Below are 57671 nucleotides of genomic sequence, written 5' to 3' on the forward strand. Positions count from 1 at the left end.
GCTATGGCCGGGGTGTTCTTGTCTTCTGTGGCCGGTGCGGCTGAGGCTCCGCCGGCCGTGGCAACTGCCAGGACGGCGGCGGCTGAAAGGCTCAGGAAGCCCGAAGCGAGAGACCTGGTGCGTGTCATTGGTGTCCTGTCTGAACGGGGTCTCGGCCCCGGGGCGGGCCGGAGAGTGACGTAGCGAATTTACCGTCTCATGACAAGTTTGTAAATAGTAGTGACGTATCATGTAGGGCCTTATGCCCGTTATCGGCGCGGAAAGGCAGGCTTATTTCGACGGCGCGAAGGCACGCGGATGCGTGCCGCCGTCGGCTGTTCTGCATCGCTGTAATCCTGCTCACCGCGGGGTAATCAAGCGGCGCCGGTAAGGTTCAAACCCGCGTCCTCGGGTAAGTTGTAGATGGTGAAATAGACCGACATTTCACAACCAAGCCGACCCACAGGGAGACGCCCGCGCATGTCCAAGATTATCTACACCCACACCGACGAAGCGCCGATGCTGGCTACCTATTCGTTCCTGCCCATCATCGAGGCGTTCGCTTCGACCGCAGGTGTGGAGGTGGAGACCCGCGACATCTCGCTCGCCGGCCGCATCATCGCCGTGTTCGGTGACTACCTCACCCCGGAGCAGCAGATCGGTGACGCCCTTGCTGAACTGGGCGAACTGGCGAAGACGCCGGAAGCCAACATCATCAAGCTGCCGAACATCAGCGCGTCCATCCCGCAGCTGAAGGCCGCCATTGCAGAGCTGCAGGGCCAGGGCTACGCACTGCCGGACTACCCGGACAACCCCTCCTCGGATGAGGAGACGGCCATCCGCTCCCGCTACGACAAGATCAAGGGCTCCGCCGTAAACCCGGTCCTGCGCGAGGGCAACTCGGACCGCCGCGCTCCACTGTCCGTCAAGAACTACGCCCGCCAGAACCCGCACTCCATGGGGGCCTGGACCGCAGACTCCAAGACCAACGTGGCCACCATGGGCAAGGACGACTTCCGCTCCAACGAGAAGTCCGTGGTCATCGAGTCCGAGGGCACCATCGCCATCCAGCTGGTCCGCGAAGACGGCTCCGTGAAGGTCCTGAAGAAGGCCTTCCCGGTCCAGGCCGGCGAGGTTGTGGACGGCACCGTCATGCGCGCCGCCGCACTGGACGAATTCCTCAAGGCCCAGGTTGCCCGCGCCAAGGAAGAGGGCGTGCTGTTCTCCGCACACCTGAAGGCCACCATGATGAAGGTTTCCGACCCCATCATCTTCGGCCACGTGGTCAAGGCCTACTTCTCGGAGCTTTTCGAGACCTACGGCAAGCAGCTCGCCGCCGCCGGCATCAGCCCGAACAACGGCCTGGCCGCCATCCTCAGCAGCCTCGAAGACCTGCCCGAGGACGTGCGCGAAGGCGTCCAGTCGCTCATCAAGAAGGGCCTCGAAGACGGTCCCGCGCTGGCTATGGTGGACTCGGACAAGGGCATCACCACCCTGAACGTCCCGTCCGACGTCATCGTGGACGCGTCTATGCCGGCCATGATCCGCAGCTCCGGCCACATGTGGGGCCCGGACGGCAAGGAAGCGGACACCCTGGCCGTCCTGCCGGACAGCTCCTACGCCGGCATCTACCAGGTTGTCATCGATGACTGCCGCGCCAACGGCGCCTACGACCCCACCACCATGGGGACCGTGCCGAACGTTGGCCTCATGGCGCAGGCCGCAGAGGAATACGGCAGCCACGACAAGACCTTCGAGATCCAGGAGCCGGGCACCGTCCAGATCGTTGACGGCTCCGGCAACGTCCTGATCGAACACCAGGTCTCCGAGGGCGACATCTGGCGCGCCTGCCAGACCAAGGACCTCCCCATCCGCGACTGGGTCAAGCTGGCCGTCACCCGCGCCCGCGCCTCCCAGACCCCCGCCGTGTTCTGGCTGGACGAGGAGCGCGCCCACGACGCCAACCTCATCGCCAAGGTCAACGAGTACCTGAAGGACCACGACACCGAGGGCCTGGACATCCAGATCATGTCCCCGGTCAAGGCCATCGCCTACACCCTGCAGCGGATCCGCAAGGGCGAGGACACCATCTCCGTGTCCGGCAACGTCCTCCGCGACTACCTCACGGACCTGTTCCCCATCCTGGAACTGGGCACCAGCGCCAAGATGCTCTCCGTTGTTCCGCTGATGAACGGTGGCGGCCTCTTCGAAACCGGCGCCGGCGGTTCCGCGCCGAAGCACGTCCAGCAGCTCCTGAAGGAAAACCACCTGCGCTGGGACAGCCTCGGGGAGTTCCTGGCCCTGGCCGTCAGTTTCGAGCACCTGGCCACCACGGCGGGCAACGCCCGCGCACAGGTCCTCGCAGACACCCTGGACCGCGCCACCGGCACCTTCCTGCTGGAGAACAAGTCCCCGAGCCGCCGCGCCGGCGAGCTCGACAACCGCGGCAGCCACTACTTCCTCGCACGCTACTGGGCCGAGGAACTGGCCAAGCAGAGGGACGACGCCGACCTCGCCGCCGCCTTCAGCTCCGTCGCCGACGAGCTGGCCTCGAAGGAGGACACGATCGTTGGCGAGCTGGCCGAGGTCCAGGGTTCGCCCGTGGACATCGGAGGCTACTACCGTCCGGACGACGCCAAGGCTTCGGCAGTGATGCGCCCGTCGGCCACCCTGAACAAGGTCATTGCCACCCTGAACTAGGTGAAGTGCTGCTGCGGCAGCCGTAAAGACAAAGGAGGCGGTGCCCCGGTAAACGGGGCGCCGCCTCCTTCGTCATGACAGGTAAATGGTGGCTGAGCCGAATTTAGGCCAGATCAGAGCCTGCAGCGGCTTAGTCGTTGCCCTTGCCCCTGTCGTCCCTCTTGTCGTCCCTCTTGTCGTCGTCCTTGTCGGCCTCCTGCGGCTGGGGCTCCGGCACCGGAGCGGGTGCCGGCTCCTGGACGGGCGGGGGAGGAGCCTGGGTAGCGGCCTGCTCAGCTGCGGCCTGATCAGCTGCCGCCTGCTCAGCCGTGGCCTTATCCGCTGCAGCCTTTTCCGCCGCGGCTATTGCATCCTCGAGGTCTGCGCGCACAGCAGTGGCGATGGTGGTGATGCTCCGCCGTCGTTCCTCCGAAATATCGCCCTTTGCCTGGGCAGCTTCAAGCTCGACTTCGAGCCCGTCCAGGGCTTTCAGGGCTGCCGCAGGGTCGCTTTGCGACGAAGCCTGCGTCACCTCAAGGACCCGGGCCTGGAGCTGGCGGGCAGCATCACGCTGCAGTCCCGTTTCCGCGGTAGCGCAGCCGGTGAGCAGGCTTGCTGCCACCAGGGTGGCCGACCAGGCAAGGGCCAGCCGGTTGCCCCGGTTAAACCTCACGGTTCCACGCTTTTCTGCAATTCTTCCAAATGCTTACCCAGGACGCCGGTCACCTCGGGGTAGGGCACGACGTCGGCGGGAGACTGGGCGTTGAGGGTCATCAGGACCGCGGCGACAGCCGCGGCAACCACCACCAGCCCCATGACCACGGCCAACCAAAAGCGCCTAGTCCGGGTTTGCGGATGCAAGGAAGGTCCTGCGGCAGGATTGTCGGCCGATGCAGGCTGGGCGTCCTGCGGTTCAGGGCGGGCTGCTGCGGGTTCTTCCTGTGCTGCTGCAGGTGCGGATTTATCGGGGGAAGCAGCCGCCGCGCGGATCTCTTCCACCGATTCCTCGGCAGTGATGGAAGGCGGGTGGAAAGGCATGGCGGGCAGCACCCTGGTTGTTTCCGGCGCCAGCTCCCCGGGGGTCGAGGCCGGTGACACCAAAGCCTGCCGCAGCGCGGTTTCGATGTCCGCGGCGGCTGGCCGCTCCAGCGGCTCGATGGCGGTCATGGAGCGGATGAGGTCTGCCCATTCGGAGGGGACGTCGTCCGGAATCTCGGGTGCCCTGTGCAGGCGGGCAACCGCAGACTCCACCGCGCCGCCCGGGTACTCCACCACGCCCTTGATGCATTCCAAAAGCACGAGGCCCAGCGAATAAATATCGGATGCGGGGGAGAGGGGCTGTCCCATGGCCTGTTCAGGGCTGAGGTACGCGGCCGTTCCCACCATGGTTCCGGTCGCCGTGAGCCTGGTTGAATCGGCGATCCGGGCGATGCCGAAGTCGGTCAGCTTCGGGCGCAGCGGCTCGCCGGGACGGATCTGGACCAACAAGATGTTGGCGGGCTTAATGTCCCGGTGAATAATGCCGAGTCCGTGGACGTAGGCCAGGGCGTCGGCGATGCCCGCGCCGATGACGGCCAACTCCTCCAGCGGGACGGTGCTGTGCCGGATCCGGGTGCGCAGGTCCTGGCCCTCCACCAGTTCCATGGTGAGGAACGGGCGAGGCTCGTCGGGTATGCGGTCATCGATCCCGGCGTCGAAAAGGGTGACCAGGCCCGGATGATTCAGTGTGGCCAGAAGCTGGATTTCCGCTTCCTGGCGCTTTAGTTCATCGGCGTCCGGGGCCTGCGGTGCGAAGAGCTTGAGGGCTACATCGCGGCCCAGGTTTTCGTCCCGGGCACAATACACGGATGACATTCCGCCACGGCCAATAACTTCACCCAACCGATAACGTCCGCCAACCACTTCATTCGTAATGGAGCTAGGCGATTCCGCCACCATGACCGTTCCTCCCGGTGCGCTGCGGCACTGTCGTACTCAAATTATACGGGGGCTACGGCCGAACTAGCGATTGGTCCGGATGTACCGGTGGGGGCATACCGGTGGTCCGGAGGCGAAACAGGTGCTTTCGCCACCGGACCACCAGCCACAAGGACATGTGTGCTGAGGACATGTTTGCGTCTGATTTTGGTGCTTCTAGGCGGCCCTCCTCTCCTTCAGCCTGCTGGTTGCTGCCGCTTCAGGCGCATGGCGCAGGCGTTGTCTGATGCCTTTAGTACGGTTAGGACACCTTGCGCTTGCGAAGCATCAGGAGTCCGGCCACCAGCAGCAGCAGGGCGAGCGGGACCAGGGAGGCGTCCATGCCCGTGTTGGCCAAGGTATTGGCGGCCCGGGGCTGCACGTTCCGCTCCGTGGTGTCCGCCGCAATGGCGCCGCCCACCGCGGTGGAACCTGCCGGTGCTACGGAGAAGCTGCCGGTCCCGGCGGTGGCAGTGCCCCCGCCGTTGGCGCCGTTGTTCGTGCCCGTGGTGCCGTTGTCGGTACCATCTCCGCTGCCGGAGCCGTTATCGGTGCCGGGGTTGTTCGTGCCGGGATCAACGGTGCCAACACCGCCGGTGTTGGCGTCACCCGGAGTGCCGGTGCCGGGGTTGTCCGTGCCGGGATCAACGGTGCCAACACCGCCGGTGTTGCCGTCACCCGGAGTGCCGGTGCCGGGGTTTTCGGTGCCGTTGCCGCCGCCCACGACGCCGATACCTAGGTCAATCCCGAGATCGACACCTGCATCGAGACTGCCGTTGCCGCCGGTGGTTCCGGTGCCGAGGTCGAGGCCGAGGGCGGCGTCTACGACGGTGTCGAGTCCGCCGGTGGTGCCGTCGGTGCCGGTGACGTTTCCGAGGCCCAGGTCGAGGCCAAGGGCTGCGTCAACGGCGGCATCCAGGCCTCCAGTGGTTCCGTCCGTACCCGTCACACCGCCCAACCCCAGGGCTACGTCGGCGGCAACGGCTGCATCTGTTGCTACGCCATCTCCGCTACCGACGCCCAGGGTGATGTCAGCTGCTGCAGCCACATCAGTGGCGCCTGTGTCGGTTCCGGTGGCTGTGCCGAGGGCGAGGGCGGCGTCTGCGGCTACGGCCGCGTCCGTGGCGGTCGTATCGGCAACCGTTCCGGTCCCGAGGCCGACGGCGACATCGGCTGCAGCGGCGACGTCGGTGGTACCCGTGGCGGTGCCGAGGGCGAGGGCGGCGTCTGCGGCTACTGCCACGTCCGTCGCGGTCGTATCGGCAACCGTTCCGGTCCCGAGGCCGACGGCGACATCGGCTGCAGCGGCGACGTCGGTGGTACCCGTGGCGGTGCCGAAGGCGAGGGCGGCGTCTGCGGCTACTGCCACGTCCGTCGCGGTCGTATCGGCTACGGTTCCGGTTCCGAGGCCGACGGCGACATCGGCTGCAGCGGCAACGTCGGTGGTACCCGTGGCCGTGCCGAGGCCCAGATCAACGTCGGCGACAGCGGCCAGGTCAGTAGTGCCTGTGCCGGTTCCCGTGGCGGTGCCCAGGGCGAGGGCGGCGTCTGCGGCTACTGCCACGTCCGTCGCGGTCGTATCGACAATGGTTCCGGTTCCGAGGCCGACGGCGACGTCAGCTACGACGGCGGCATCTGCTACGGCGGCGACGTCCGTTGAGCCGGACGGCGTTGGGTCACCCAGCAGGCCCAACGACGTCGTGTCAGCGGACGCCGCTGCCGAGATGAGGGCGGAGGCGGAAAGATCCGATCCGCTAGTGGTGTCCGCAGCGTTTGCCGCGGTGCAGCCGACGGCTAGGAGCCCGCCGGCAAAGAGGGTGCCAAGCAGCCCCCTGCGAAGGTTGGAACTCATGGTGATGTCTCCTGAAAGAGTTGAGGTTCGGGCGCTGGTCAGCTGCCCGTATGGCCACGTGCTGCCCAGAAGGGCAGGGTGGACTCAACTAGTCAGGAGAAGAACCGGGGTCGAAGGACACCGGTGCGGGAGCGTGCTCGGAAGCATCGTCGCCGAGTACTGCGCCGGCATCAGGAAGGTTGAAGTCGAAGGTGTTCAACCACGCGGTGGAGCCGGAAGAAACGGCGGAGGAACTGCCGCTGCCACTGCCTGAACCGGGTGCAGCCGGGACCTGGGCAGGGTGCGGTGAGGCCTCCGTCGTATCGGACTGGTCGCCAGTCATTGCAGGCACGGTGCGACCGGCCGGGGGAACGGCAGATGTGCCCGCGAGAGCGGTTGCCTCCGTGCCGGCCGTTCCTGCTCCCCGAATGGTTTGATCAGCGTCAATAGCGCCGTCGCCCGCAGGCACCACATCGGTCACTGAAGATGCGCTTCCGGAATCTGCAGGTACGGCCGGAAGGACGTCCAGTGCAGGTTCTTCCCCGGCTGCCACCTCGGGCAGTTCGGGAACCGGAACAGGAAGCGGAGCAGTGCCGGTCACAACATCCGCGACTGGCTGCAGTACGGGCTCAAGTGCAGGAAGAGTCTCAACGACCGGCGGCACTACAGTTTCCACTACGGCTGTGGTCGCGCCGTCGGCGATTTGTGCGACGGGCGCGGAAATTCCAGTAGCGGTGCCGGCCGGAACCACCTGGTTCACCACCGGTACTGAGGCAACGAGGTTATCCGCCACAGTTGAGACCTGCCCCACCACGGGCTGCAGCAGGCCGGCCGCAGGTGGCGGGGCGGGGGCCTGAACAGGTGGTGCGGGCAGTGCCGGGACAAGCTTCTCCGTCACCGACTGCGTTGAGCTGGTGACGCCCCCCAACAGGGATGATGTGTCCGGAAGCAGGTCTGCAGAGGCGGACGTGGCCGAGAATGTCAGCCAGGTGAAGGCAGCGGCGCCGGCCATAAGGACCGGCCGCAGGGCACGCCACGGTGAACGAGATTCACCCACGCGTACCACCCCCAGTACTGCTGCATTCGACGATGCCTATAGCGTAAGACCGGATATTGCGGAAAGTCTAGGGAATCCTAAAACAAATCGACAAAGTCAGAACATTCCCCAGTAAAGATCATGACAGCTCGCAAATGTCCGTCATGCAAATGTTTGCAGGAGAAAAACAGGCGGGCGTTCTAATGCGAATCGGCCTCTCAGTTATGCCCTTCAGTGGCCATCATTCGGGTAGCTGACGCCGAGCTGTGCACGTACCCCGTCAAAGAGGCGCATCGTGTTCAGCGAATCCTCGAGGGGCATCACGGGGCTTTCGGTGAGGCCCTGCTGGATGCAGCGTGTCACCTCGCGCAGCTCGTAGGTGTAGCCCTTGCCCACAACGTCGAAGGTCTCGGTCCTGTGGTCGGTACGGCCTGTGACGACGGTCAATTTGCGGGGGTTGTTGATCGATCCGATGCTTTGCATGAAGCCGAGGTTGCCCGCCACGGTAGCGGTGCGTGGACCGTGGGACAACAGTGATGAGGTGAGTTGGACCTGCGCGCCGTGGCTGTAGCCGAGGGTCATCGCGTTCTGGGCGTCCACGCCGTCGTCGTTGACGAAGCCTGTGGCGCTGACCGTCTGGGGAAAGCCCAGGGTCCCCAGCGCCCACAGCAGGGGGTAGACCGAAATGTCCAGGAGTGCTCCACCGCCGTCCCCGCGTGCCCACAGTCGGGAGGTGGGGGAGTACGGAGCGGGGAAGCCGAGGTCGGCCGACACCCAGTGAAGGTCTCCGAGTTCGCCGGAGGCGGCAATCTCGAACGCCCGCTGCATGCCCGGCAGGAAGCGGCTCCAGACTGCCTCCATCAGGAACAGGTTGCGGCTCCGGGCGACGTCGATGAGCTCCGCGGCTTCGCGGGCATTGACGGTGAATGCCTTTTCGCAGAGGACGTGCTTGCCGGCGTTGAGGGCCGCGATGACAATCTGGTGATGCTGGGCATGCGGGGTGGCGACATAGACGACGTCCACCGCCTCATCGGCGAGCAGCCGCTGGTAGCCGTGCACGCCGTCGTCGTCCCCGTACGCCGTGGAGACGCCGTAAGCCGCGGCGAAGGCGTCTGCCGTCCCCTGGCGCCGGGAACTGACGGCATAAAGTTCCGCGTCCTCCAGCAGGGCAAGGTCCTGGGCCACTGACCGGGCAATGCCGCCAGTGGCGATGATTCCCCAGCGCAGGGAGTCCCCGGTGGCGGATCGGGGGTCCGTGTTGGGCTGGCTGGACAGCCACGGCGTGGCGATGGGCGCGCTCATGGCCCAATCCTGTCATAGCGCCGCGAACGGGTTTGCTCTTTACCCGCCATATGTGCGCCGGCGTTCGGGAGTGGGTCACCGGAAGTGAGAGAGCGTTTGAATGGCGGGCAGTGGCGGTGGATGGCCAGTACTGCGGTGTTCGGCTGCGAAGAACCCTTGACAGTCAGGTCACGGCCCGCGTAAGAATAGACCACCGCTGAGAAACCGATTTCTCGACGGGTGACAACGATCCTTCATCCGCACCCAGCAAGGCATGTGGTCTATTTGGCATGCCGGAAATAAGGCCAATGACGTCCCTGAAACGCGATAGGAAATGCACTTCCACCTCCGGCAAGGTCCGAAGGACTGCAGGAATGGCAGCGGCTGCTTCCGCCCTGGCGCTCGTTGCCGGGTTGTCCGTTGCAGTTCCCGGAACTGCAAGCCCGGCACCTATAGGCGGCGGGGCCGTCCGGCCTGATGATGCGGCACCTACTGGCTGGGCCGCCGTCGGACGCGGAACTAACGGCGGTGCCGGCGCGCCCGCCGAAAGCCGGTATGAGGTGGGTACGTTGGCGGACCTCAAGTCCGCGCTGGCCAACAACGGCCAGCCCACGGCGCCCAAGATCATCTATATCAACGGAACCATTGACGGCAACCAGGCCGCGGACGGCCGGATCCTGGGCGAACAGGACTATGCCGCCGGCTACGACATTAACAAGTACATCTCTTGCTTCGGGCCTGACGGAAAGGTCTGGAGTGACCAGACCTTCGAATATTGCAAGAAGCAGAGGCAGTTGAGGCAAACAGGCAGCAACAACATGAAGCGGCAGATCGAGGTGAGCATCCCCAGCAACACCACTGTGATCGGGCTGGGCGCCGATTCCGGCTTTGTGGGCGCGAACATCGTGATCCTGAGCGCCACGAACATTGTCCTGCGCAACCTGAGCGTGGAAGCTCCGGTGGACTTCTTCAGCACCTGGTCGCCTGATGATGGGGACGGCGCCTGGAACGCCCGGTTCGACGCCGTTTCCTCCGTCACGTCCGACCACCTGTGGATTGACCATGTGCGGCTCACCGATGGCCGGTACCCCGACAGCGAGGCGCCGCTGGGACCGAACGGGAAGCCCGCCAACCGGCACGACGGCCTGCTGGACCTCAAGGACGGCACCGACTACGTCACCATCTCCAACAGCAAACTCGCCAACCACGATAAAACCATGCTGCTGGGCTCCGGTGACGAGCATGTGGGCAAGGACGGCGGCAAGTTGCGGGTCAGCTACATCGGCAACCACTTCGAGAATATCCAGCAGCGCGGGCCGAGGGTGCGCTTCGGCCAGGTTCACGTCCTCAACAACTACTTCGTGGGCAGCACCGACCATCCGCAATACCCCATGGTCAGCGAAGGGCAGGGTGGCAACAGCTACTTCCTGGGCGCCGGCTACGAGTCACGGATCTTCTCCGAGGGCAACGCCTTCGACTACACCGGCCCCGGAGCCGACCCGACCATCATGGTGAGCAGCTACAACGGACACCGTTTTAGCGACACGGGTTCCTGGTTCAACGGGGAGGCCGCGGACCTGAACGCCGTGGCGAAGACCTCCTTCGAACAGAACCGGGCAGAGGCGCTGGCGGACGCGGAACTGTTCGGCACCGCCGCCCCTGACTGGACTGGCTGGGAGTTCACCACCGACGTCGGCTGGGACCCGGCGGATGCCTACAGCTATAAGGCATTCACCACCCCGCAGGCAGTGCGAAACCACGCGCTGCAGTTCACGGGCCCGGGAGTGCTGGCCGTCAAGCGGTAAAGCTCCTGCAACATGAGGAAAGCCCGGGCCTCCGAAGCGGAGGACCGGGCTTTTCCGGAGTGGGACTACTTGGTGATGGGTTCGAGTACGGGATCGCCCTGGTAAGCGGTCTTCACGTTCTCGGCGGTGACGATGACTGGCTCCAGCAGGTAGGCCGGGACAGTCTTGACCCCGTTGTTGTAGGAGTTGGGATCGTTGATCTCCAGTTCCTTGCCGGCCTGGAGGTCCTTCACCATGGTGATGGCGTGCTCCACGAGCTTGCGGGTGTCCTTGTTGATGGTGGAGTACTGCTCGCCGGCCATGATCGACTTGACAGACTCAACCTCGGAGTCCTGGCCGGTGACGACGGGGATCTCCTTGCCGGCGGCCTTGACGGAGGTCAGGACTGCGCGGGCCAAGGTGTCGTTGGGGGAGAGGACGCCGTCGAGCGACTCGCTGGAGTAGCTGCCGGTGAGCAGGGTGTCTGCGCGGCGCTGGGCGTTCTCAGCCTTCCAGCCCTGAGTGACAGCCTGTTCGAAGTCGGTCTGGCCGGAAAGGACCTTCAGGGTGCCGTCGTCGATCTTCGGCTTGAGGACGCTCATGGCGCCGTCGAAGAAGACCTTCGCGTTGGCGTCGTCAGGGGAGCCGGCGAAGAGTTCGATGTTGTAAGGACCGGAACCCTTCTTCTCTTCGAGGCCTTCCAGCAGTGCCTGGCCCTGGAGCTCGCCCACCTTGAAGTTGTCGTAAGCCACGTAGTAGTCCACGTTCTCGGTGTTCAGCAGCAGGCGGTCATAGGCGATGACGATGGCACCGGAATCCTTGGCCTGTTTGAGCTGGGTGCCCAGCTGGGAGCCGTCGATGGCGCCCACGATGATGACCTTGGCACCCTTGGTGACCATGGCGCTGATCTGGTTCTGCTGTTCGGACACGCCGCCGTTGGCGAACTGCACGTCAGGCTTGAAGCCAGCATCGCTGAGGCCCTCATTGAACAGCTTCTCCGCGAGGACCCAGTTTTCACTGGTCTTCTGCGGAAGTGCGACGCCAATGGAGGCGCCCTCTTCGAATCCGCCAGCACCCTCGGTCCCGCCGCCGGTTGTGGTCTCGGAGCGGCCGCAGCCCGTCAGCGCCAGTGCTGCGATGGCAGCTACCGCTGCGGCCTTTCCTGCTTTACCAAACATACGCATTGTTGGTTCTCTTTCTCTGTTGTGGTGAAACGCTATTCAGGCTGTAAGGCTCAGGCTTCCCGGGCGATGGCTTCCTTGGTGGAGGTGGTCTCGTCCGGCTGGAGGGGGTTGCTGGGCCCGCCGCCGGAGGGGCGGTTGAAGTTTTGGGTGAGCAGGCCGATGATCGACTTCTTGCCTTGGCTCTTGTTGTAGACGTCAAAGGCGACGGCGATCAGGAGCACCAGGCCTTTGATGATCTGGGTGAGGTCCGCGCCAATGCCCAGGAGCTGCAGGCCGTTGTTCAGGACTGCCATGACCAGGCCACCGATAATGGATCCGACCACGGTGCCCACACCGCCGGTGACAGCTGCACCGCCGATGAAGACTGCGGCGATGGCGTCAAGTTCCCAGCCGACGCCGTCGAACGGTCCGGACGCGGTGGACCGGCCCACGAAGATCATGCCTGCCAGGCCGGCCAGGATGGACATGTTCATCATGACCAGGAAGTTGACCTTCTTGGACTGGACGCCGGACAGTTCGGCCGCGTGACGGTTGCCACCCACTGCGTATACGTGGCGGCCCAGGACGGTGCGGGAGGAGATGAAGCCGTAGATCAGGACCAGGACTGCCAGGATGAGGCCGGGGATCGGGAACGACGTGCCGGGCCGACCGGTGGCGAAGAGGTATGTGGCGTAGAGGATGGCGGCCGCGATCAGGACCAGTTTCAGTGCGGTGACCCACATTTCCGGGACCTCCGCGCCGAGGGCCTTGGCGCGTGCACGGGACCGGAGTTCGCCCCAGACCACAAATGCAGCGGCGGCGATGCCCAGCAGGAGGGTGAGGTTGTTGAACCCAGTGTTCGGGCCGACTTCGGGAAGGTAGCCTGCCCCGAGGTACTGGAAATCGCTCGGGACCGGGATGGTGTTGGACTTGCCGACGAACTGGTTGAAGCCGCGGAACAGGAGCATGCCGGCGAGCGTGACGATGAATGCGGGTATCCCCACGTAGGCGACCCACCACCCTTGCCAGGCGCCGATCAGCGCCCCGAGCGCCAGGCCCAGGAGCACGCCGGCGTACCAGGGGATGCCCCAGTCCCTGATGGCCAGGGCAACGGTGACCCCTACGAAGGCTGCAATGGAGCCCACGGAGAGGTCGATATGCCCGGCGATGATGACCAGGACCATGCCGATGGCCAGGATCAGTATGTAGGAGTTGCCGTTGAAGAGGTTGATGACGTTGCCGGGGGTGAGGGTCCGGCCGTCGGTGGCGATTTGGAAGAAGACGATCAGTGCCACCAGGGCGAAGATCATGCCGAACTGGCGGGTGTTGCCGCCAAACAGCTTCTTGAGGGCGTTCATGGTGTCAGTCCTTGTGTCCGGAAGGTTCTGGGATGATCCAGAGGGTCAGGCGGCTTCGGCTTTTCGTGCGGAGGTCATTAGTTTCATCAGGCTTTCCTGGCTGGCCTCGTCTTTGTTGAGGACGCCGGTGATGGCGCCTTCGAAGATGGTGTAGATGCGGTCGGACAGGCCCAGGAGTTCGGGGAGCTCCGAAGAGATGACGATGACCCCCTTCCCCTGGTTGGCGAGCTGCTGGATGATGCCGTAGATCTCGTACTTGGCGCCAACGTCGATGCCGCGGGTGGGTTCATCCAGGATCAGCAGGTCCGGATCGGTGAACATCCACTTCGACAGGACCACCTTCTGCTGGTTGCCGCCGGAGAGCTTGGCAACCCCTTCCTCCACGGACGGGGTCTTGGTGCGCAGCGACTTGCGGTACTGCTCAGCCACCGTGAATTCCTGGTTGGGATCCACCACGAAGTTGCGGCTGATCTTCCGCAAGTTGGCAGCCACCGTGGTGGTCTTGATGTCGTCCAGCAGGTTCAGCCCCAGGGACTTGCGGTCCTCCGTGACGTAGCCCAGCCCGGCATCGATGGCCTGGCGGACGGACTTCAGGGTGATTTCCTTGCCGTCCTTGTAGATCTGGCCGCTGATGAACCGGCCGTAGGAGCGGCCGAAGACGGAGCGGGCAAGCTCGGTGCGGCCCGCGCCCATGAGCCCGGCGAACCCGACGATTTCGCCCCGGCGGACGAAGAAGCTGGAGTTCTTGCAGACCAGCCGGTCCTGCACGTTGGGATGCCCCACGGTCCAGTTCTTGACCTCGAAGAACACCTCGCCGATCTTGGGCGTGTGGTCCGGGAACCGGGATTCGAGCGCGCGGCCCACCATGCCCTTGATGATGCGGTCCTCATCCACGCCGTCGGCCTTCACGTTCAGCGTTTCGATGGACTTGCCGTCACGGATGATGGTGATCTCGTCGGCGATCTGCTCAATCTCGTTGAGCTTGTGGGAGATGATGATGCTGGTGATGCCCTTGCCCTTCAGGCCCAGCATCAGGTCCAGCAGGTGCTGGGAGTCAGACTCGTTCAGCGCTGCAGTGGGCTCGTCCAGGATCAGGATCTTCACGGACTTGTTCAGGGCCTTGGCGATTTCCACCAGCTGCTGCTTGCCGACGCCGATTTCCTTGATGGGGGTGTCCGGGTCCTCGCGCAGGCCCACCCGGGCCAGGAGGTCCAGGGACCGGAGCCGTGCTTCCGCCCAGTCAATGACGCCGCGCTTGGTGGGTTCGTTGCCCAGGAAGATGTTCTCCATGATGGACAGTTCCGGGATCAGCGCCAGCTCCTGGTGGATGATCACGATGCCGGCGTGCTCGCTGGCCCGGATGTCCCGGAACTGCTGGACCTGCCCCTGGTAGACGATGTCGCCGTCGTAACTGCCGTAGGGATATACCCCCGAAAGGACCTTCATCAGGGTGGACTTGCCGGCGCCGTTCTCACCGCAGATCGCGTGGATTTCTCCCGCTTTAACCCGCAGGCTTACGTTATCCAACGCCTTCACGCCGGGAAATTCCTTGGTGATGGACCGCATCTCCAGGATGATCGGTTCGTTTTGCGTGGCCTGGGACGTCATAAGCCCTAACCCTCCAATGCAATGACTTCTTTGTCCGGCCGGCAAAGCGCAGGGCCGTCTGATGAAAAAGTAAACTGGATCACAGCTGTTGTCGTCAAGTCTTGAACGCAATTGCCGGATAACGAAACGGTCTAGCTTTTCCTGATTCCGGCATGCTGGAACACCAGCGCGGCCGCCCCAAGCGCTTCGGCACGGTCCCCGAGGGAGGACATGGTCAGGGTGGTGGTTTCGCCGATCACCGGCACCGCGTGCCGCACGAGGCCGCGGCGGATCGGGTCCAGCAGCAGGTCGCCGAGGCCCGCCAGGGGCCCGCCCACTACGATCACTTCCGGGTTGATCAGGTTGGCAACATTGCCCAGGGCGCGGCCCACGGACAGACCTGCGTCGTCCACGACGCGCAGCGTCGCGGGGTCCCGGTTCAAGGCCTTCCGGACGATGTCTGCAGGCGTCAGGGGCCGGTCCTCCCCGCGGCTCAGGAGCTCGATCATGGTGGTGGTGGAGGCGATGGTTTCCAGGCAGCCACGGTTCCCGCAGCGGCAGACGAGGCCCTGCTCGTGAATGGTCGCGTGGCCTATCTCGCCGGTGATCCCAACGTTCCCGTAGTAGGGGGCGCCGTTGAGGATCAACCCTGCGCCAATGCCCGAACCGATTTTCAGGAACATCAGGTTGCTGACCCCTGTGTGCTGCCCCCAGGTCACCTCCGACCACGCGCCCAGATTCGCGTCGTTGTCAACAAGTACGGGGATTCTCAAGGTTTCCTCAAGGTGCTGGAGGATGTTGATACCCACCCATTCGGGAAGGATGGCCCCCTGCGCCACGGTTCCGGTCCGGCGGTCGATGGGTCCAGGAATTCCGACGCCGGCACCCACCACGGCGGACCGTTCAATGCCGCTGTCCTGCAACAGTTTGTCCAGCAGGACGACGGCGGCCTGGATCCCCTCCTCTGCCTGGTGGCCGAGGGGAAGCATCACCGATTCCTCCGCAATGATGTGGTAGCTGAGCGAAGCGAGGACCACCCGCAGATGCCGCCGGCCAAAGTCGATCCCCACCGCCACGGCACCGTTGCTGTTGAGCCTGACGTTCAGCGCCCGGCGGCCGGAACTGGTGATCGGTTCCGTGGATGCGAGGCCCGTGTCCAGCATGATTTTGACGATGTTGGACACCGTTGCGGTGGAGAGGCCCGTCTGCCGGGCAAGCTCTGCCTGGGTGGACGGACCGCCCATCAGGCTCTCGATGATCCGCTGCTGGTTCAACTGCCGCAGGGCAGACTGGGAACCCGGATTTTTTGGCTTGCTCCTCGTTGAGCGCGGGGTTGCGGACATGCTAAGAAGATTGCCCTATCCGCAGTCTTGGCGTCAAGAAGTTAACGCATTACTGCTGCAGCGCCGCATTCGAAGGGCCGGGACGATCCGGCCGCCTAGGTTCGCCCTGCGGTGCAAATGGCCCCGCCCTTCGCCCGACCCCTCTGGCTACGCTGGGAAGAGCGGCCCGTCACGCGGCCGCTCCAACGATGGAAGGTGGTAGCGGTGCTGCTGGCACTCTTGCAGGCAAACTCTGCAGTCCTTGATCCTGAGGCCAACTGTGCCGTCATCGATGCCGCCGCCCGGGAAGCAGCAGCGGCCGGCGCCCGCGTGCTGGTCACCCCGGAGCTTTTCCCGGTGGGGTACGCCCCCCGGAAAGTCCGGTCCGGGCTGGATCCGGCAATCCTCCCCGTGCTTCGCGAAAGGCTCGCCGCCACCGCCCGCCATCACGGCATCGGGCTGGTCTACAGCCTTCCCCGTGTCACGGCCGAGGGGGACTGGCAGATCAGCGCCACCCTGCTGGCTGCGAACGGGGACGTGCTGCTGGAGTACGGGAAAGTCCATTTGTTCGGACCCGACGAGCGTGCCGCCTTCAGCCCGGCAGCAGAGCGTCCCGCCGTCGTGGACTTCCAGGGGATCCCCACGTCCATGGTCATCTGCTACGACGTGGAATTCCCGGAGGCCGTGCGCGCCGCGGCGGCCGGCGGTGCCGAGCTGCTGTTGGTGCCCACGGCACTGGCCCACGGGTTCGACGACGTCCCCCAGGTGCTGCTGCGGGCCCGGGCACTCGAAAGCCAGCTGACCGTCGCGTACGCCAACCATTCGGGAGTGGAGGACGGGTGCAGGTTCCTCGGCGGCAGCGTTGTGGCCGGGCCGGACGGGAAGCTGCTGGCCGCAGCGGGGGAAGGGCCGCAATTGCTCTTCACGGAAGTGGATGCGGAAGCGGCGAAGCGTGAGCGGGCCGCCGTGCCCTATCTGGACGAGCGCCGCCCTGACCTCTACCGCGCCTGGGAAGCCTAAGTACCTGTACCGCCGGCTGCCGCTCCGCTGCCTGGCAACGCCGCGGAGTCGGCAAACTGCAGGGCGATCCAAAGCTCGGCCCGCGTTCCGGCGTGCGCCAGGTCCACATCCAGGATTTCCGCCAGGGCGTTGATCTGCCGGCGAACGCTGTTCCGGTGCAGTCCTGTGTCCTTGGCTGTCGCGTCCCAGTTGCCGTTCGCGCCCAACCATGCGCGGAGGACCTGGAGCTGGGCTTGGCGGCGCTCCGGCTCCTGCCCAAGAACAGGCGCCAGCAGGCGGGAAGCCAGCATCCCGCCTGCCTCACCGCCCAAAAGGCCCGTGACGGACCACGTCAGTTCTTCTTCCCGGACGGTAGTCCCGGTGGCCTGGACCCGGGGACGCAATGCCGAAGCGCTGCGGTAGGCGGCGGCAAGGCCTGGCAGTTCCGTGGCCCGGCCCACCACCAGCCGCCAGCCCAACTGCTCCACCTCGGCCAGCAGCTGGTCGTCCACCTTCAGCCGTGTCACGGCGGCAAAGCCGTAGTCCGTAAGTTCCACCATTTTCGTATCGAACAGCCGCCGCCACTGCAGCAGTTCGCGCACAGGACCGTCGGCGGCAGCCGCTGCCTTGGGCCGGATTCCCTGTACCACCCGGACCAGCCCGCTCCGGGTGCCGCCGACGCTCTGCGCCAGCAGGTCCCTCATGGTGTTCAGCTCCGTGGTGCTGGCCCCTGCGATGCTTTCCGGATGCAGGAGCAACGCCGTGGCCAGCTGGCTGGGAGCCAGGGAACCACTGGTCCGCTGCCGGACCAGGAGTTCCAGCAGGCCCACTACCGAGGAGACCACGTTGTTCTGCGCCGGGGTCAGCGGTTTGTCCGTGCCAAGCAGCAAGCCGCCCAGGGTGGCGTCCCTGGTGCTCCGCAGCGGGTGCCCGAACACCAGCGCTGATCCCGGAACATCAAAGGCTTCGGTCTCCACGCGCGGGCCGCTTCCGGTGAGGAGCCTTTTGACCAGCGGCTGGAGCGTGGAAAGTTCGACGGCGGTGCCTGCCCGGGCGCGTACCCTGCCGTCCGCGCCAACCAGGATGGCCCATGCCGGAACCCGCTCCGCCAGGGCCGCCAGCAACTCGTGCTCCGGCCGTGGCGACAGGACCGCCCGCATGAGATGGCGGTTGGTCTCGGCGAGCTGGCGGAACACCTGGGCGTTTCCTGATTCCAGCAGCTTGGAGAACTCGAGTCCCAGCGCAGCGAACGGGATGCTGGCGGGCACCGCCACCAGCGTCAGGCCGTGTCTCCGGCAGGCCGCCACAACATCACCGGGCACAGCATCGAAGTACGGTTCGAGGCCGAACCCGAGCGCCGCGACTCCCGCCGCGACGAGGCGGCGGACGTAGGCGTCGGCGTCGGCCCCCTCTGCGGCTCCCTCGCCGCCGCGGCCCGTGCCGCCGTCGTCAGCGGGGCCGCTGCCCCCACGCCTGAAAGGAAGCCCGGCGGTCAGCACGAACTCGCCATCAAGCAGGTACGGTGTAGGGTCCTCAAGTTCACTCGGCTCCACCCACCGCAGGGGAGTGTGGCCGTTGCCGGCATCGTGCAGCATCGCCACCCCGGCCGGCAGCCTGGCCAGGAACTGGTTCAGTGTCACCGCGTCCAGCTGGGCAGGCAGCCCGCCGGAAGCGGACTCGCTCTCTGGTGCATTGCGTCTCATGAGTGAAGACTACAGGGCATTTTGCACAGCTTGAGATGCGGCTCACACCCCTACGCTGGGGGAGGGGAAAACCAGTCCAACCATCCACCGACACGAACGGACGTCAACGATGACTGTGCCTACACTTTCGGGCCAGGTACCTGCCCGCGCGGCCGCCCGCCCCACCCTTGGAGCGCAACTGCTGCGCCGTAAGCCCATCGCCCAGATGGTCAACGAGGCCGAGTCCGGACAGGGCGGACCCCGCCTTGTCCGCAGCTTCGGCGTCCTGCAGCTGACCATGATCTCCGTGGGCGCGACGCTGGGCACCGGCATCTTGGTTATCCTCGGTGAATCCGTGCCGCTGGCCGGTCCGGCCATCTGGATATCCTTTGCGATCGCCGGGCTCGCCGCGCTGCTGTCCGCGGTGTCATATGCGGAAATGGCCGGCCTGGTGCCCGTGTCCGGCTCCAGCTATTCCTACACTTACGCCACCATGGGCGAGGGCATGGCATGGATCTGCGGCTGGTGCCTGGTCCTTGAGTATGCGGTGTCCGTGGCCGCCGTGGCTGTTGGCGCCGGGCAATACGTGAACGAAGCCCTGGCCGTGTTTGGTACAGCACTGCCGGACGCCTTCTCCCAGCCCCCGGGCGACGGCGGCATGGTCAACATCCCCGCCATGGTCATCGTGGTGCTGGCCACCGTCCTGCTGGTCCGCGGCGCCAAGGAAAGTGCCTGGATCAACACCGCCATCGTGGTGGTCAAGGTAGGCATCCTGCTCTTCTTCTGCGCCGTCGCCTTCACTGCCTTCAACGCAGGCAACTTCGAACCGTTGCTGCCGATGGGCGCCGCCGGTGTTTCCGCCGCCGCTTCCCGCGTCTTCTTCTCCTACATCGGTTTCGACGCCGCCTCCACCGCCGGAGAGGAAGCACGGAATCCCAAGCGTGACCTGCCGCGTGCCATCATGCTCTCCATGCTGATCGTCACCACCATCTACGTGCTGGTGGCAGTCGCCGCGATCGGTGCCCGTCCCTGGGGCTGGTTCGACGGCACCGAGGCCGCCCTGGTGAAGATCCTGGAAGAGACCACCGGCCAGCCTTGGATTGCCTTGGTCTTCGCCGTGGGCGCCGTCCTGGCAATTGCCAGCATTGTCCTGACCGTTCTCTACGGACAGACCCGCATCCTGCTGTCCATGTCCCGCGACGGACTCATTCCTGCCGTCTTCGGCCGCGTCTCCCGCCGTACCGGCACCCCCGTGGCCGGAACGCTGCTGGTGGGCATCGCCGTCGCGCTGACCGCCGGACTGGTGCCGCTGGGTGCGCTCGCGGACGCCACCAGCATCGGTACCCTGTTCGCTTTCGCCCTGGTGAATGTGGCGGTCATCTACCTCCGCCGCACGCGACCAGAACTGGAACGGACCTTCCGGGTTCCGCTGTTCCCGCTCACTCCCATCCTTGGCGCGCTGATGTGCGGCTACCTGATGGCCAACCTCGGCGCAGACACCTGGGTGACCTTTGCCGTGTGGATGCTGGTGGGCCTGGCCGCCTACCTCGCCTACGGACGGCGCAACTCCAGGGTGGCGGCCCTGGATGAGGGGGAATACCGTGAATTGTCCGCCATGTCCCTTAATAAGTCCTGACCGTCCCCAGCCACTTACCGACGCCCCGAATAACAAAAGGCAGACCTTCCATGACCATCGCCACTGAACTTCCGGCCTCCGACCCCTCCAGCACCTCCACCCTGACGGAGGACGGCGTCAGCCGGCGCCCGGAAGAGCAAACCGCGCCCATCACCATGCTCAATCCGGACTTCCCGTTCAGCTACGACCACTACCTGGCGCACCCGGACGGGCTGGGATCCGTTCCGGAGGACATGCTGGGCACCGAAGTTGCGGTTATTGGTGCGGGGCTGTCCGGCCTGGTGACGGCATATGAGCTGATGAAGCTCGGCCTGCGCCCAGTGGTCTACGAAGCGGACCAGATTGGCGGGCGGCTCCGCACCGCCGCCTTCCCGGCTGCCCCGGGCGTGGTTGCGGACCTGGGCGGCATGCGGTTCCCGGTCTCCGGCAGGGCGTTCTACCACTACATTGACCTGCTGGGACTGGAGACGCAGGATTTCCCCAACCCGCTGGCCGAGGCCACCTCCAGCACGGTGATCGAACTTGCGGGCAAGAAGCACTACGCGGAGAAGCCCACCGACCTACCGCCCTTCTTCCGCGAGGTTGCGGACGCGTGGAAGTCGGCAGTGAACGACGGCGCCAAGTTCGCGCAGATGCAGGACGCCATCCGTGCGCGGGACACGGCCCGTATCAAGGAGCTGTGGAACGAGCTGCTGCCACTGATGGACGAGCAGACGTTCTACGGGTTCATCGCCGCCAGCGAGTCCTTCAAGAAGGCAGGGTTCGCGCACCGCGAGGCATTCGGGCAGGTGGGCTTCGGCACCGGCGGCTGGGATACCGACTTCCCCAACTCCATCCTGGAAATCCTGCGGGTGGTGTACACGGACGCGGACGACCAGCACCGGCTCATCCGCGGGGGAGCCCAACGGCTGCCCGAGGCACTGTGGCAGCACGCGCCGTCGGGCATGAGGCACTGGCCCGAGGGCACCTCGCTGGCGTCACTGCACTCCGGCTCGCCCCGCGGCGCCGTCGGCAAAATCAGCCGCGACCCGGACGGCAACCTGCGGGTCCGCGAACGGTGGGGCCGCGAAGCCAGCTACCCGGCCGTGGTGACAACGTGCCAGTCCTGGCTGCTGTCCACCCGGATCCACACCGAGGAGGCGCTGTTTCCGGCGGAGCTGTGGACCGCCATCGAGCGCTCTCACTACATGCAGTCGTCCAAGACGTTCGTGATGGTGGACCGGCCGTTCTGGAAGGACATCGATCCGGAAACCGGCAACGAGGTCCTGTCCATGACCCTGACCGACCGGCTCAACCGCGCCACCTACCTGCTGGACAACGGCCCGGACCAGCCCGCCGTCATCCTGCTCTCCTACACGTGGAACGACGACGCGCTGAAGTGGCTCGCCCTGGACGCCGACGAGCGGGTGGAACTGATGCTGCACTCGTTGGAGCAGATCTACCCGGGCGTGGACATCGCCAGCCACATCGTGGGCCAACCAATCACCGTGTCCTGGGAGGCGGACCCCAACTTCATGGGTGCCTTCAAGGCCAACCTGCCGGGGCACTACCGCTACCAGCAGCGGCTGTTCACGCACTTCAAGCAGGACCGGCTGCCCGAGTCCCAGCGCGGCATCTTCCTCGCCGGCGACGACGTCTCCTTCACCGCCGGCTGGGCCGAAGGTGCTGTCACCACGGGCCTGAACGCGGTGTGGGGCGTGGTGAACCACCTGGGCGGTTCGTCGGCGCCGGCCAACCCCGGCCCGGGCGAACTGCTGGATGCCATCGGCCCTATCAACCTGGACTGATTCAGGAGTGAAGCTGCCGGTGCTGGGCCGCGAGCTCGACGTACCGGGCAGCGTTGGCCCGCACGCCGTCGTACTCCTCATCAGTGAGTTCACGGCGCACCTTCCCCGGAACGCCCGCCACGAGCGAGCGGGGCGGGACCACGGTTCCTTCCAGGACCACGGCGCCGGCCGCCACGAGCGAGCCGGCGCCGATCACCGCGCCGTTGAGGACCGTGGCGCCCATGCCGATCAGGCAGTCGTCCTCCACCGTGCAGCCGTGCACGACGGCGGCGTGCCCCACACTGACGCGCTCGCCTACCGTGCAGGGGAAACCGGGGTCGGCATGCAGCACCACGTTGTCCTGCAGGTTGCTGCCCGCGCCCACCGAGATGGCAGCGGTGTCGGCCCGCACGGAGACGCCGTAGAAGGCGCTGGCGTCCGGGCCCAGGCTGGCGTTGCCGATGATGGACGCCGTAGGAGCAACGAAAGCTGATTCGTGGACTGCCGGGCTGCTGCCGGCGAAAGGGTACAGGGGAGCCATGGCAACACCCTAGGCCACTCCCGGGCGGGCTGGCTTGTGTGCCCCAAGTATGACTCTGTCGTCCGCGCCTAGTTGGGGGAGCCCGGGGTGCGGAGGACCAGGAACTGGTAGTGCTGGGTCCAGGCGCCCCGTCCCGGCCCTGAGTCGTCCCCGGTTCCCTCCGGCCAGGTACGGAAGTGTTCCACCTCGCCGTGTTCGCCGAAGATCCGACGGACCGAAGCGTCGCTCCGGCGGCTGAAGAACCTGCGCGGCTCCTCGTCGTCTTCCGGGTTCAGGACTTCTTCATCGTCCCCGGACCAGAGTCCGACGGCGATGGGCGAGCCGGGCGCGCAGACTCGCACCAGCTCGCTGGCGACCTCGTGGATAAGGCTGTTGGGCACGTGCAGCAGGGTGCTCATGGTCCAGCCGGCAGCGAAGGAGGCGTCCGGGAACGGCAGGCTTCGTCCGCTGGCCACACTGGCGTTCAAACCTTTGGCGGCTGCAAGGCGGACGCTTTCGCCGGACAGGTCCACGCCGCAGTAGTGCAGGCCGGCACGGACAAACTCAAGGCCCTCGACGCCCGTGCCGCATCCGAGTTCGAAGACGGAGTGCCGGTGTTCGTCCTTCAGCAGCCGGATGAACCACTCCCGGCATTCGACCCGGTTGGGTGTGGCAGCCCGGGTGTTGCGGACCCTGGCCTGCCGGTCATAAAACAGTGCCAGGTCGGCCTCGTGGTCCGCGTGCTTCGGTGCGTCAGCCATGGCTTCAGCCTAGGGCCGGGCGGCTGGTTGCGGAGCTAGTTGAAAACCACCGTCCGGTTGCCGTCCAGAAGCACCCGGTGTTCAGCGTGCCACTGCACCGCCTGGACCAGGGTGCGGCCCTCGACATCGCGGCCCATCTGCACAAACTGCTCAGGGGTACGGGCGTGGTCCACGCGGATGACCTCCTGCTCGATGATTGGGCCCTCGTCCAGCGCGGCGGTGACGTAGTGGGCGGTGGCGCCGATCAGCTTCACGCCGCGGGCGTGGGCCTGGTGGTACGGCTTGGCACCCTTGAACGAGGGCAGGAACGAGTGGTGGATGTTGATGGCCTTGCCCGTCAGTTCGGTGCACAGCTCATCGGACAGGATCTGCATGTAACGGGCCAGGACCGTCAGCTCGACGTCGTGCTCGGCGATCAGGGCCCGCAGCTTGTCCTCGGCCTGGGCCTTGGTGTCCTTGGTCACGGGGATGTAGTGGAACGGGATCCCGTAGAAATCGGCCAGCCCGGCCAGGTCCTGGTGGTTGGAGACGATGGCCGGAATCTCCACCGGCAGGGTGCCGGAACGCTGCTGGAACAGAAGGTCGTTCAGGCAGTGGGCGGACGTGCTGGCCATCACCAGGGTCCGCACCTTCTGGCCCACGGCGTGCAGGCCCCACTGCATGCCGAAGGCCTCAGCCACCGGCTCAAGCGCCGCACGCAGCTCCGCTGCGGATGCCGCCGTCGTCACTTCCACGCGCATGAAGAAGTTCCCGGTGGCGGGGCTGCCGTACTGCTGTGAGTCCAAGATGTTGCAGCCTGCCACCAGCAGGGCACCTGCCACGGCGTGGACGATTCCGGGCCGGTCGGGGCAGGACAGGGTTACTACATACGCTTGGTTCAGCTGCTGTTCACTCACGCGTACAAGCCTACCCGCGCGGCGGGCACCGGTTTTGGTAGGCTGGAAGGGTCGCAACTGGCGTTGGGTGGCTAACCACCAGGGAGCGGCAATCACGAAGACCACGGATCGTACGCCTGGGCCGAGGGTCATGTCTTGCCGGAAGTGGGGCTGCACTTCGTCCAGTGCTGCAGCGCCATGCCCCCGCGCTTTCACGCCCGTTCATCAACGCGGTGCAAAGACGCGCCAGCCGGTAGCCTGACCTAAGCAGTGCCCAATCCCTAGCCAGGAGTTCTCCGTGACTACCACAGCCACCTCAACCACAGCCGTCAGCAACCAGCCGCTGGCCGAGCTGGACCCCGAAATCGCCGCAGTCCTGGACCAGGAGCTTGGCCGCCAGCGCGGCACCCTGGAGATGATTGCCTCCGAAAACTTCGCGCCCCGCGCCGTGATGGAAGCCCAGGGCTCCGTCCTCACCAACAAGTACGCCGAAGGCTACCCGGGCCGCCGCTACTACGGCGGCTGCGAGTACGTTGACGTCGCAGAGCAGCTGGCTATCGACCGGGTCAAGGCCCTGTTCGGCGCCGAATACGCCAACGTCCAGCCCCACTCCGGTGCGCAGGCCAACGCAGCAGCCCTCTCCGCCATGATCACCCCCGGCGACAAGATCCTGGGCCTGTCCCTGGCTCACGGCGGCCACCTGACCCACGGCATGAAGCTGAACTTCTCCGGCAAGCTCTACGAAGTAGCGGCTTACCAGGTGGAGGAAGACACCTTCCGCGTGGACATGGACAAGCTCCGCGAACAGGCCATCAAGGAAAAGCCGCAGGTCATCATCGCCGGCTGGTCCGCCTACCCCCGCCACCTTGACTTCGCAGCCTTCCGCTCCATCGCGGACGAAGTGGGCGCACTGCTCTGGACGGACATGGCACACTTCGCCGGCCTGGTTGCCGCTGGCCTGCACCCGAGCCCGGTCCCGCACTCCGACGTCGTCACCTCCACCGTGCACAAGACGCTGGCCGGTCCGCGCTCCGGCGTGATCCTGGCCAAGGAACAATGGGCCAAGAAGCTGAACTCCAATGTGTTCCCGGGCCAGCAGGGCGGACCGCTGATGCACGTCATCGCCGCCAAGGCCGTGGCCTTCAAGATCGCCGGCACGCAGGAATTCAAGGAGCGCCAGGAGCGTGTCCTTGAGGGCGCCAGGATCATCGCCGACCGCCTGAACCAGGCGGATGTCGCCGAGGCTGGCGTCTCCGTCCTGACCGGCGGCACCGATGTGCACCTGGTCCTGGTGGACCTGCGCAACTCCCAGCTGGACGGCCAGCAGGCCGAGGACCTCCTGCACTCGGTGGGCATCACCGTCAACCGCAACGCCGTGCCGTTCGACCCCCGCCCGCCGATGGTCACCTCCGGCCTCCGGATCGGCACCCCGGCGCTGGCCACCCGTGGATTCGGCGCTGCCGAATTCACCGAGGTTGCCGAGATCATCGCCACCGCCCTGAAGGCCGGCAGCAGCGCCGACGTCGAGGCCCTGCAGGCACGCGTCGACAAGCTGGCCGCGGACTTCCCCCTCTACCCGCAGCACGAGCAGTGGTGACCCATGCCTGAAACCACAACTGCACAGATCCTCGACGGCAAGGCTACCGCCGCTGCCATCAAGGCCGAGCTGACCGAACGCGTGGCCGCACTCAAGGCCAAAGGCGTCGTTCCCGGCATCGCCACTGTGCTGGTGGGCGCGGACCCGGCTTCGCAGCTGTACGTCTCCATGAAGCACAAGCAGTCTGTGCAGATCGGGATGAATTCGATCCAGCGCGAGCTTCCGGCAGATGCAACCCAGGCGCAGGTGGAGGCCCTCATTGATGAACTCAATGCGGATCCCGCCTGCCACGGGTACATCGTGCAGCTGCCCCTGCCCAAGCATTTGGACACCGATGCCATCCTGGAGCGCATCGACCCCGCCAAGGACGCCGACGGCCTGCACCCCACCAACCTTGGCCGGCTGGTGCTGAACGTCAACAGCGAGATCACCTCGCCGCTGCCCTGCACCCCCCGGGGCGTCATCGAACTGCTGGAGCGGAACGGCTACAGCCTTGCGGGCAAGCACGTGGTGGTGGTTGGCCGGGGCGTCACGATCGGCCGGTCCATTGGGCTGCTGCTCACGCGCCGGAACGTCAACGCCACAGTCACCCTGACGCACACCGGCACCACGAACCTGTCCGGGCTGCTGCGGCAGGCCGACGTGATCGTGGGCGCCGCAGGCGTGAAGCACATCGTCAAAGCGTCCGACGTCAAGCCTGGCGCGGCCGTGCTGGACGTCGGCGTCACCCGGGAAACCGATCCCGAAACGGGCAAGAGCAAGGTCCACGGCGACATTGACCCCGCCGCCGCAGAGGTGGCGGGCTGGATTTCGCCGAACCCCGGCGGCGTTGGGCCCATGACCGTGGCGCTCCTGATGACCAACGTGGTGGAAGCCGCGGAACGACAGGCAGGCATCACAGCCTAGTTCCCTTCCAATGCGCCCGACGGCGGCGCGGCACCTTTCGCACGAAAGGCGCCGCGCCGCCGTCGTCCGTTAAGCCCCTCCGGCTAATCCCCTCCGGCACGCCGGAACTGCAAGTCCCCTTCCACATCCCCTGGCCCTCCACTAGTCTGCGGAGGGTGCACAACGAAGCCATCCTGCCCGCGGGCGCACGGGCCGGCAGCCCGCCGCCGCGCGGCACAGTCATCGCGGCCGAAAACCTGACCAAGACGTACGGCGACGTGGTGGCGGTGGACGGCATCTCGTTCACGGTCCCGGCGGGCGAGTCCTTTGGCCTGCTGGGTCCCAACGGTGCGGGCAAGTCCACCACCATGAAGATGATCGGCGGGGTCACCGGGCGCACCTCCGGCAGCCTCAGCATCATGGGCCTGGACCCGGATTCCTCGGGGCCGGAAGTGCGGGCGCACCTGGGCGTGGTGCCGCAGCAGGACAACCTGGACGAGGAACTGCGCGTCCGGGACAACCTCATCGTGTACGGGCGCTACTTCGGCCTGCCGCTGAGCTACCTGCGCCCCAAAGCCGACGAACTGCTGGAGTTCGCCCAGCTGACGGACAAGGCGAAGTCCAAGGTGGACGCCCTCTCCGGCGGCATGAAACGGCGCCTCACCATCGCCCGCTCGCTCATCAACGAACCACGCATCCTGCTGCTCGACGAACCCACCACAGGCCTGGACCCGCAGGCCCGGCACGTCCTGTGGGACCGGCTGTTCCGGCTCAAGGAGCAGGGCGTCACGCTGATCCTCACCACGCACTACATGGACGAGGCGGAGCAGCTGTGCGACCGGCTCATCGTGGTGGACAAGGGACGCATCATGGCCGAGGGTTCCCCGGCCAGGCTCATCCGGGAGCATTCCACCCGCGAGGTGGTGGAACTGCGGTTCGGATCGGAACGGAACGCCACCATCGGCGCGGAGCTGGACGGCATCGGGGAGCGGCTGGAAGTACTGCCGGACCGGGTGCTGATTTATGCGGACGACGGCGAGGGCGCGCTTGAGCAGGTGGCGGCCCGCGGCCTGCGGCCGCTGACCTCGCTGGTCCGGAGGTCATCACTGGAGGACGTCTTCCTTCGGCTTACAGGCAGGAGCCTCGTTGACTGAGCAGGGGCTGCCAGGCCCTTCCGCGCTGCAGGCGCACGGCCCTGAAGTCGCCGCCGCCAAGGCCCGCCGCTGGGGTGCGTTCTACTTCGCGGAGCAAGTGCTCCGGGTCATGAAGAACTACGGCTGGTCCATCCTGATGTACAGCGTGGGCCAGCCGGTCGCCTACCTCTTTGCCATGGGGGTAGGACTTGCCACCCTGGTGGACGGGCAGGGTGCCGACGCTTTCGGCGGAGTCAGCTACCTGACCTTCATCGCGCCGGCGCTGCTGGTGTCCGCCGCGGTGATGACGGCCGCCAACGAGTTCACCTTCCCGGTGATGGCCGGCTTCAAATGGCGCCGGACCTACTTTGGCCCTCATGCGTCCCCGCTGACGCCGGCCCAGATCGCGGCCGGCCACATCATGGCCGTGACGCTCCGCCTGCTCCTGCAGTCCGCTGTGTACTTCGCCGCCGTCGCGCTGTTTGGCGCTGCCCCGTCCGGCGGGGCGTGGGCAGGCATCCTGGTGGCAACACTCGCCGGGCTGGCCTTCGGGCTGCCGCTGATGGCCTATTCCGCGTCCATCACCGAGGACAAGGGCCAGTTCGCCCTGGTGATGCGGCTGATCGTGATGCCGCTGTTCCTGTTCTCCGGCACCTTCTTTCCACTGGACACGCTCCCGCTGGCGGTCCGCTGGATCGGCTGGATCTCACCCATCTGGCACGGCACCGAACTGGGGCGCGTGGCCAGCTACGGCTACCAGGAACCGCCGCTGCTGACCCTGGTGCACGTGGGGGTCCTGGCGGGCCTCGCCGTGGTGGGCTGGGTCCTGACCCGGCGCCGGTTCGCGGCAAGGATGGGCCAATGAGCCGGACAGCACCTCCGGCGGGGGAACGAAGCGCCACCGAGGAAGCCCTCAACAGGCCTTTCGGCAGGCTCTATTCGGGCAACGCCAGGGCGGTCATCTCGCGCGGGCTGATGGCCACCCGGAGCAGCAACTGGCTGGTGATGCTGTCCGGGTTCTTCGAACCGGTCCTGTTCCTGGTGTCCATGGGTGTGGGGCTGGGAGCCATCGTGGGGACGGTGGAGGGCCCGGGCGGCGGCGAGATCAGCTACGCGGCCTACATCGCACCGGCCCTGCTCGCCGTTTCGGCCATGAACGGGGCCGTGTACGACTCCACGTGGAACGTCTTCTTCAAAATGCACTTTGCCAAGCTGTACCAGGGCATGCTGTACACCTCGCTGGGACCGCTGGATGTTGCCCTGGGCGAGATCTTCCTGGCGCTGCTGAGGGGGATGCTCTACGCCACCGGGTTCACCGCCGTCATGGGGGTGATGGGGCTGATCACCTCGCCCTGGGCGCTCCTGATGGTCCCGGCCTCGGTGCTCATCGCGTTTGGCTTCGCCAGCATGGGGATGGGCATCACCAGCTTCCTGAAGACCTTCCAGCAGATGGACTGGATCAACTTCATCCTGCTCCCCATGTTCCTCTTCAGCGCCACGTTCTATCCGCTCAGCGTCTACCCGCAGCCCATCCAGTGGTTCATCCAGGCCATGCCGCTCTGGCACGGGGTGGAACTGCTCCGCCAGATCAGCGTGGGGACCTTCACTGCCGCAACACCCCTGCACGTCGGCTACTACCTGGCGATGACCGCCGTCGGCATGCTGCTGACCACCCTGCGCCTGCGGGCCTTGTTCCTCAAGTAGTCCCCGGGCCCAACCAAGTCGCGCCAACTGTCGTTCTGGCGCCCCATAACGACAGTTGGCGCTACTGGGTTGGGGGAGGGAGGCGCTGTTCGCCGGAGGTGGAAGCGGGCGGGAGCACACCCCGGGGTTTGAGAGAATAGGTTCATGCAATCTCTGGGCAGCTCCAAGTCATCCGCCAAACCCGCCAGGGGCGGTTTCTCCTTGTTCCGCATCAGCGGTCCCGGGCTGATGGTCCTGGTGACGGCGTTCGTTGTGGCCGTCATCTTCGCGGCCAACCAGAACGACGTCGTGGGCTGGGTTGTTGCCGTGATCGCCCTCTTCTGGCTCCTGCTGGCATGCTTCGTGGTGTTCAGCATCCAGAAGGCCGCCAAAAAGGCCGGAGCCAAGCTGACTGAAGCCCAGAATGCCTTCACCACGGCAGCCGGCCGCGGCCCGTCGTCATCCGCGGTCAACCATGGCGGGACGCGCGTGGTGTCTGAACGCAGCGAGGCGGACGAGGTCCGCGACCTTAAGCTGGACCACTCGTTCAAGATCGTGCAGGTGCAGGTCCGCGTGGTGGAGGACGAGCGCGCCAAGGGAGCCGCGGCCAACCAGGACACCATTAACCGTGCCCTGGAAACCATCGAGATCACAGCCACCAACGCCCGCGACATGATCAAGTCTTCGGGCGGCAGCGGAGAACCGGTCACCGGCACCATCATCGACTAGAGTGGAGCGGGTGAGCTCGGCATTGAAGAAGGACCACCTTCGCATCGCATCGGTCAACGTCAATGGGCTTCGGGCCGCCTACAAGAACGGCATGGCGGCCTGGCTGGAACCGCGCGAGGTGGACATCCTTTGCCTCCAGGAGGTCCGGGCCCCGGACGCGGTCGTGCGCCAGCTGCTGGGTGATGGCTGGCACATCCTGCACGCTGAGGCGGAAGCCAAGGGCCGCGCAGGGGTGGCCATCGCCTCGCGGGAAGAGCCCCTGGCCACCCGGAACGGCATCGGTGACGACTACTTCGCTACCGCGGGGCGCTGGGTGGAAGCCGATTTCCGGCTGACCGACGCTGCCGGTGAGCGCGTGCAACTGACCGTGGCCAGCGCCTACGTGCACTCCGGCGAGGCGGGCACGCCGAAGCAGGATGACAAGTACCGCTTCCTCGACGCCATGAGCACCCGCCTGCCGGAACTGACCAAGCACAGCGACCACGCCCTGGTGGTGGGGGACCTGAACGTGGCCCACACGCCGTTGGACATCCGGAACTGGAAGGGCAACCTGAAGAAGGCGGGCTTCCTCCCGGAGGAACGCGCCTACTTTGACCGGTTCTTCGGTGAAGACATCGGCTGGCACGACGTCCACCGCACCATGTCCGGTGAGATGGACGGGCCCTACACCTGGTGGTCCTGGCGCGGCAAGGCCTTTGACAATGACGCAGGCTGGCGCATCGACTACCACATGGCGACACCCGCGCTGGCAGCCTCGGCGATCTCCGCCGTCGTGGACCGCGCTGCCTCCTACGACACCCGCTTCTCCGACCATGCACCCCTGGTAGTGGACTACCAGCTCTAAGCCCGCAGCTCCAAGCCCCGAAAGTTTCCTTCCCATGACTAGCCAGACCTCCCCGGCCGCCAAGAAGCGCATCCTCTCCGGTGCCAAGCCCACTGCGGACTCGCTGCACCTCGGCAACTACATCGGTGCCGTCCGCAACTGGGTGGACATGCAGGCGGAGTACGACGCCGTCTTTTTCATTCCCGACCTGCACGCCATCACCGTCGACTTCGATCCCACGGACCTGGCCACGCGCACCCGGATTGTGGCCGCACAGTACATCGCCGCCGGCATCGATCCGGACAAGAGCATCTTCTTCGTCCAGTCCCACGTGCCCGAGCATGCGCAGCTGGCATGGGCGCTCAACTGCATCACGGGCTTTGGTGAGGCCTCCCGGATGACGCAGTTCAAGGACAAGACCCAGAAGTCCGGTGCGGACGCCGCCACGCTGGGGCTTTTCGCGTACCCCACCCTGATGGCAGCGGACATCCTGCTCTACCAGACGGACCTGGTACCGGTAGGGGAGGACCAGCGCCAGCACCTGGAACTGACCCGCAACCTGGCCCAGCGCTTCAACACACGGTTCGGGACAACGTTCACGGTTCCGGAGGCGACGATCGTCAAGGAAACCGCGAAGATTTACGACCTCCAAAACCCGAGCGCCAAGATGTCCAAGACCGGCGAGTCGCCCAACGGGGCCATCCAGCTGCTTGACGACCCCAAGATCGCGGCCAAGCGCATTAAATCCGCAGTGACGGACGCGGGCACCGAGATCAGGTTCGACCGCGAGGAGAAGCCCGGGGTTTCCAACCTGCTGACCATTTACTCCTCGCTGACCGGCAAGTCCATCGCGGAGCTGGAGGCGGAGTACCAGGGCAAGATGTACGGCCACCTGAAGGTTGACCTCGCCGAAGTGGTGGTCGAGTTCGTCACCCCCCTGCGGGACCGCACCAATGAGCTGATGTCTGACCCGGCAGAGCTGGACCGGCTGCTGGCCCTCGGTGCTGAACGTGCCCGTGAGATTGCCTCGGTCACCCTTGGCCAGGTGTATGAGCGCATGGGCTTCCTGCCCTCCCTGAGCCTCGCGGGAGTCCGCTAGCGCCATGGCATCCAGCGTAGGCGTCATCCTGGGGTTCCCTCCTGACATTGCGGAGGAGCTGCAGCGCTGGCGGGCGTCCTTCGGCGACCCGCTGGCGGATGTTGTGCCTGCCCACATCACCCTGGTGACCACCACGCCCACGCATGACTGGGACGCCACGTGTGAGCACGTGCGCGAGGTGGCGCGCCGGCAGAGCCCGTTCATGGTGACGATCGCCGGCACGGGGACTTTCCGACCCGTTTCACCGGTTGTCTTCATCAACGTGGAGGAAGGGTTCGAGGACTGTGTTGAGCTGCACGGGAAACTCCAGCAGGGCCCGCTCCAGCGGGAACTTCCCTTTGCCTACCATCCGCACGTCACCATAGCCCACGACGTCGCCCCGGAAAGCCTTGATGAGGCGGAAACGGCGCTGAAGAACTACAGGGCCACCTTCCCCGTGGTTAGCATGGGTCTTTACGAGCACGATGCAGACGGCATTTGGCAGCTACGGGAAGAGCTGGACTTTGGGAGCGAAACTGACAACCACGCCGGCACCAGATTCGCGGAAACCGCCGCGGAAGCCGCAGCCAAAGCAGGCGGAGCAGCAGCCTCTTCCCACTGAACGTGCCCAGCTGAAGCTTGCCGTCATCCAGAAACGGATTGACTGGGGAAGGGCACGCAGGTCCGGCGGAGGCCCCCTGGCCGCAATGATGGCCATGTTCCAGTGGATCCTGGCCCGGCTCAACGTATTTCGGCCGATGCGCGCGCTCCGGCACTACACCCTTCAGCGCGGCCCGCTGATGAGCGCCGGCATCGGCTTCAACATGTTTTTCTCCATCACCGGCCTCCTCACCACCGGCTTCTCTATTGCCGGCCTGGTCCTGCGGGGACAGCCGGCCCTCCTGGAGACGGTGATCAGCAGTGTGGCATCGAGTGCGCCCGGGCTCTTGAAGCTCAACGGCGGCCCCGGGCTGGTGGATCCGCAGGACCTGCTGAACCCGGATGGGCTGGGCTGGACAGCTGTGATCGGCTCGTTGGTCACGGTGGTCACCTCGCTGCGCTGGATTTCCGGTATCCGGGAGGGGCTGCGGGGCGTCCTGCAGCTGGCGCCGCTGACGGTCAACCCCATCCTCCTGAAGCTGCGGGATGCCGGAACGCTGCTGCTGCTGGGTGTTGCGCTGGTGATCAGCGCGGGGGCATCCCTGGTGTTCGGAGCCGCTGCGGGGTGGGTCTCGGACTTCCTGCGGCTCGATGACGCGCTGGCGGGGCCGTTGACCACGTCCGTCAAGATTGCTGTTCCCCTGGTCCTGGGCTGGGCAACGGCGTTCATCATGTATAAGGTCGCTGCGAGCCTCAAACTGTCCCGCAGGGCACTGCTGGAAGGCACCGTCCTGGCGGCGCTGGGCACCGGCGTGCTTCAGATCTTCAGCACCGAACTGCTGGCAGGCGCCAGCCGCAACCCCATCCTTGCGCCGTTCGCCATCATCATCGGCCTCCTGATCTGGTTCAACCTGGTGAGCCAGGTGTACCTGATCTCTGCAGGTTGGGCTGCCATCCGGGAAGCAGACCTTCGGCACGGCCCCTCAGGTCACGACAAGGGCATGTGGGGCGCACGCCAGGTGCAGCCGGGTAAAGTACCCGTCCAGGCCGGGAAGGCTCCGCTCTACTCCGAGGACGGCAAAGCCGCTACTGCCCGGCGTCGAGGTACTGGTCGGCCCACGCAGCGATAATCCGTGCGGCCCGTGCCGCCTGGCCCTTGCCCGTCAACAGATGGTCGCTGCCCTCCAGGGACACAAAATTGCGCGGGTGGCGGGCCGTCTGGAAAATGGTGCTGGCATTCTCGATTCCCACGGTGTTGTCCGTGGGGGAGTGGAGCACCATCAGTGGCTTGTGCAGCTGCCGGATGCAGTCTGTGAGGTCAGCCCTCTCCAGGTCCTCCACGAAGTGCTTGCGGATCTCCACCCGCTTGCCGCCAAGGTCCACCTCGGCGCTGCCCTCACTCAGAATCTTGTCCAGTGCAGCGTCAAAGACATGCGCAACGTGCTTGGGCGAGAAGGGGGCGCCGACTGTTGCGACGGCGTCGAGCTCCGGAATCTCCCTGGCGGCGGCCAGCACCGCGGCGCCGCCGAAAGAGTGCCCCACCAGCAGGGAAATCGCCTTTCCTTCATTCCGCATGAACTCGGCAGCCTTGACCGTGTCCGCCACCTTATGGCTGAACGAACCAGCGGCCCACTCCCCGCCGGAACCGCCCAGGCCCAGGTTGTCGAAGCGCAGCATGCCTACGCCGCTGTCCGCCAGGGCTTTGCACATGCGGGAAGCCGACGGTGCATCCTTGCCCAGGGTGAAGCCATGCGAGAAGACGCCCCAGCCCTTCACCGGGCCTTCCGGCACATCGATGATGCCGGAGAGGATTTCCCCCGTGGAGCCGGCGAACGAGACTTTTTCGGAGCGGGACACCGCGTCCCCTTTCTGTCGTTGATACGACGACGGCGCCGCTCACCGTACGTTTTCCGTACAAGGTGGGCGACGCCGTCGTCCGCTTGATCCCTGGTCAGATCTTGCGGGAAAGAATTGCCTGCTTGACCTCGGCGATCGCCTGCGTCACCTGGATGCCGCGGGGGCATGCCTCGGAGCAGTTGAAGGTGGTGCGGCAGCGCCACACGCCTTCCTTGTCGTTCAGGATTTCCAGGCGCATGTCACCGGCATCATCACGGGAATCGAAAATGAAGCGGTGTGCGTTCACGATGGCCGCCGGGCCGAAGTACTGGCCGTCGGTCCAGAACACCGGGCAGGAGGACGTGCACGCGGCGCACAGGATGCACTTGGTGGTGTCATCGAAACGCTCTCGGTCCTCGGCGGACTGCAGGCGTTCCCGGGTGGGCTCGTGGCCCTTGTTGATGAGGAACGGCATGACCTCGCGGTAGGACTGGAAGAACGGCTCCATGTCCACGATGAGGTCCTTCTCCACCGGCAGGCCCTTGATGGGTTCCACCGTGATGGGCTTGGACGTGTCCAGGTCCTTCAGCAGGGTCTTGCAGGCCAGGCGGTTGCGGCCGTTGATGCGCATGGCGTCGGATCCGCACACGCCGTGGGCGCAGGAGCGGCGGAAGGACAGGCTGCCGTCCATCTCCCATTTGACCTTGTGCAGGGCGTCCAGGACGCGGTCCGTGCCGTACATGGTGAGGTGGAAATCGTCCCAGGTCGCCTCTTCGGAGACCTCCGGGTTGTACCGGCGGACGCGCATGTGCACATCGAACGTCGGGATCTCGCCGCCACCGCCGACGCCGGCAGGCAGTTCAATCTTTGAGGCTGGCTCAGCGGTTTCAGCGGTCATCTTAGTACTTCCTCACCATCGGCTCGTAGCGGGTAAAGACAACCGGCTTGGTGGCGAGGCGGATGCCGGCAATTGCTTCTGCCGATCCGTCAGCCGGCGCGTGGTCGTCCTTGTACGCCATGGAGTGCTTCATGAATTTCTCGTCGTTACGGTCCGGGAAGTCCTCGCGGAAGTGTCCGCCGCGGGATTCCTCGCGGTGCAGGGCGGCCACGGTCATGACCTTTGCCAGTTCCAGCAGGAAGCCGAGCTCAACGGCTTCGAGCAGGTCCAGGTTGAAGCGCTTGCCCTTGTCCTGGACGTTGATGCGCTTGTACCGCTCCTCGAACGATGCGATGTCTCGCAGGACCTGGTTCAGCGTCTCGGCGGTACGGAACACCTGCATGTTGGCGTCCATGGTGTCCTGCAGTTCCTTGCGGATCTGGGCCACCTTTTCGTTGCCAACGCCGTTGCGGGCAATGTCCAGCAGTTCGGTGGTGTACGCCGTCGGGTTCTCCGGCAGTTCCACAAAGCTGGCGGTCTTGGCGTACTCAGCCGCGGCGATGCCCGCGCGCTTGCCGAACACGTTGATGTCCAGCAGCGAGTTGGTGCCCAGGCGGTTGGAACCGTGCACGGACACACATGCCACCTCGCCGGCGGCGAACAGACCGGGGACAACGGTGTCGTTGTCCTGGAGAACCTCGGTTTCGATGTTCGTCGGAATGCCGCCCATGGCGTAGTGCGCCGTGGGGAACACTGGAACAGGCTCGGTGTAGGGCTCGACGCCAAGGTAGGTGCGGGCGAACTCGGTGATGTCAGGAAGTTTGGCGTCGATGTGGGCCGGCTCCAGGTGGGTCAGGTCCAGCAGCACGTAGTCCTTGTTCGGGCCGCAGCCGCGGCCTTCACGGACTTCGTTGGCCATGGACCGGGCCACGATGTCACGGGGTGCCAGGTCCTTGATGGTGGGGGCGTAGCGCTCCATGAAGCGCTCGCCCTCGGAGTTACGCAGGATGGCACCTTCACCGCGGGCTGCCTCGGAGAGGAGGATGCCCAGGCCGGCCAGGCCGGTCGGGTGGAACTGGAAGAACTCCATGTCCTCCAGCGGAATGCCCCGGCGGAAGGCGATGCCCATGCCGTCACCGGTGAGGGTGTGGGCGTTCGAGGTGGTCTTGAAGACCTTGCCGGCGCCGCCGGAAGCGAACACCACGGATTTGGCCTGGAAGACGTGCAGTTCACCGGAGGCGAGGTCGTAGGAGACCACGCCCGCCACGCGCTTCTGCTTGTAGGGGGTGCCGTCCTCGCGGACCGCGTCCTCTTCAACCGTCAGGAGGTCGAGGACGTAGTACTCGTTGTAGAACTCGACGTTGTGCTTGACGCAGTTTTGGTACAGCGTCTGCAGGATCATGTGGCCGGTGCGGTCCGCGGCGTAGCAGGCGCGGCGGACGGGCGCCTTGCCGTGGTCGCGGGTGTGGCCGCCGAAGCGGCGCTGGTCGATGCGGCCTTCGGGCGTGCGGTTGAACGGCAGGCCCATCTTTTCCAGGTCAAGCACGGCGTCGATGGCTTCCTTGGCCATGACCTCCGCGGCATCCTGGTCAACCAGGTAGTCGCCACCCTTGACGGTGTCGAACGTGTGCCATTCCCAGTTGTCTTCCTCGACATTGGCAAGGGCTGCACACATGCCACCCTGGGCCGCACCGGTGTGCGAGCGGGTGGGGTAGAGCTTGGTCAGTACTGCTGTGCGGGCACGCTGACCTGATTCGATCGCGGCGCGCATGCCAGCGCCACCGGCACCGACGATGACGACGTCGTACTTATGGACCTGCATACCAGATGCTCTTTCTCTCAAAATTCGCTATGGAACAACGGGGCGGCGTTGCCTGCTCCGCAAAACAGGGCCCGCGGGAAAGCCCGCGGGCCCGGGGTGGTGCCGGTGCTAGGCAGGGCAGAATCCGCCCGGCAGGGGAACGCCGTCCACGACGGGGCACGGATCGAAGGTGAAGATCACCAGGGTGCCCAGGACGATGATGACCACGGTGGCGGAGTACAGGACAGTCTTCAGCCAACGGCGGGTGGTGTCCTTCTCTGCGTAGTCATTGATGATGGTGCGCACGCCGTTGGTGCCGTGCAGCATGGCCAGCCACAGCATGGCCAGGTCCCAGAACTGCCAGAAGGGATCCGCCCACTTGCCGGCCACGAAGCCGAAGTCGATGGCGTGGATGCCTTCGCCCACCATGAGGTTCACGAAGAGGTGTCCGAAGATGAGGACCACCAGCACCACGCCGGAGAGGCGCATGAACAGCCAGGCGATCATTTCGAAGTTGCCGCGGGTGCCGCCGTTGCGGCGGTACTGGGGGGCGATCCGCCCGCTGCGGGGGCTCTCGATGGTTGCAGACATGGCTTAGTGGCCTCCGAGGGCGAGGGACAGGTGGCGGATGGAGAAGGCAACCATGGTCACGACCCACAGGCCCAGGACTGCCCACAGCATCTGCCGCTGGTACTTGGCACCCTTCTTCCAGAAGTCGACTGCGATGATCCGCAGGCCGTTGAAAGCGTGGAACACGATGGCGGCGACAAGGCCGGTTTCGCCAAGGGCCATCAAGGGGTTCTTGTATGCACCGATCACGGCGGTGTAAGCCTCGGGAGACACACGCACCAAGGAGGTGTCCAAAACGTGGACCAACAAGAAGAAAAAGATCACTACACCGGTAATACGGTGTCCTACCCAGGACCACATGCCTTCACGGCCGCGGTACAAGGTGCCAGCTGGTTTTGTCGGCACTGATAAACCTCCCTGCAACACAGCGGCGCTGGCATGAGATCCACGCGGGGGGAACGCCTGCTGCGAGAGCACTCGTAGCTCAGGCCTAAATCTAGGCTCAGCTAACAGCTTATTCAATTTAGGAACGCCTTGGTGCCCTGCAGTGGCGCGGATTTCTGAAAATTATGAGACAAACGCCACACCCCGCCCGCCCGGTTCATGGCCACACTGTGTCAGCGCTTCCGTTCGCGCGGGAGGCTCCAACGGCTCGTCAGCTAAAGTAGGCGGTGATGAGTACAGACAAAGTGACAAGCCCGGCATCACCCCTTGACCGCTTCATCGCGGTGATCCCGGCCGGCGGAGTGGGGACCCGCCTCTGGCCTCTGTCACGAGCCGCAGCTCCCAAGTTCCTCCACGACCTCACGGGTTCGGGCAGTACGCTGCTGCGCGCCACCTACGACCGGCTGCACCCGCTGGCCGGTAGCCGGATGCTGGTTGTCACTGGCAAGGCGCACCGCGATGCAGTGTGCCGCCAGCTTCCCGAGGTCACGGATTCGGATCTGGTGCTCGAGTCCGAGCCCAAGGACTCGGCGGCAGCCATCGGGCTTGCCGCGGCAATCCTGCATGAGCGCGATCCCGGAACCATCATGGGTTCCTTCGCCGCCGACCAGGTGATCAGCCCGGACGATCTCTTCCAGGCGGCCGTCCGCGAGGCCATCCACACCGCCGCCGCGGGCAAGATCGTGACCATCGGCATCAAGCCCACGCACCCCTCCACCGGTTTTGGGTACATCCGTTCCGGCCAGGACCTCCACATCGAGGGCGCACCCAGCGCGCAGGACGTGGTGGAGTTCGTGGAAAAGCCGGACGAGGCGGTGGCGCAGCAGTACGTGGACAGCGGCAACTACGTGTGGAACGCCGGCATGTTCGTTGCGCCGGTTGCGCTGCTGCTCAAGCACCTCGAAGCCAACCAGCCCGAACTGTTCCAGGGCCTGCAGGAGATCGCGCGTGCCTGGGACACCCCTAACCGGGACGAGGTCACATCCCGCATCTGGCCCACCCTGCCGAAAATCGCCATCGACTATGCCGTCGCGGAGCCCGCCGCGGAAGCCGGGGACGTCGCCGTCGTGCCCGGAACCTTCCGCTGGGACGACGTCGGTGACTTCGCCTCCGTGGGCAGGCTCAACTCCGCCAAGGAAGTGGATGACGTGACTGTCCTCGGCGAAGGCGCGCGCGTCTTCACCGAGAACTCCAGCGGCGTGGTGGTTACCGACACCAAGCGCGTGATCGCCCTGATCGGCATCGAGGACGTGGTCATCGTGGACACCCCCGATGCCCTGCTGGTCACCACCATGGCCAACTCGCAGCGGGTCAAGGCAGCCGTTGACGCCCTCAAGGCCAGCGGCGACACGGACGTCCTTTAACCCAAAGTTTGCCTGCAGTTCTTGCCGTCACGGTTGCCCGGGATGTAACGCGGTTACCGTGATGGCCTGTATTGCGTCCATCCTCGCTAGAGTGATGAAGTGCGCAATTACACTACTGAAGCCGAGCCCACCGCCCTGGTGTCGCCCTGGCTCGAACCGCTCCTGCCGGAACTGATTGAATTCCGCCGCGACCTGCACGCGCACCCCGAACTCTCCTTCAAGGAGTACCGCACCACGGACAAGCTGGCCGAGCGCCTCGAGGAGGCCGGCCTGAAACCCCGCCGCCTCGAGGGCACCGGGCTGACGGTGGACGTCGGCGACGGTCCCATTGCCACCGCCCTGCGCGGCGACATCGACGCCCTGCCCATCATCGAGGAAACGGGCCTGCCGTTCGCGTCCAAGAACCACGGCGTCACCCACGCGTGCGGCCACGACGTACACACCGCCACCATGCTGGGCATCGCCCTGGTACTGCACCGCATGCACCAGGAGACCCCCCTGGGCGGGACCGTCCGGATCATTTTCCAGCCCGCCGAGGAGACCATGCCGGGCGGTGCCCACGCCTGCATTGAGCAGGGCGTCCTGGAAGGCGTGCCCCGCATCATGGCGCTGCACTGCGACCCGCGCATCGAAGTGGGCAAGATCGGAACGCGCATCGGGGCCATCACCTCGGCATCGGACACTATCCGGATCGAGCTTTCCGGCCGGGGCGGGCACACCTCCCGGCCGCACCTGACGGAAGAGCTGGTGTTCGCCCTGGCCCAGATCGCGGTCAACGTTCCCGCCGTCCTGTCCCGCAGGGTGGATGTCCGCAGCGGAGTGTCCGTCGTCTGGGGCCAGATTTCCGCCGGATCCGCGCCGAATGCGATTCCCGGCACCGGCTACATGGCGGGAACCATGCGCTGCCTGGACCGCGAGGCCTGGCACGAGGCCGGCGAGCTGCTGGACGAGGTGGTCCACCAGGTGGCGGCGCCCTACGGTGTGGACGTCCGGCTTGAACACACCCGGGGTGTGCCCCCGGTGGTGAACTCCGAACACGAAACGGCGATCATTGAGGCAGCCGCGCGCGCGGAAATCGGCGAGAGCGCCGTGGTGCTGACGCCCCAGTCCATGGGCGGGGAGGACTTTGCCTGGTTCCTTGCCGAGCTCCCCGGCGCCATGATGCGCCTGGGCACCAAGACCCCCGGCGGCGAGGAATATGACCTGCACCGCGGCGACTACATCGTGGACGAGCAGGCCCTGGGCCTGGGCATCCGGGTCCTCACCGCGGCCGCCCTGCGCACCATCCGCGACTTCTAAACGCTTTCGGGAAAGCCCGACGCCGGCACGTGCTGAAGTGCCGGCGTCGGGCTTTTTCATGCCTTATCTGCGCCTCGGAGTTTGGTAAGTTGTGCACAACTTAGTTGCCCGCTACTGTTGTTGCCATGAGTGAAGCTCCCCGCCTGGACCGCCAGGTCTGTTTTGCGCTCTACTCCGCTTCCCGCGCAGCAACCGCCGTATATCGTCCCGTCCTGGAAGACCTGGGCCTGACCTACCCGCAGTACCTGGCCATGCTGGTTCTCTGGGAGAACGAGCCGCGGGGCGTGAAGGAACTGGGCGATGAGCTCGGCCTTGACTCCGGCACTTTGTCGCCGCTGCTCAAGCGGCTTGAGGCCCTTGGCCTTGTTGAGCGGCGCCGGTCCGGCGAGGATGAGCGCCGGGTGGCCATCCACCTCACGCCCGCGGGGAGGAGCCTGAGCGGAAAGGCCTCCGCCATTCCCCAGCGGCTCGCCGACGCCGCAGGGCTCACGGCCATAGAGCTCGAGCAACTGCGCGAAACCCTGGGCAAGCTCACCGCCGCCCTCCACGCTGCGCTTTGACCGCCTTCCCGGAACCACCCCGTGAGTAGTGATCCCGACAGAACGGATATATCCATGAAGCCCCTTTACACTGCAGTTGCCCTTGCCTCCGGCGACGGCCGGGACGGCACCGCCCGTACCCGTGACGGCAGGCTGGACGTTTCCCTCGCCAGTCCGGTTGAACTCGGCGGCACCGGTGACGGGACCAACCCCGAGCAGCTCTTTGCCGCCGGGTATGCCGCGTGCTTCCACTCGGCCCTCCGCCTGGTGGCACGCCAGGAACGCGCCGACCTGACGGATTCCGCAGTGGCTGCCAAGGTGCACCTTGGCCGGCTTGACGGCGGGGAGGGCTTCGGCCTGGCCGCCGAACTGGAGATTGCGCTGCCTGCCCTGGACCGGGATACAGCCGAGGCCCTGGTTGCCAAGGCGCATGAGATCTGCCCCTACTCCAATGCCACCCGCGGCAATATCAGCGTGGACATCAAAGTCCTGGAGTACGCGGCATGAGCGCCGCCACCCTTCCTGCCGCCACCCAGGAAATCCGCCTCGCCTCCCGCCCGGTGGGCCGTCCCGCAGCAGCAAACTTCCGGCTCGCAGAATCGCCGCTGCCCGCGCTGGGCGACGGGCAGGTCATGGTGCGGAACCTCTTCATCTCTGTTGATCCCTACATGCGCGGCCGCATGAACGACGTCAAGTCCTACTCGCCGCCCTTTGCCCTCGACGAAGCGCTCGACGGCGGTGCGGTGGGCGAGGTGATTGCGTCCCGTTCCACGGCGCTCCAAAAGGGCGACGTCGTCGTACATTCGCTCGGCTGGCGGGAATACGCCGTCCTTGACGCGGAAGCCGTGAAGCCGGCCCGCACCGACTTGGCGCCGGCGTCGGCCTTCCTCGGCGCCCTCGGCATGACCGGCCTGACCGCCTACGCGGGACTGCTCAAGGTCGCCGAATTCAAACCCGGCGACGCCGTGTTCGTCTCAGGCGCGGCAGGAGCCGTCGGCTCGCTGGTGGGCCAGATCGCCAAGGCCATGGGTGCCTCCCGGGTCATCGGTTCTGCGGGTTCCCCGGCCAAGGTGGCCAGGCTCCTGGAGCTTGGCTTCGATGCCGCCTTCGACTACCACGACGGTCCAGTGCGGGACCAGCTTGAAGAGGCGGCCGGCAGCGGGGGCATCGATGTCTACTTCGACAATGTGGGCGGAGAGCATCTTGAAGCTGCCCTGTCCGTGCTGAACGTTGGGGGACGGGTGGCCATGTGCGGCGCCATAGCCCAATACAACTCCACCCAGCCCACGCCGGCCCCGCATAACCTGGCGCTGGCCATCGGGAAGCAGCTCACCCTCCGCGGCTTCCTGGTGGGCGGCCAGCGGCAGCACTCCGCAGAGTTCGCCGAGAAAATGGCAGGCTGGCTGGCCGACGGCACCGTCCGGTACGACGAGACCATTGTGGACGGGCTGGAAAACGCTCCGCAGGCATTCATGGACCTGCTGGACGGTGCTAACACGGGGAAGATGCTGGTCAGGCTCTAGCACCTCCGCCTGCCCTGCCCAGTAGGGGGTGCCGCGCGAACGCGGAACCCCCTACTGGTTGGTAACAACTTGTAAACAATCTCAAGGAAGTTGCCCTGCCGTGCTATTGGACGTGGCGCAGGCCACTAAAGTGGGTGCCATCAGTGCGCTCCGGCGCAGTGCTGCGAGCCCTCAGTGAAAACAGAATTTCAGTGCAGAAACGGACACTCATTGAATTCGAGCCGTAGCGCCACTCTCTTCATCCTGGAGGAATCTTGATGTCATCACTGCGTGCACACCTCAAGCGCGGTTCCGTTGCCGGCCTGGCCACGGTGGGCGCCACATCGCTCGTGCTGGCCGGTTGCGGTGCGCCTCCCGAAGCCGGCGGCGGCTCCACTGCCGGCGCCAGCGACTACACGGGCTGCATCGTCTCCGACTCGGGCGGGTTCGACGACCAGTCCTTCAACCAGTCCTCCTACGAGGGGCTGAAGAAGGCCGAGACGGACCTGGGAATCAAGGTCAACCAGGTGGAGTCCAAGACCAACAACGACTTCGAGCCGAACCTGCGGGCCATGGTGACAGCAGGCTGTGACCTCACGCTGACCATCGGCTTCCTGCTCGGCGACGCGACCAAGAAGCAGGCCGAGGCCAACCCGGACAGCCACTTCGCCATAGTCGACTACAGCTACAACCCGCCGATCAGCAACGTCAAGCCGATCATCTACGACACCGCGCAGGCCGCGTTCCTGGCCGGCTACCTTGCCGCCGGCACCACCAAGACCGGAACCGTGGCAACGTTCGGCGGCATCAAGCTTCCCACCGTGACCATCTTCATGGACGGCTACGCGGACGGCGTGAAGTACTACAACGAGCAGAAGGGCAAGGACGTCAAGCTCCTTGGCTGGAACAAGGAAGCCCAGGACGGCAGCTTCACCGGCGACTTCGAAAAGCAGGACGTTGGCAAGCAGCTCACCCAGAACTTCCTGGACCAGGGCGCAGACATCGTGATGCCCGTTGCCGGCCCGGTGGGCAAGGGTGCCGGTTCCGCCCTCAAGGAAGCCAAGGCTGCCGGCAAGGACGTCAAGCTGATCTGGGTCGACTCCGACGGCTACCTCACCGCCCCTGACTACAAGGACATCATGCTGTCCTCGGTCATGAAGACCATGGGCGAGGCCGTGGAAGCGGTGGTGAAGGATGACAAGGAAGGCAAGTTCAGCAACGAGCCCTACGTCGGCACCCTCGCCAACGAAGGCGTCCAGCTGGCACCCTTCCACGATCTCGACTCCCAGGTTCCTGCGGACCTGAAGTCCGAGCTGGAGCAGATCGAGAAGGACATCATCGACGGAAAGCTGAAGGTGGAATCCGCGGCCAGCCCGAAGGCCTGATTCCTGCCTGAGCGCCACCGCCCGGCCCGTTACCGACAGGCCGGGCGGTGGCGCTTTTTGCTGGCCGCATTTCGGGCCCGCCGCCCGCTCATCCTCCGGCTGCAGCCACTAGGCTGGTGCTGCAGCCTCATATCCCGTCCGGTGGACCACCGGACGCTTCGAGATTGGTCAGAGTTTTGAAACTTGAACTCAGAGGGATCACCAAACGATTTGGCACGCTGCTGGCCAACGACCACATAGACGTGGTGGTTGAGCCGGGACAAATCCACTGCCTGCTCGGCGAGAACGGGGCAGGAAAATCAACCCTGATGAATGTGCTGTACGGGCTGTATGAGCCCACTGACGGGGAAATCCTCATCGACGACAAACCCGTAACCTTCCGCGGACCGGGCGACGCCATGGCCGCCGGCATCGGCATGGTGCACCAGCACTTCATGCTGGTCCCTGTTTTCACGGTGGCCGAAAACGTGGCCCTGGGCGCCGAGCCCACCAAGGCCGCGGGCTTCCTGAACCTGGACGAAACCCGCCGCCGGATCAAGGAGATCTCGGACCAGTACGGGTTCGACGTCGACCCCGACGCCCTGGTGGAGGACCTTCCGGTGGGCGTCCAGCAGCGCGTGGAGATCATCAAGGCCCTGGTCAGGAACGCCAAGGTCCTGATCCTTGATGAGCCCACAGCCGTCCTGACGCCGCAGGAGACCGACGAACTCCTGGACATCATGCGCCAGCTGAAGTCCGGCGGTACCTCCATCGTCTTCATCTCGCACAAACTGCGGGAGGTCAAAGAGGTGTCCGACACCATCACGGTGATCCGGCGCGGCAAGGTGGTGGGTTCGGCCGATCCCTCCGCCGCCACCTCGGAGCTGGCCTCCATGATGGTGGGCCGTGCTGTCAGCCTCACCCTGGACAAGGCGCCGGCAAAGCCCCAGGAAAAGACGTTCGTGGTGCACGACCTCACGGTGATCGCACCCAACGGCCAGCATGTGGTGGACGGACTCAACTTCGACATCGCCCGGGGCGAGATCCTCGCCGTCGCCGGGGTGCAGGGCAACGGCCAGACCGAGCTGACGGAAGCCATCCTCGGCCTGCAGGAGCGGGTCTCCGGATCGGTCACCCTCGACGGCAAGGAACTCCTGGGCCGCCCCGTCAAGGAAGTCCTCAAGGCCGGCGTCGGTTTCGTGCCCGAAGACCGCAAGGTGGACGGCCTGGTGGGGACCTTCTCCGTGGCGGAAAACCTCGTCCTGGACCTGTATGACAAACCGCCGTTCGCCAAAGGCATCAGCATGAGCCCGGCAAGGATCCTCGAAAACGCCAAGGCACGGATCGGTGAGTTCGACGTCCGCACCCCCTCCGCGGCCGCGGCCGCCGGGACACTGTCCGGCGGCAACCAGCAGAAGGTGGTGATGGCGCGGGAGCTCTCGCGGCCCCTGCGGCTGTTCATCGCCTCCCAGCCCACCCGGGGCGTGGATGTGGGCTCCATCGAATTCCTGCACCGCCGGATCGTTACCGAACGCGACCAGGGCACGCCCGTCATGATCATCTCCACCGAACTGGATGAGGTGATGGAGCTGGCGGACCGGATCGCCGTTCTCTACAAGGGCAAGCTGGTGGGCATCGTCCCGGCCGGCACCAGCCGTGAAACCCTGGGCCTCATGATGGCCGGGATCCCGCCGGAGGAGCACGCGCACACTCCGCAGGCGGGTCCCGCCGCGGCCACAACCACCGCTTCCACTCCAGACGCCGAGGGAGACGACCATGTCTGACAACCATCCCCCCAAGCACGCGGCCGGGGAAGGGCATGGCACCACGCCTTCCGGCAAGCCCCACCACAAGGCCAGCCAGGCAGAGGAGGAAACCGCCGCCGTCGTCTCCGTTGACACCGCCGGCGGTGCCATGGAGCCCTCCGCCGTACCTGCCACCGCCCAAAGCGGTCAGCTTCCGGGCGGCCCGGACACGGTGCTCCGCAGGATCTTCACCGGCAGCGGCATGGTCTCGCTGCTGGCGGTGCTGCTGGCCCTCATCATCGGCGGCCTCCTGATCGCCAGCACCGATGCGCGGGTGGCCACCACCTCCACCTACTTCCTTGCCCGGCCCACGGACTTCCTCGCCGCCGTCTGGGACGCAGCCACCCGATCCTACGTCGCCCTGTTCCAGGGCTCGGTGTTCAACCCCCGCGGAAACAGCGTCGCCGCCCAGTTCGCGCCCTTCATGGAAACGCTCACCATCGCCACGCCGCTTATCACGGCCGGCCTGGGTGTGGCACTGGCGTTCCGGGCAGGCCTCTTCAACATCGGCGCCCAGGGGCAGATCATCGTGGCGGGCATCCTTGCCGCGTGGGTGGGCTTCGCGCTGCACCTGCCGTTCGGCTTGCACCTCCTCCTGGTCCTGGTGGCAGGGATCGTCGGCGGCGCCCTGTGGGGCGGGCTGGTGGGCGTGCTCAAGGCACGAACCGGTGCCCACGAGGTCATCCTCACCATCATGTTCAACTACATCGCACTGTATTTCCTGCGGTACCTGCTGAACACGCCGGCGTTCCAGCGCCCGGGGGAGTCCAACCCCATTTCCCCCATCCTGGACCCCACCGCCGTCTATCCGCAGATCTTCGGCACGCAATACCGGCTCCACCTTGGCTTCATCCTGGCCATCGGCGCCACCTTCCTGGTGTGGTGGCTGCTGAACCGCTCTACCGTCGGGTTTGAATTCCGGGCTGTGGGCGCCAACCCCAAGGCGGCCCAGACCGCCGGCATCAACGTTTCCCGGTCCACCATCCTCGTGATGGCCATGGCCGGCGCACTGGCCGGAATGTCCGGCGTCGCGCAGGTGGCAGGAACCGAGAAGGTGCTTACCGACGGCGTTGCCGCCACCTACGGTTTCGATGCCATCACCGTTGCGCTGCTGGGACGTTCGACGCCGTGGGGCACCTTTGCAGCCGGCCTGCTGTTCGGCGCCTTCCGCGCCGGGGCGGTCCAGATGCAGATCCAGACCGGCACCCCCATCGACATCGTCCTGGTGGTCCAGTCCCTGATTGTCCTGTTCATCGCGGCGCCGCCGCTGGTCCGCGCGGTCTTCGGACTGAACCCGCGGCGGAAGAAGCCTGCCCGTCCGGCGAAGTCCCGGCAGGCAGCAACTACCGGAGGTGCAGCATGAGCACAACAGTTTCGTCCCCGCGCCCGGGAACACCCCAGCCAGCCGGAACCGACGCCGGTGCCGCCGCCCTTTCCGCCAAGCCGGTGGGCTGGAAGACGCCCGTCCTGCTGGCAGCCTTCGGGCTGATCGCACTGGTCTTCTTCGGCCTCCTGGCCCCCAACCAGACGGCAAGCTTCGGCATCTCCACCGGCGAGGACTTCTTCCAGCTGCCTGCCCTGGCGGTGAACGCGTTCGCCGGCGGCATCGTGCTGTCCGTGCTGATGCTGGGGCTGGCCGCCTACGCGGTCTACCTCAAGACCAAGGACCGGCCCGCGCCGGGCTGGCTGCCGGTGACCTTCATCGTCCTGTTCGTCGCAGCATTCCTTATCTGGGTTGTGGGCGGCGCCCGCACCCCCAGCATCTCGCTGGCCGGGCTGATCGCCGGCTCGGTCACGCTGGCCGTTCCACTCGTGTTCGGCTCGCTCTCAGGCGTCCTCTGCGAACGGGTGGGCGTGGTCAACATCGCCATCGAAGGCCAGCTGCTCGGCGGTGCGTTCACTGCTGCCATTGTGGCCAGCATGACGCAGAACCCGTTCGTGGGGCTCCTGGCTGCCGCGATCGCCGGTGCACTGGTGTCGATGGTGCTGGCACTGTTCAGCATCAAGTACCTGGTGAACCAGATCATCGTCGGCGTCGTCCTGAACGTGCTCGTCTCCGGCGTCACCGGCTTCCTGTTCAGCACTGTCATGCAGGAGGACAGCGAACGGTTCAACTCCCCGCCCGGGCTGGAGGCCATCGAGATTCCGGTCCTCTCCAGCATTCCGGTGATCGGCCCCATCCTGTTCCGGCAGACCCTGGTGGGTTACCTGATGTACATCGCAGTCTTGGTGGTCTGGGTGGGCTTGTTCAAGACACGGTGGGGCCTGCGGGTCCGGGCTGTGGGTGAACACCCGCAGGCCGCGGACACCTTGGGCATCAACGTGAACGCCACCCGCTTCTGGAACGTCACCCTGGGCGGTGCCGTCGCCGGGATCGGTGGTTCCTTCTTTACCCTGGTGGCCATTGACAGCTTCACCAAGGAGATCTCCGGCGGCCGCGGCTTCATCGCCCTCGCCGCCCTCATCTTCGGCCGGTGGAACCCGATCGGTGCGTTTTTCGCGGCGCTCCTGTTCGGGTTCGCGGACAACCTGCAGAGCATCGTCACCATCATCGGAACCCCGGTTCCCAGCCAGTTCATGGCCATGCTGCCGTACCTGGTGACCGTCCTCGCCGTCGCCGGCCTGGTGGGCAAGTCCAGGGGACCGGCAGCCAGCGGCATACCCTACGTCAAGGGATGACCGGCGTGGACCAGGCAACCACGGTGGACTGGCAGGCGCTGGAAGCCGCCGCCGTCGCCGCCATGCGCAACGCTTACGCCCCCTACTCCAAGTTTCCGGTGGGGGCCGCTGCCCTCACCGGTGACGGGAGGATCGTCAGCGGCTGCAACGTGGAGAACGCCAGCTACGGGCTGACCCTCTGCGCCGAGTGCGCCCTGGTAGGCAACCTGCAGATGACCGGCGGCGGACTGCTGCGCGCGTTCTACTGCGTGGACGGCAGCGGCAACATCCTGTTGCCCTGCGGCCGCTGCCGGCAGTTGCTCTACGAATTCCGCGCCCCGGACATGGAACTCATGACCACCCGGGGCATCAAGACCATGGACCAGGTGCTGCCCGACGCCTTCGGTCCCGAACACCTGGAGGAAACCCGGTGACTGACAGCAAAGCTGAAGCATTCGACGCCGTTGACATCATCCGCATCAAGCGGGACAAGGGCACCCTGAGTCCCGAACAGATCGACTGGACCATCGATGCCTACACCCGGGGCGCCATCGCCGACGAGCAGATGGCCGCGCTGAACATGGCCATCCTGCTGAACGGCATGAACCGGACGGAGATTGCCCGCTGGACCGCAGCCATGATCGCCTCCGGCGAGACCATGGACTTCTCCAGCCTCCGGCGGCCCGACGGCGGCCTGAAATACACCTCGGACAAGCACTCCACCGGCGGCGTGGGGGACAAGATCACACTGCCCCTGGCCCCACTGGTTGCCGTGTTCGGGGTGGCAGTGCCGCAGCTGTCCGGCCGCGGCCTCGGTCACACCGGCGGGACGCTGGACAAGCTGGAGTCCATCCCGGGCTGGCGTGCGTCCCTCAGCAACGAGGAAATGATGGCACAGCTGCAGGACGTCGGGGCGGTCATCTGTGCCGCCGGTGCGGGCCTGGCCCCGGCGGACAAGAAGCTGTACGCCCTGCGCGACGTCACCGGAACCGTGGAAGCCATCCCCCTGATCGCCTCGTCCATCATGAGCAAGAAGATCGCCGAGGGCACCGGCTCCCTGGTCCTGGACGTGAAGGTGGGCAGCGGCGCGTTCATGAAGGACGAAGCCTCTGCCCGTGAGCTGGCCGAAACCATGGTGGCGCTGGGCAAGGACGCAGGGGTCAACACGGTCGCCCTGCTCACCAACATGGACACCCCGCTGGGCCTCACGGCAGGAAACGCCATCGAGGTGGAGGAGTCCGTGGAGGTCCTTGCAGGGGGCGGCCCGGACGACGTAGTGGAGCTGACGGTCCGGCTCGCGGAGGAGATGCTCGCCGCCGCAGGGGTGCATGACGCCGACCCCGCGGCCGCCCTCAAGGACGGCCGGGCCATGGACGTGTGGAACCGGATGATCCAGGCGCAGGGCGGCGATCCCCGCGCCAAGCTGCCAGTCGCGCGGGAGTCCGAAACGGTGTACGCCCCGGCCGACGGGGTCCTCGTGGAACTGGACGCCCTGGCCGTTGGCGTTGCCGCATGGCGCCTGGGAGCAGGACGCGCACGCAAGGAGGACGCGGTACAGGCAGGCGCCGGTGTCAGGATGCACGCCAAGCCGGGCGCAGTGGTCCGGGCCGGGGAACCGCTGATGACCCTGCTTACCGACACCCCGGAGAAATTCGGGCGGGCAAAGGAGGTCCTGGAACAGGCTGTGGTTATCGCCCCGGAAGGATCAAGGCCGGCGCAGCGGCTGATCCTGGACCGCATAGCATAGGGGATCATGCAGGCCATCAATGACTTCATCCTCGCCGCAGCCGGGCAGCCCTGGGTGCTCTTCCTGGTGTTGGCGTGCTGCATCATTGACGGCTTCTTCCCGCCTATTCCCAGCGAGTCCGTGGTGGTGGGGCTGTCCGCCGTGGCCGCCACGGCGGATGTCCCCAACCCCTGGCTTTTAGTGCTCGTGGCCGCCCTGGGCGCCTTCTCGGGTGACAACATCGCCTACCTGATCGGGCGCCGTGTTGGCACCACCCGCTGGTCCTGGATGCGGCGTCCACGCATGCAAAGCGCCTTCCGCTGGGCCGGCGGCGAACTGCGGAAGCGCCCTGCATCACTCATCCTCGTTGCGCGGTTCGTGCCCATTGGCCGGGTCGCGGTGAACCTGACGGCGGGTGCCACGCAGTACCACCACCTTCGCTTCATCGCCCTCACAACCCTTTCGGCGGTCCTCTGGGCGGTGTACTCCGTGGGGATAGGGCTGTTCTTCGGCCAGTGGTTCGAGGAGAACCACCTGCTGGGCGCCGTCATCGCCATCGTGTGCGCCGTGGCGCTCGGCATCGTGGTGGACGTGGTGATCAACCGCCTTCGGCGGCAGACCCCCGTGGTCGAACGCATGCGGGAACCCGAGGCCTGACCGGACGGAATATCACCCCCAGGGACGACGCATCGGGCCCCGGCCGGGGATAGCGTGGGAAAGGTGTTTCCCGGCCCCGGGCGTAGCGGACGGCGCCCGGGCCATGGGACACTTAGGAACGATTTCCGCTACGGCAGCGTCGCTATAGCTGCGTCATCATTGTCTAGGAGCAAGACCGCGTGGAGTTTATTAATGAGGCCGTGCTCCATGCAGCGGGCCAGTGGTGGATCTACCCGGTCCTGCTCGTGTTTTTCTTCGTGGACGGCTTCGCCATGGTGGTGCCCAGCGAGACCCTCATCGTCGCCCTGGCAGCCTTCGCCCGGCACAGCGGCCAGCCCAACCTCTGGATCCTTGGCACCACCGCGCTGATCGGGGCCATCGCCGGGGACAACATGGCCTTCATGCTGGGACGCCGGATCGGGCTGGACCGGTGGAAATGGATGCGCCGGCCCAAGGTCAGGAAGGCCTTCAGCTGGGCGCGCTATGAGCTGGACAAACGCGGGGCGGTCCTGATCTTCACGGCCCGCTACATCCCCTGGGGCCGTGTGGCCGTCAATTACGTGGCGGGCAGCACCGGCTTCGGCCACCGCAGGTTCTTCCTGTTGGATGCCTTCGCGTGCATCACCTGGGTGGGCTACTCCATCGGGATCGGGCTGCTGGCCAGTTCCTTCCCCTGGCTGCACCACAACCCGCTGCTCAGCGCCGGCATCGCCGTTGTCTTTGCCATCATCCTGGGCATCCTGATCGACCACCTGCTCCGCTGGTGGCACAAGCACCTTGCCCGGAACGACGCCCAAGAGGTGGACGAATGGCTCGACGGCGGGCCCTCCGGTGCCCGCAACGGCAAGCCCGGGTCCGGCGTCCTCGCGCCGTCCGCCGACGGGGGGCCGGCAACACCCTAGCCGCTGGCTTTGCGCCCCGGCCCACCCTAAGGTGGGAACGTGACTGAGCCTATTGTTGACGCTGCCCCTGCCATCGATTTTGACCTGAAGAACCTGCCCAAGGTCTCGCTTCACGACCACCTGGACGGAGGCCTCCGTCCGGCCACCATCATCGAACTTGCCGAGGCAGTCGGGCACACCCTTCCGTCCACCGATCCCGTGGCACTGGGCCAGTGGTTCCGGGAGTCGGCCGATTCCGGTTCCCTGGTCCGTTACCTGGAAACCTTCGACCACGCCGTGGCGGTCATGCAGACGCATGAAGGCCTGTACCGGGTGGCCAAGGAATTCGTCGAGGACCTGGCAGACGACGGCGTCGTATACGGCGAAGTGCGGTGGGCCCCCGAACAGCACCTCCAGAAGGGTCTCACGCTGGATGAAGCCGTGGAGGCCGTCCAGGAAGGCCTGGAAGCCGGGGTCGAGGCGGTAGGGGACAGCGGCCGCGAGATCCAGGTGGGCCAGCTGATCACGGCCATGCGCCATGCCGACCGCGGCCAGGAGATCGCCGAGCTCGCCGTCCGCCACCGCAACCGCGGTGCCGTGGGCTTCGACATCGCCGGCGCGGAGGACGGCTTCCTGCCGTCCCGTTTCAGGGACGCCTTCACCTACCTGGCCCAGCAGAACTTCCCTGCCACGGTGCACGCCGGTGAAGCCGCCGGACTGGAAAGCATCCAGTCGGCGCTCGTGGACGGCCGCGCGCTCCGCCTGGGCCACGGCGTGCGGATCGCCGAGGACATCATGGTGGAATTCGACGACGACGCCGAGGACACCATCGGCCTGGTCACCCTGGGCGACCTGTCGAGCTGGATCCGCGACCGCGGCATCGCCCTGGAAATCTGCCCTTCCTCGAACCTTCAGACCGGCGCGATCGCGCCCTTCGGCGAAGGTATCGACAGCCACCCCCTGGACATGCTGTACCAGCTGGGCTTCAACGTCACCATCAACACGGACAACCGGCTGATGAGCGGTGTTACCCTCACGGACGAGTTCGAGCTGCTGGTGGAGACGTTCGACTACGACCTCGACGACCTGCTCGAGCTCACCCTGAACGCCGCCGAGGCTTCCTTCCTGCCCCTGGAGGAGAAGGAGGCGCTGGTGGAGTACATCAACGACACCTACGCCAACCTTGGCTGAGCAGCCGGACCACAGCACCCCCGTGGGGGAGCTGTTGTCCGTGATTGCTGCGCTCCGCGAGCACTGCCCCTGGATGGGCGCGCTGACGCATAGCTCGCTCGTGGAGTACCTCCTCGAGGAAGCCTACGAAGTTGCCGAAACCATCGAGGCGGGCCATCCCGACGCCGAGCTCCAGGCCGAGCTGGGCGACGTCCTGCTCCAGGTGGTGCTGCACGCCCGGCTCGCCGAGGAGCGCGGGGCATTTAAGTTCGACGACGTTGCCCGCGGCCTGGCTGCCAAGATGGTCCGGCGGAATCCGCATGTCTTCCGGCCCGACGGCTCGCTGCAGGACACTTTCCCGGCCACGGTGGATGAGATCGTGCGGAAGTGGGATGCGGTGAAGCGGGCGGAGCGGCCAGCGCGCATCAGCCACTTCGAAGGGATCCCGCAGGCCCTGCCCGCGCTGGCCCGGGCGCAGAAGTCGGTGGACCGCGCAGCCCGCGCGGACGCGCCCCTGCCTGCAGGGGCGCCCGTCCCCGCAACTGAGGAAGAGCTCGGGGAGCTGCTCCTCGCCGTCGTACGCTCCGCACATGACGCCGGATTCGACGCCGAACGTGCCCTGCGCGGGGCTGTTCGGCGCTACCAGCAGGAGAAATCCCCGTCCCAACACCATCATGACGTCCGCGGCCCGGACCGGTTTCCGTAACCCGGACCACTCTCGACTACGCTGGTCCGTGACGAGTACGTCGAGTCTTTCTGCAAGATCCCCCGTTAATCGCCCATAAGGAGCAAATTCATGGCGCTTATCGATGCCATCCACGCCCGCGAGATCCTCGATTCCCGTGGCAACCCGACCGTAGAAGTTGAGGTCCTGCTCTCCGACGGCCAGATTGGCCGGGCAGCAGTACCTTCCGGCGCTTCCACCGGCGAGCACGAGGCCGTCGAACTGCGTGACGGCGACAAGGGCCGCTACCTTGGCAAGGGCGTCCAGAAAGCTGTCGACGCGATCATCGACCAGATCGCACCGGCGCTGACCGGTTTCGACGCGACCGACCAGCGCTCCATCGACCAGGCCATGCTGGACCTGGACGGCACCCCGAACAAGGGCAAGCTGGGCGCCAACGCCATCCTGGGCGTTTCCCTGGCCGTGGCCAACGCAGCCGCCGCCTCCGCCGACCTGCCGCTCTACAAGTACCTGGGCGGCCCCAACGCGCACGTCCTGCCCGTGCCGCTGATGAACATCCTGAACGGCGGCTCCCACGCGGACTCCGACGTCGACATCCAGGAATTCATGATCGCTCCCATCGGCGCCGAAACCTTCTCCGAGGGCCTGCGCTGGGGCGTTGAGGTGTACCACAACCTCAAGTCCGTCCTGAAGGAAAAGGGCCTGTCCACCGGGCTGGGCGACGAGGGCGGCTTCGCCCCGAACCTGCCCTCCAACCGTGCCGCGCTGGACCTGATCCAGGAAGCCATCAAGAACGCCGGCTACACCCCGGGCAAGGACATCGCCCTGGCCCTGGACGTGGCATCCTCCGAGTTCTTCAAGGACGGCGCCTACCAGTTCGAGGGCAAGTCCCTGAGCTCGGCCGAGATGAGCGCGTACTACACCGAACTCGTGTCCGACTACCCGCTGGTGTCCATCGAGGACCCGCTGGACGAGAACGACTGGGACGGCTGGAAGACCCTCACCGACGCCATCGGCGACAAGGTCCAGCTGGTGGGTGACGACCTTTTCGTCACCAACCCCTCCATCCTGCAGCGCGGCATCGACACCCGCACCGCCAACTCGCTGCTGGTGAAGGTCAACCAGATCGGCTCCCTGACCGAGACGCTGGACGCCGTCAGCCTGGCGCAGCGCTCCGGTTACACCACCATCACCTCGCACCGCTCCGGCGAGACCGAGGACACCACCATCGCCGACATCTCGGTGGCAACCAACGCCGGCCAGATCAAGACCGGCGCGCCGGCCCGCTCCGAGCGCGTTGCCAAGTACAACCAGCTGCTGCGCATCGAAGAGGAACTCGACGACGCCGCACGCTACGCAGGCCGCAGCGCGTTCCCGCGTTTCAAGGGCTAGTAGCCGCGTAAAGCAATAAACGGTGGCTATGGTTGAAAAGACCATAGCCACCGTTGTTGTTTCAGCAGCATCCGTCAGCCCGGTTGTTGTCCAGCGCCGTTTTGTTGTTCAGCACAGACAGTGGCGGCCGCAGGCAGGCCGCGATCAGGAGTGTCATGGCTACCCGCCGTCCCAAAGTCCCCAAGGTCAGCCCCGCCCGTCCAGGTAGCGAAACCTCCGACGGCGCCGACGTCATCCAGGCGGATTTCGGCTCGGCCAAGGGCAACCCGGGCCCGGCAGGACGCCCCGGCGCCGACAGCAAGCCCCCGAAGGCCCCAGCCGCACAGGCACCGGCCACGGGGGCATCCGCAGGGCGTGCCAGGCCGGGAAAGGGCAGCAGCGCAACCAACGGTGCCGCGAACCAACCCGCGGAAGAGGAGCAGCACCCTGTTCCGGCGAAGGCTTTTTCCGGCCGGATGCTGGCACTGGCCGTGGTGATGGTTGCGATCACCATCATGCTGGCGCCCACGGTGAAGATCTTCTTCGACAAGAAGTCGGAAATCGACGCGCTGAATGCCGATATCGCCGCCCGCGAGGCTGAAGGCGACCGGCTCCGCCAGCAGGTCTCCCGCTGGCAGGACCCCAACTACGTGAAACAGCAGGCCCGGGACCGCATTAACATGGTTATGCCGGGCGAAACCGGCTACTGGGTCTTCGGCAGCGATTTGCCCGTGGGAGAAGCCAGCAGCCACACCGGTGCAGCAGCACAAGACCCCGCCGATCTGCCGTGGGTGGATTCCCTGTGGGAGTCCATCGAGCGCGCGGCCACAGACTGAACCGCAAAAGGAAGGACGGCCCGCGACAGTGGAACACAACACGGCAGCCGCCCGGGACGACTCCCGCCAACCGTCAGCACACGATCTTGAAGTATTGAGCCGGCAGCTGGGACGTCCGGTCCGCGATGTGGTGGAAATCCCTGCCCGCTGCGTGTGCGGCAATCCGCTGGTGGCGGCAACGGCTCCGCGGCTGAGCAACGGCACCCCGTTCCCCACCACCTTCTACCTGACGCATCCCGTGATCACCTCCGCGGTGTCCCGGCTTGAGGCGGCGGGGGTTATGAACACCATGAACGAGCAACTGGCCGGCGACCCGGAACTGGCAGCCGCCTACCGGTCTGCGCATGAAGCCTACCTTGCCGCGCGGGACGCGATTGGCCGACGGTCCGGCATCGGCGCTGTCCCGGAAATCGACGGAGTCTCCGCCGGGGGCATGCCCACCCGTGTCAAGTGCCTGCATGTCCTGGTGGGGCAATCGCTCGCTGCCGGCACGGGCGTGAATCCGCTGGGGGATGAGGCGCTGCAACAGATCCGCGAATGGTGGACGGCGGACAGGTGCTACTGCGAGGGGGCCTGGGACACCACCGGCGAAGCTCCTTCCCGGGACCTCAGCCGGCACGGGCCGCAGGGCCGGCCGGACATCGTGGGCCGCCCCGCCCCTGTGCGGAAGTCGGCCAATCCTGCCGAGGCTGCCCAGTGACCCGGGTAGCCGCCATCGACTGTGGCACCAATTCGATCCGCCTGCTGATCGCCGACGTACACCGCACCAACGGCACCACCAGCCTCACCGACGTGGTGCGCGAGATGCGCGTAGTCCGGCTGGGGGAGGGCGTGGACGCCACCGGTGAACTCGCCCCCGCAGCACTGGAGCGCACGTTCGCCGCCACTGCCGACTACGCACGGCTGATCCGGGACCACGGCGCTGAGTCCGTCCGGTTCGTTGCAACCTCCGCCAGCCGGGATGCCCGGAACCGGGACGTCTTCGTGGATGGAATCCGCAACCTCCTGGGCGTGGAACCGGAAGTGATCTCCGGCGACGAGGAAGCTGCGTTGTCCTTTGCCGGTGCCAGCAGTGTCCTGCCCATCCTGGACGGCCACCAGGTTCTGGTGGTGGACCTGGGCGGCGGCAGCACCGAGTTCGTCCTCGGCACCGCACAGGGCGTCACCGCGGCGAAGTCGGTGGACGTCGGCTGCGTCCGGCTGACCGAACGGCACCTGCGGAACGATCCGCCCAGCGCGGAACAGATCGCGGCGGCGGAAGCTGACGTGGACGCAGCCATGGCCCTCGCCGGACAGCACGTTCCGCTGGAACAGGCAACCGCCGTCGTCGGTGTTGCCGGCTCCATCACCACCATCACCGCCCACGCCCTCCGGCTGCCTGAATACAAGCCGGACGTAATCCACGGCGCGGAACTGCCCATTGACACCGTCCGTGCCGCCTCGACGGACCTCCTGGAGATGGTCCGGTCCGCGCGCGCCGGGCTGCCCTACATGCACCCGGGACGCGTGGATGTTATCGGAGCAGGGGGACTGGTGTGGCGCA

53 protein-coding genes and 1 riboswitch (2 of these 54 cut by a window edge) are annotated in these 57671 nt (G+C 65.9%); of the genes, 34 read left to right on the plus strand and 19 right to left on the minus strand.

Annotation, left to right across the window (positions count from 1 at the left end):
• Positions 1-128, minus strand: partial view of a trypsin-like serine peptidase gene (locus tag AC5RUO_RS10000; RefSeq protein WP_494103436.1) — the start only. Its footprint begins 832 nt before the window's first position; the window shows 128 of its 960 coding nt (coding positions 1-128); it begins with the start codon at positions 126-128; its stop codon lies off the left edge, out of view.
• A 331-nt stretch (positions 129-459) separates the two neighbouring features.
• Here AC5RUO_RS10000 and AC5RUO_RS10005 point away from each other — a divergent pair, with 331 nt between their 5' ends.
• On the plus strand, positions 460-2679 hold the full coding sequence (locus AC5RUO_RS10005; RefSeq protein WP_494103437.1) for an NADP-dependent isocitrate dehydrogenase: 2220 nt from the start codon (positions 460-462) through the stop codon (positions 2677-2679).
• Between the two features lie 130 nt (positions 2680-2809).
• Here the strand turns inward: AC5RUO_RS10005 and AC5RUO_RS10010 are convergent, their stop codons facing one another.
• From AC5RUO_RS10010 to AC5RUO_RS10030, 5 genes are all read right to left on the minus strand, one after another.
• Positions 2810-3331 (minus strand): hypothetical protein, encoded by a 522-nt coding sequence (locus tag AC5RUO_RS10010; RefSeq protein WP_494103438.1) that lies wholly within the window; start codon positions 3329-3331, stop codon positions 2810-2812.
• On the minus strand, positions 3328-4596 hold the full coding sequence (locus AC5RUO_RS10015; protein ID WP_494103439.1) for a serine/threonine-protein kinase: 1269 nt from the start codon (positions 4594-4596) through the stop codon (positions 3328-3330). The genes AC5RUO_RS10010 and AC5RUO_RS10015 overlap by 4 nt, the downstream gene beginning before the upstream one ends.
• Before the next feature lie 280 nt (positions 4597-4876).
• The gene (locus AC5RUO_RS10020; protein WP_494103440.1) at positions 4877-6466 is read right to left on the minus strand and encodes a hypothetical protein; all 1590 of its coding nucleotides are present in this window, start codon (positions 6464-6466) and stop codon (positions 4877-4879) included.
• Positions 6467-6554: 88 nt separating this feature from the next.
• Complete coding sequence (locus tag AC5RUO_RS10025) at positions 6555-7502, minus strand: hypothetical protein (RefSeq protein WP_494010689.1); 948 nt, start codon at positions 7500-7502, stop codon at positions 6555-6557.
• 210 nt (positions 7503-7712) lie between these two features.
• Positions 7713-8783, minus strand: a complete 1071-nt coding sequence (locus AC5RUO_RS10030) for a Gfo/Idh/MocA family protein (RefSeq protein ID WP_494010688.1) — start codon at positions 8781-8783, stop codon at positions 7713-7715.
• Between the two features lie 353 nt (positions 8784-9136).
• On the opposite strand from AC5RUO_RS10030, the gene AC5RUO_RS10035 reads away from it, so the two are divergent.
• Positions 9137-10567, plus strand: coding sequence for a pectate lyase family protein (locus AC5RUO_RS10035; protein ID WP_494010687.1), 1431 nt, complete (start codon positions 9137-9139; stop codon positions 10565-10567).
• 65 nt (positions 10568-10632) lie between these two features.
• On the opposite strand, the gene AC5RUO_RS10040 is transcribed toward AC5RUO_RS10035, so the two are convergent.
• From AC5RUO_RS10040 to AC5RUO_RS10055, 4 genes are all read right to left on the minus strand, one after another.
• Positions 10633-11730, minus strand: a complete 1098-nt coding sequence (locus tag AC5RUO_RS10040; RefSeq protein WP_494010686.1) for a substrate-binding domain-containing protein — start codon at positions 11728-11730, stop codon at positions 10633-10635.
• 50 nt (positions 11731-11780) lie between these two features.
• Positions 11781-13067, minus strand: a complete 1287-nt coding sequence (gene mmsB / locus AC5RUO_RS10045) for a multiple monosaccharide ABC transporter permease (protein WP_494010685.1) — start codon at positions 13065-13067, stop codon at positions 11781-11783.
• Positions 13068-13112: 45 nt separating this feature from the next.
• On the minus strand, positions 13113-14675 hold the full coding sequence (mmsA, locus tag AC5RUO_RS10050; protein ID WP_494010684.1) for a multiple monosaccharide ABC transporter ATP-binding protein: 1563 nt from the start codon (positions 14673-14675) through the stop codon (positions 13113-13115).
• 131 nt (positions 14676-14806) lie between these two features.
• The gene (locus tag AC5RUO_RS10055; RefSeq protein WP_494010683.1) at positions 14807-15997 is read right to left on the minus strand and encodes an ROK family transcriptional regulator; all 1191 of its coding nucleotides are present in this window, start codon (positions 15995-15997) and stop codon (positions 14807-14809) included.
• Between the two features lie 204 nt (positions 15998-16201).
• On the opposite strand from AC5RUO_RS10055, the gene AC5RUO_RS10060 reads away from it, so the two are divergent.
• Positions 16202-16996, plus strand: a complete 795-nt coding sequence (locus AC5RUO_RS10060) for a nitrilase-related carbon-nitrogen hydrolase (RefSeq protein ID WP_494010682.1) — start codon at positions 16202-16204, stop codon at positions 16994-16996.
• Here the strand turns inward: AC5RUO_RS10060 and AC5RUO_RS10065 are convergent.
• A complete protein-coding gene (locus AC5RUO_RS10065) occupies positions 16993-18678 on the minus strand; it encodes a PucR family transcriptional regulator (protein ID WP_494010681.1) in 1686 nt (561 codons plus the stop codon). The two genes, AC5RUO_RS10060 and AC5RUO_RS10065, sit on opposite strands and share 4 nt — an antisense overlap.
• A 109-nt stretch (positions 18679-18787) precedes the next feature.
• Between AC5RUO_RS10065 and AC5RUO_RS10070 the strand changes: the two genes are divergently transcribed.
• Positions 18788-20293, plus strand: a complete 1506-nt coding sequence (locus tag AC5RUO_RS10070) for an amino acid permease (RefSeq protein WP_494010680.1) — start codon at positions 18788-18790, stop codon at positions 20291-20293.
• A gap of 50 nt (positions 20294-20343) precedes the next feature.
• Positions 20344-22080: a flavin monoamine oxidase family protein gene (locus AC5RUO_RS10075; RefSeq protein ID WP_494010679.1), complete on the plus strand. Its 1737-nt coding sequence runs from the start codon at positions 20344-20346 to the stop codon at positions 22078-22080.
• 1 nt (position 22081) lies between these two features.
• Here AC5RUO_RS10075 and AC5RUO_RS10080 read toward each other — a convergent pair whose 3' ends face one another.
• From AC5RUO_RS10080 to purU, 3 genes are all read right to left on the minus strand, one after another.
• Positions 22082-22600 carry a gamma carbonic anhydrase family protein gene (locus AC5RUO_RS10080; protein WP_494010678.1) on the minus strand — a complete coding sequence of 173 codons (519 nt, stop codon included), beginning with the start codon at positions 22598-22600 and terminating at the stop codon, positions 22082-22084.
• 68 nt (positions 22601-22668) lie between these two features.
• Complete coding sequence (locus AC5RUO_RS10085; RefSeq protein ID WP_494010677.1) at positions 22669-23340, minus strand: class I SAM-dependent methyltransferase; 672 nt, start codon at positions 23338-23340, stop codon at positions 22669-22671.
• 35 nt (positions 23341-23375) lie between these two features.
• Positions 23376-24236, minus strand: a complete 861-nt coding sequence (gene purU, locus AC5RUO_RS10090) for a formyltetrahydrofolate deformylase (protein WP_494051374.1) — start codon at positions 24234-24236, stop codon at positions 23376-23378.
• Positions 24237-24279: 43 nt separating this feature from the next.
• Positions 24280-24365: riboswitch (ZMP/ZTP riboswitch) on the plus strand.
• Between the two features lie 148 nt (positions 24366-24513).
• Here purU and glyA point away from each other — a divergent pair.
• The 10 genes from glyA (at position 24514) to AC5RUO_RS10140 (ending at position 33873) form a co-directional block, all read left to right on the plus strand.
• Complete coding sequence (gene glyA / locus AC5RUO_RS10095; RefSeq protein WP_494010675.1) at positions 24514-25812, plus strand: serine hydroxymethyltransferase; 1299 nt, start codon at positions 24514-24516, stop codon at positions 25810-25812.
• 3 nt (positions 25813-25815) lie between these two features.
• Positions 25816-26718 carry a bifunctional methylenetetrahydrofolate dehydrogenase/methenyltetrahydrofolate cyclohydrolase gene (locus AC5RUO_RS10100; protein ID WP_494103441.1) on the plus strand — a complete coding sequence of 301 codons (903 nt, stop codon included), beginning with the start codon at positions 25816-25818 and terminating at the stop codon, positions 26716-26718.
• 155 nt (positions 26719-26873) lie between these two features.
• The gene (locus AC5RUO_RS10105; RefSeq protein WP_494010673.1) at positions 26874-27851 is read left to right on the plus strand and encodes an ABC transporter ATP-binding protein; all 978 of its coding nucleotides are present in this window, start codon (positions 26874-26876) and stop codon (positions 27849-27851) included.
• Complete coding sequence (locus AC5RUO_RS10110) at positions 27844-28695, plus strand: ABC transporter permease (protein ID WP_494010672.1); 852 nt, start codon at positions 27844-27846, stop codon at positions 28693-28695. The genes AC5RUO_RS10105 and AC5RUO_RS10110 overlap by 8 nt, the downstream gene beginning before the upstream one ends.
• Positions 28692-29534 (plus strand): ABC transporter permease, encoded by an 843-nt coding sequence (locus tag AC5RUO_RS10115; protein WP_494010671.1) that lies wholly within the window; start codon positions 28692-28694, stop codon positions 29532-29534. The genes AC5RUO_RS10110 and AC5RUO_RS10115 overlap by 4 nt, the downstream gene beginning before the upstream one ends.
• 144 nt (positions 29535-29678) lie before the next feature.
• Positions 29679-30242 (plus strand): hypothetical protein, encoded by a 564-nt coding sequence (locus tag AC5RUO_RS10120; RefSeq protein WP_494010670.1) that lies wholly within the window; start codon positions 29679-29681, stop codon positions 30240-30242.
• 10 nt (positions 30243-30252) lie between these two features.
• Positions 30253-31086 carry an exodeoxyribonuclease III gene (locus AC5RUO_RS10125; RefSeq protein ID WP_494010669.1) on the plus strand — a complete coding sequence of 278 codons (834 nt, stop codon included), beginning with the start codon at positions 30253-30255 and terminating at the stop codon, positions 31084-31086.
• Positions 31087-31120: 34 nt separating this feature from the next.
• A complete protein-coding gene (trpS, locus tag AC5RUO_RS10130; RefSeq protein ID WP_494010668.1) occupies positions 31121-32164 on the plus strand; it encodes a tryptophan--tRNA ligase in 1044 nt (347 codons plus the stop codon).
• A gap of 4 nt (positions 32165-32168) precedes the next feature.
• Positions 32169-32765: a 2'-5' RNA ligase family protein gene (locus AC5RUO_RS10135; RefSeq protein ID WP_494010667.1), complete on the plus strand. Its 597-nt coding sequence runs from the start codon at positions 32169-32171 to the stop codon at positions 32763-32765.
• Between the two features lie 85 nt (positions 32766-32850).
• Positions 32851-33873, plus strand: coding sequence for a YihY/virulence factor BrkB family protein (locus AC5RUO_RS10140; protein WP_494010666.1), 1023 nt, complete (start codon positions 32851-32853; stop codon positions 33871-33873).
• Here the strand turns inward: AC5RUO_RS10140 and AC5RUO_RS10145 are convergent.
• From AC5RUO_RS10145 to sdhC, 5 genes are all read right to left on the minus strand, one after another.
• The gene (locus AC5RUO_RS10145) at positions 33830-34600 is read right to left on the minus strand and encodes an alpha/beta hydrolase family protein (RefSeq protein WP_494010665.1); all 771 of its coding nucleotides are present in this window, start codon (positions 34598-34600) and stop codon (positions 33830-33832) included. The two genes, AC5RUO_RS10140 and AC5RUO_RS10145, sit on opposite strands and share 44 nt — an antisense overlap.
• A gap of 94 nt (positions 34601-34694) precedes the next feature.
• The gene (locus AC5RUO_RS10150) at positions 34695-35477 is read right to left on the minus strand and encodes a succinate dehydrogenase iron-sulfur subunit (RefSeq protein ID WP_494010664.1); all 783 of its coding nucleotides are present in this window, start codon (positions 35475-35477) and stop codon (positions 34695-34697) included.
• Position 35478: 1 nt separating this feature from the next.
• The gene (gene sdhA / locus AC5RUO_RS10155; RefSeq protein ID WP_494010663.1) at positions 35479-37278 is read right to left on the minus strand and encodes a succinate dehydrogenase flavoprotein subunit; all 1800 of its coding nucleotides are present in this window, start codon (positions 37276-37278) and stop codon (positions 35479-35481) included.
• Positions 37279-37386: 108 nt separating this feature from the next.
• Entirely contained in the window at positions 37387-37848 is a 462-nt protein-coding gene (locus AC5RUO_RS10160; RefSeq protein WP_494010662.1) for a succinate dehydrogenase hydrophobic membrane anchor subunit, read from the minus strand.
• A gap of 3 nt (positions 37849-37851) precedes the next feature.
• Complete coding sequence (gene sdhC, locus AC5RUO_RS10165) at positions 37852-38232, minus strand: succinate dehydrogenase, cytochrome b556 subunit (RefSeq protein WP_015936418.1); 381 nt, start codon at positions 38230-38232, stop codon at positions 37852-37854.
• Positions 38233-38501: 269 nt separating this feature from the next.
• Between sdhC and AC5RUO_RS10170 the strand changes: the two genes are divergently transcribed.
• From AC5RUO_RS10170 to AC5RUO_RS10260, 19 genes are all read left to right on the plus strand, one after another.
• On the plus strand, positions 38502-39635 hold the full coding sequence (locus AC5RUO_RS10170) for a mannose-1-phosphate guanylyltransferase (protein WP_494010661.1): 1134 nt from the start codon (positions 38502-38504) through the stop codon (positions 39633-39635).
• A gap of 99 nt (positions 39636-39734) precedes the next feature.
• Positions 39735-40934, plus strand: a complete 1200-nt coding sequence (locus tag AC5RUO_RS10175; RefSeq protein ID WP_494010660.1) for an amidohydrolase — start codon at positions 39735-39737, stop codon at positions 40932-40934.
• 125 nt (positions 40935-41059) lie between these two features.
• Positions 41060-41494: a MarR family winged helix-turn-helix transcriptional regulator gene (locus tag AC5RUO_RS10180; protein ID WP_494010659.1), complete on the plus strand. Its 435-nt coding sequence runs from the start codon at positions 41060-41062 to the stop codon at positions 41492-41494.
• 54 nt (positions 41495-41548) lie between these two features.
• Positions 41549-41980: an organic hydroperoxide resistance protein gene (locus AC5RUO_RS10185; RefSeq protein WP_494010658.1), complete on the plus strand. Its 432-nt coding sequence runs from the start codon at positions 41549-41551 to the stop codon at positions 41978-41980.
• Positions 41977-42996 (plus strand): NADP-dependent oxidoreductase, encoded by a 1020-nt coding sequence (locus AC5RUO_RS10190; RefSeq protein WP_494103442.1) that lies wholly within the window; start codon positions 41977-41979, stop codon positions 42994-42996. Before AC5RUO_RS10185 ends, AC5RUO_RS10190 begins: the two co-directional genes overlap by 4 nt.
• Positions 42997-43253: 257 nt before the next feature.
• Entirely contained in the window at positions 43254-44360 is a 1107-nt protein-coding gene (locus AC5RUO_RS10195; protein WP_494010657.1) for a BMP family lipoprotein, read from the plus strand.
• 176 nt (positions 44361-44536) lie between these two features.
• Positions 44537-46123 carry an ABC transporter ATP-binding protein gene (locus AC5RUO_RS10200; RefSeq protein ID WP_494103443.1) on the plus strand — a complete coding sequence of 529 codons (1587 nt, stop codon included), beginning with the start codon at positions 44537-44539 and terminating at the stop codon, positions 46121-46123.
• A complete protein-coding gene (locus AC5RUO_RS10205) occupies positions 46116-47507 on the plus strand; it encodes an ABC transporter permease (RefSeq protein WP_494010655.1) in 1392 nt (463 codons plus the stop codon). Before AC5RUO_RS10200 ends, AC5RUO_RS10205 begins: the two co-directional genes overlap by 8 nt.
• The gene (locus AC5RUO_RS10210) at positions 47504-48823 is read left to right on the plus strand and encodes an ABC transporter permease (RefSeq protein WP_494103444.1); all 1320 of its coding nucleotides are present in this window, start codon (positions 47504-47506) and stop codon (positions 48821-48823) included. Before AC5RUO_RS10205 ends, AC5RUO_RS10210 begins: the two co-directional genes overlap by 4 nt.
• 5 nt (positions 48824-48828) lie before the next feature.
• Entirely contained in the window at positions 48829-49236 is a 408-nt protein-coding gene (locus AC5RUO_RS10215; protein ID WP_494103445.1) for a cytidine deaminase, read from the plus strand.
• Entirely contained in the window at positions 49233-50549 is a 1317-nt protein-coding gene (locus AC5RUO_RS10220) for a thymidine phosphorylase (protein ID WP_494103446.1), read from the plus strand. The genes AC5RUO_RS10215 and AC5RUO_RS10220 overlap by 4 nt, the downstream gene beginning before the upstream one ends.
• 6 nt (positions 50550-50555) lie before the next feature.
• Positions 50556-51185 carry a DedA family protein gene (locus tag AC5RUO_RS10225; RefSeq protein WP_494103447.1) on the plus strand — a complete coding sequence of 210 codons (630 nt, stop codon included), beginning with the start codon at positions 50556-50558 and terminating at the stop codon, positions 51183-51185.
• A gap of 179 nt (positions 51186-51364) precedes the next feature.
• A complete protein-coding gene (locus AC5RUO_RS10230; RefSeq protein ID WP_494010650.1) occupies positions 51365-52087 on the plus strand; it encodes a DedA family protein in 723 nt (240 codons plus the stop codon).
• 39 nt (positions 52088-52126) lie between these two features.
• Positions 52127-53257, plus strand: coding sequence for an adenosine deaminase (locus AC5RUO_RS10235; RefSeq protein WP_494103448.1), 1131 nt, complete (start codon positions 52127-52129; stop codon positions 53255-53257).
• A gap of 73 nt (positions 53258-53330) precedes the next feature.
• On the plus strand, positions 53331-53942 hold the full coding sequence (locus AC5RUO_RS10240; RefSeq protein WP_494010705.1) for a MazG nucleotide pyrophosphohydrolase domain-containing protein: 612 nt from the start codon (positions 53331-53333) through the stop codon (positions 53940-53942).
• Positions 53943-54032: 90 nt separating this feature from the next.
• Positions 54033-55313, plus strand: coding sequence for a phosphopyruvate hydratase (eno, locus tag AC5RUO_RS10245; RefSeq protein WP_494010648.1), 1281 nt, complete (start codon positions 54033-54035; stop codon positions 55311-55313).
• Positions 55314-55468: 155 nt separating this feature from the next.
• Positions 55469-56128 (plus strand): FtsB family cell division protein, encoded by a 660-nt coding sequence (locus AC5RUO_RS10250; RefSeq protein ID WP_494010647.1) that lies wholly within the window; start codon positions 55469-55471, stop codon positions 56126-56128.
• Between the two features lie 28 nt (positions 56129-56156).
• A complete protein-coding gene (locus AC5RUO_RS10255; protein ID WP_494103449.1) occupies positions 56157-56828 on the plus strand; it encodes a DUF501 domain-containing protein in 672 nt (223 codons plus the stop codon).
• A protein-coding gene (locus tag AC5RUO_RS10260; RefSeq protein WP_494103450.1) for a Ppx/GppA phosphatase family protein crosses the window boundary here: on the plus strand, positions 56825-57671 show its 5' portion. 101 nt of this gene lie beyond the right edge of the window; the window shows 847 of its 948 coding nt (coding positions 1-847); its start codon is at positions 56825-56827; its stop codon lies off the right edge, out of view. Before AC5RUO_RS10255 ends, AC5RUO_RS10260 begins: the two co-directional genes overlap by 4 nt.

Source organism: Arthrobacter sp. Y3221087, from assembly GCF_059089905.1.

Bases quoted from the DNA above. Each gene is read 5' to 3' on its own strand.
- AC5RUO_RS10005 (WP_494103437.1), top strand. From the start codon at position 460: ATGTCCAAGATTATCTACACCCACACCGACGAAGCGCCGATGCTGGCT.
- AC5RUO_RS10015 (WP_494103439.1), bottom strand. From the start codon at position 4,596: ATGGTGGCGGAATCGCCTAGCTCCATTACGAATGAAGTGGTTGGCGGA.
- AC5RUO_RS10020 (WP_494103440.1), bottom strand. From the start codon at position 6,466: ATGAGTTCCAACCTTCGCAGGGGGCTGCTTGGCACCCTCTTTGCCGGC.
- AC5RUO_RS10030 (WP_494010688.1), bottom strand. From the start codon at position 8,783: ATGAGCGCGCCCATCGCCACGCCGTGGCTGTCCAGCCAGCCCAACACG.
- AC5RUO_RS10035 (WP_494010687.1), top strand. From the start codon at position 9,137: ATGGCAGCGGCTGCTTCCGCCCTGGCGCTCGTTGCCGGGTTGTCCGTT.
- AC5RUO_RS10040 (WP_494010686.1), bottom strand. From the start codon at position 11,730: ATGCGTATGTTTGGTAAAGCAGGAAAGGCCGCAGCGGTAGCTGCCATC.
- mmsB (WP_494010685.1), bottom strand. From the start codon at position 13,067: ATGAACGCCCTCAAGAAGCTGTTTGGCGGCAACACCCGCCAGTTCGGC.
- mmsA (WP_494010684.1), bottom strand. From the start codon at position 14,675: ATGACGTCCCAGGCCACGCAAAACGAACCGATCATCCTGGAGATGCGG.
- AC5RUO_RS10055 (WP_494010683.1), bottom strand. From the start codon at position 15,997: ATGTCCGCAACCCCGCGCTCAACGAGGAGCAAGCCAAAAAATCCGGGT.
- AC5RUO_RS10065 (WP_494010681.1), bottom strand. From the start codon at position 18,678: ATGAGACGCAATGCACCAGAGAGCGAGTCCGCTTCCGGCGGGCTGCCT.
- AC5RUO_RS10070 (WP_494010680.1), top strand. From the start codon at position 18,788: ATGACTGTGCCTACACTTTCGGGCCAGGTACCTGCCCGCGCGGCCGCC.
- AC5RUO_RS10075 (WP_494010679.1), top strand. From the start codon at position 20,344: ATGACCATCGCCACTGAACTTCCGGCCTCCGACCCCTCCAGCACCTCC.
- AC5RUO_RS10080 (WP_494010678.1), bottom strand. From the start codon at position 22,600: ATGGCTCCCCTGTACCCTTTCGCCGGCAGCAGCCCGGCAGTCCACGAA.
- AC5RUO_RS10085 (WP_494010677.1), bottom strand. From the start codon at position 23,340: ATGGCTGACGCACCGAAGCACGCGGACCACGAGGCCGACCTGGCACTG.
- AC5RUO_RS10100 (WP_494103441.1), top strand. From the start codon at position 25,816: ATGCCTGAAACCACAACTGCACAGATCCTCGACGGCAAGGCTACCGCC.
- AC5RUO_RS10115 (WP_494010671.1), top strand. From the start codon at position 28,692: ATGAGCCGGACAGCACCTCCGGCGGGGGAACGAAGCGCCACCGAGGAA.
- AC5RUO_RS10120 (WP_494010670.1), top strand. From the start codon at position 29,679: ATGCAATCTCTGGGCAGCTCCAAGTCATCCGCCAAACCCGCCAGGGGC.
- trpS (WP_494010668.1), top strand. From the start codon at position 31,121: ATGACTAGCCAGACCTCCCCGGCCGCCAAGAAGCGCATCCTCTCCGGT.
- AC5RUO_RS10135 (WP_494010667.1), top strand. From the start codon at position 32,169: ATGGCATCCAGCGTAGGCGTCATCCTGGGGTTCCCTCCTGACATTGCG.
- AC5RUO_RS10140 (WP_494010666.1), top strand. From the start codon at position 32,851: ATGATGGCCATGTTCCAGTGGATCCTGGCCCGGCTCAACGTATTTCGG.
- AC5RUO_RS10150 (WP_494010664.1), bottom strand. From the start codon at position 35,477: ATGACCGCTGAAACCGCTGAGCCAGCCTCAAAGATTGAACTGCCTGCC.
- sdhA (WP_494010663.1), bottom strand. From the start codon at position 37,278: ATGCAGGTCCATAAGTACGACGTCGTCATCGTCGGTGCCGGTGGCGCT.
- AC5RUO_RS10160 (WP_494010662.1), bottom strand. From the start codon at position 37,848: ATGTCTGCAACCATCGAGAGCCCCCGCAGCGGGCGGATCGCCCCCCAG.
- AC5RUO_RS10170 (WP_494010661.1), top strand. From the start codon at position 38,502: ATGAGTACAGACAAAGTGACAAGCCCGGCATCACCCCTTGACCGCTTC.
- AC5RUO_RS10180 (WP_494010659.1), top strand. From the start codon at position 41,060: ATGAGTGAAGCTCCCCGCCTGGACCGCCAGGTCTGTTTTGCGCTCTAC.
- AC5RUO_RS10185 (WP_494010658.1), top strand. From the start codon at position 41,549: ATGAAGCCCCTTTACACTGCAGTTGCCCTTGCCTCCGGCGACGGCCGG.
- AC5RUO_RS10190 (WP_494103442.1), top strand. From the start codon at position 41,977: ATGAGCGCCGCCACCCTTCCTGCCGCCACCCAGGAAATCCGCCTCGCC.
- AC5RUO_RS10195 (WP_494010657.1), top strand. From the start codon at position 43,254: ATGTCATCACTGCGTGCACACCTCAAGCGCGGTTCCGTTGCCGGCCTG.
- AC5RUO_RS10205 (WP_494010655.1), top strand. From the start codon at position 46,116: ATGTCTGACAACCATCCCCCCAAGCACGCGGCCGGGGAAGGGCATGGC.
- AC5RUO_RS10210 (WP_494103444.1), top strand. From the start codon at position 47,504: ATGAGCACAACAGTTTCGTCCCCGCGCCCGGGAACACCCCAGCCAGCC.
- AC5RUO_RS10225 (WP_494103447.1), top strand. From the start codon at position 50,556: ATGCAGGCCATCAATGACTTCATCCTCGCCGCAGCCGGGCAGCCCTGG.
- AC5RUO_RS10240 (WP_494010705.1), top strand. From the start codon at position 53,331: ATGGGCGCGCTGACGCATAGCTCGCTCGTGGAGTACCTCCTCGAGGAA.
- eno (WP_494010648.1), top strand. From the start codon at position 54,033: ATGGCGCTTATCGATGCCATCCACGCCCGCGAGATCCTCGATTCCCGT.
- AC5RUO_RS10250 (WP_494010647.1), top strand. From the start codon at position 55,469: ATGGCTACCCGCCGTCCCAAAGTCCCCAAGGTCAGCCCCGCCCGTCCA.